This is a genomic window from Pseudomonas sp. GW821-FHT01C01 (assembly GCF_059422645.1).
In genome coordinates this window covers 169927-217378 of the sequence record NZ_JBWKXF010000005.1, presented here as the reverse complement: position 1 = coordinate 217378, position 47452 = coordinate 169927, and the positions used below count along the sequence as shown (strand labels likewise).

Below are 47452 nucleotides of genomic sequence, written 5' to 3'. Positions count from 1 at the left end.
AGCCCGCTCCCACAGGAGAATGCGTTCCAATGTGGGAGCGGGCTTGCTCGCGAAGAGGTCGTCACAGACACCACAAAAAACACAGGCATAAAAAAACCCCGGCACAATCAAGAGCCGGGGTTTTCGGTTGAACGCTACAACAGCTTAGCCGTTGAACACGTCATCCACGCTTTTCAGAGGGTAGTTCTTCGGATACGGCAGGGTCGCCACACCGGTCTCGATAGCGGCTTTAGCCACGGCATCGGAGATCAGGGTGATCAGACGGGCATCCATTGGCTTCGGAATGATGTACTCACGACCGAATTCCAGCTTGATGCCGCCGTAGGCGTCGCACACTTCCTGAGGCACTGGCAGCTTGGCCAGTTCACGCAGGGCGTTGGCCGCAGCCACTTTCATTTCTTCGTTGATGCGCTTGGCGCGAACGTCCAGGGCACCACGGAAGATGAACGGGAAGCCCAGTACGTTGTTGACCTGGTTCGGGTAGTCGGAACGACCGGTGGCCATGATCACGTCGCTACGGGTGGCGTGTGCCAGCTCCGGGGAGATTTCCGGATCAGGGTTCGAGCATGCGAACACGATCGGGTTGGCCGCCATCGACAGCAGGCCTTCAGGGCTCAGCAGGTTCGGGCCGGACAGGCCTACGAACACGTCAGCGCCTTGCAGGGCGTCAGCCAGGGTGCGCTTGTCGGTCGCGTGAGCGAACACAGCCTTGTACTGGTTCAGGTCGTCACGGCCGGAGTGGATCACACCGGTACGGTCGACCATGTAGATGTTTTCGATGTTGGCGCCCATGCTCACCAGCAACTTCATGCAGGAGATGGCGGCAGCACCGGCACCCAGGCAGACGATCTTGGCTTCCGGCAGGGTTTTGCCAGCGATTTCCAGGGCGTTGATCATGCCGGCGGCGGTCACGATAGCGGTGCCGTGCTGGTCATCGTGGAATACCGGAATATCGCACTGCTCGATCAGAGCGCGTTCGATTTCAAAGCACTCTGGTGCCTTGATGTCTTCCAGGTTGATGCCACCAAAGGTGATGGAGATGCGCTTGACGGTGTCGATGAAGGCCTGCGGGCTTTCGGAGTCGACTTCGATGTCGAAAACGTCGATGCCGGCGAAGCGCTTGAACAGTACGCCTTTACCTTCCATCACTGGCTTGGAGGCCAATGGGCCGAGGTTACCCAGGCCGAGAATCGCGGTGCCATCGGAAATGACTGCAACCAGGTTGCCTTTGCCGGTGTACTTGTAGGCCAGTTCAGGATCGCGGGCGATCTCGCGTACTGGTTCGGCTACGCCCGGGCTGTAGGCCAGCGACAGGTCGCGAGCGGTAGCAGTGGCCTTGGTGAGCTCGACACTCAGCTTCCCTGGACGAGGATTGGCATGATATTCGAGAGCGGCAGTTTTCAGATCAGACATTTTGGCATTCCGCTTTTACTGTTGGACAGACTGGTCAGCGAGGATACGCGCCTCGCAAAGTCCCCACAAGACTGACCGGTCACCCCTGTCAAGCGCCCCGCCCTACGACTTTGGGCCAAGAGCCACGGAACATAAGGGATAGACTGTTCACAATCGAAAGAAAAAATGTCTACAATTTTTTATCACTGCACCACTTGAAGCATCGCCGGGTCAGTCAAGGGCAACATCCAGCGCGCCTGCCCCTCCTTTAGACCACCCTTGCGCGAGCGATCCAGCACCCAGCCGCGCGCCTCGACTTGCTTGCCTTTGAGACTTTCCAGCGAATTCATATCGAAACGCGCCAGCAGATTGGGTGCAACGCGTAATACAACCGAATCCTGCAACTCGATCCAAACCCCGCCGCGATTACGCTGCACCTTGCTCACACGACCGCTGAGCACGGCAAACCCGGAGGTGCTGATCTGCTCCGCTTTCAGTACAGGTGACTGGCGCCATAACCCGAGCCCGGCCTGTCGAGCACTGCTTTCCGCAGCTTGCTGACAGGCGACGAGATCGACATTCGGTGCCACGGCCACCATAAAACCCAGGCCTTCGGCGAGCATTTGCGCTTCGAGATTGGCGCCATCGGCACCGTAGACATGGGCCAGGGTGCGACCGTAATGGTCTTGGCTTTCTTTGCCCGGCAGCAAACCCACCTGCCCGTCGCTTGCCGCCACAAGGGCTTCGAGTCGCTTGCGCGCCGCCACGGCGAACGGCTCGTCGGAGCGGCCCTTCTTGCCTAACTCAGGCGTGTTCAAGCCGATCATGCGCACGCTGCGGCCATCGCTCAGGCGCAGGGTGTCACCATCCACGACTCGCTGCACCGCAACCGTGGTCAGCCCGCCGGGAGCCGGGCAAAAGGCCTGGGCGGCGGAAAGCCAAATCGCGGACACAAAAAAGGCGCCCGCAAGGGACGCCTTTTTCATCAGCATGGAAAAACCGCAGCGGCTTCCCAAGTTGATCGGCCTTAGGCCTTTTTCGCGCCGAAAGCACCGAAACGGTCGGCGAACTTCTGAACGCGACCACCGGTGTCCAGAGTCTTCTGCTTACCGGTGTAGAACGGGTGGCATTCGTTGCAAACGTCGATCGCCAGGGCTTTGCCGAAGGTCGAACGGGTTTCGAACTTGTTGCCGCAGCTGCAGGTAACAGCAACTGCTGGGTATTCTGGATGGATATCAGCTTTCATGGTGTTTTCCTCGGGCTAGCGTGCCGCCACCCAACACTATTGTTGAATACCGCACGTAATTAGGCCGCGGATTCTACCAGACAATCCCATTCACGCAAGCTGTCCCTCAAACCAGTCGTCTGCTAGGCTCCCGGCCTCAAGCGCATTCCCATGTGGGAGCGGGCTTGCTCGCGAAAGCGGTGTGTCAGGCAATAAATGCGTTGACTGACACTCCTTCTTCGCGAGCAAGCCCGCTCCCACAATTGATCTGCGTCCACCCCTTCCTTTGTTTCCTGCTGATCGAGATCCCCCCGCGTGCCCGACGCCATTTTGCGCCTCGCCCTGCCTTCGCCGCTGCGCCGCCTGTTCGACTACCGCGCTCCGGCCGGCGTCCTGCGCGCCCAGTTGCACCCTGGCATGCGCCTGCGGGTGCCGTTCGGCCGGCGCGAGATGATCGGGATTCTGGTGGAAGTCACCGACACCAGCGAGGTGCCGGCGGAGAAACTCAAGCCGGCCCTGGCCCTGCTCGACGCCACGCCACCGCTGCCGCCCGCGCTGTTCAAGCTGTGCCTGTGGACGTCCCAGTATTATCAGCACAGCCTCGGCGACACCTTGAGCTGGGCGCTGCCGGTGCTACTGCGCCAGGGTGAGCTGGCCGAAGCGCGCCAGGAACGTTTCTGGTCCGCCGCGCCGGGCGCCAGCCTGGATGATCCGCGCATCGCCCGTGCCCCGCGCCAGCGCGAAGCCCTGGCAACGCTGGCCCAGCATCCCCACGGCGTCGCCCACCAATTGCTGAGCAAACTGATGCTGAGCAAGGACAGCCTGGATTTGTTGCTGGCCAAAGACCTGGTGCAGGTCGAGATCCGCCGGCACGCCCCCGGTGCACGCCACGAACACTGGCTGGCGCAACCGGAACTCCCGCTGAACCCGGAGCAACGCGCCGCCTATGAGGCGATTCGGGCCGGGTTCGACAGCTATCACGCGTTCCTGTTGGCCGGTGTCACTGGCAGCGGCAAGACCGAAGTCTATTTACAGTTGATCCGCGAAACCCTGGAGGCCGGCAAACAAGCGCTGGTGTTGATCCCGGAAATCAACCTCGGCCCGCAGACCCTGGCGCGCTTCGAGCAGCGTTTCAATGCCCGCATCGCGCTGATCCATTCGGCAGTCAATGACCGCGAACGCCTCGATGCCTGGCTGGCCGCCCGGGACGGCGAGGCCGACATTATTATCGGCACCCGCTCGGCCCTGTTCACGCCGATGAAAAACCCCGGCCTGATCATCATCGACGAAGAGCACGACGGTTCGTATAAACAGCAGGAAGGATTGCGTTACCACGCCCGCGATCTGGCGCTGGTGCGGGCGCGGCAGGAAAACATCCCGATTGTCCTCGGCTCCGCCACCCCTTCGCTGGAAAGCCTGCACAACGCCTACACCGGCCGGTACGGGCTGCTGCGCCTGAATGAGCGCGCCGGCGGGGCCAAGCAGCCGCGTTTCCTGCGCCTGGACGTAAAAAGCCGCCCGCTGGACAGCGGCATTTCCGGGCCGATGCAGCAGGCCATCGGTCAGACCCTGGCTGCCGGGCAGCAGGTACTGGTATTCCTCAACCGCCGCGGCTTCGCCCCGACCCTGCTGTGCCATGACTGTGGCTGGATGTCCGAATGCCAGCGTTGCGATGCGCGGATGACCGTGCATCAACGTTACGGTGAATTGCGTTGCCACCATTGCGGCTACGTTGAGCGCGTGCCGCGCCAGTGCCCGAAGTGCAACAAGGTGGATTTGCGCCCCGTGGGCGCCGGCACCGAACGGGCCGAGGAGCGCCTGGCAATTCTGTTCCCGGACTATCCGGTGCTGCGGGTCGACCGCGACAGCACGTCGCGCAAGGACGCGATGAACCAGTTGTTCGCCACCATTCAAAAAGGTCAGCCGTGCATTTTGATCGGCACGCAAATGCTTGCCAAAGGCCACCACTTTCCACGGGTGACGCTGGTGTCGATCCTCGACGCCGACGGCGGCCTGTTTTCCGGTGATTTCCGCGCCAGCGAGCGCATGGCGCAGTTGATCGTCCAGGTCGCCGGCCGCGCAGGCCGCGCCGAAGAGCCGGGCAAGGTGATTATCCAGACGCACCTGGCCGACCATCCGCTACTGGTACAACTGACCGAGCAAGGCTATTTCGCCTTCGCCGAACAGGCCTTGAGCGAACGCCGTGCGGCCGGGTTGCCGCCTTTTGCACACCTGGCGCTATTGCGGGCCGAGGCGCACAAACCGGGTCAGGCCGAAGGCTTCCTGGAAGAGGCGTGCAGCGAGGCGGAGCGTTTGCTGGCCGAGCAAAACCTGACCGGCATTGAGTTGCTGGGGCCGGTGCCGGCGCCCATGGAGCGGCGAGCCGGGCGCTATCGCGCACAACTGTTGTTGCAGGCTACGGCGCGGGCACCGTTGCATCGATTGCTTGCCAGTTGGTTGTTGGTGCTGGAGCAGATGCCGAGCGGGCGGGCGGTGCGCTGGTCTTTAGATGTTGACCCTGTGGATTTGTATTGATTGGGAGATTGCCTTCGCTGGCAAGCCAGCTCCTACAGTGATCACATCGGGTCTGTGTAGGAGCTGGCTTGCCAGCGAAAGCTGTCGAATTGTCACCACACATCCACATCCTGCCTGCTAAGGTTGGCAAGCCCGTCTTCGCAACGGATAATGCCCAGTTTTTCCACCAGCGCATGATGCGCCGCCGCGCCTGCGGTCGAAAGAGAAGACCATGAAAGACACCATTCGCCAGTTGATCCAGCAAGCCATCACCCAACTCGTCAACGAAGGTGTGTTGCCTGAAGGGCTGTCGCCGGCGATCCAGGTGGAAAACTCCCGCGACAAGAAGAACGGTGACTTCGCCAGCAACATCGCAATGATGCTGGCCAAACCGGCCGGCATGAAGCCACGCGACCTGGCGGAAAAAATCATCGCCGCGCTGCCGGCGGACGAAAACGTCTCCAAGACCGAAATCGCCGGCCCTGGCTTCCTGAACTTCTTCCAGAACACCGATGCCCTGGCCTCACGCCTGGACGCCGCCCTGGCCGACGCCCACATCGGCGTACGCAAGGCCGGCCCGGTGCAGCGCACCGTGGTTGACCTGTCGGCACCGAACCTGGCCAAAGAGATGCACGTCGGTCACTTGCGCTCGACCATCATCGGCGACGGCGTGGCCCGTGTGCTGGAGTTCCTCGGCGACACCGTTATCCGTCAGAACCACGTCGGCGACTGGGGCACCCAGTTCGGCATGCTGATGGCTTATCTGCAGGAAAACCCGATCACCAGCGACGAGTTGTCGGACCTGGAGAACTTCTACCGCGCCGCCAAGCAACGCTTCGACGAATCCGAAGAATTCGCCGACCGTGCCCGTGGCCTGGTGGTCAAGTTGCAGGCCGGCGATGCCGACTGCCTGGCGTTGTGGACCAAGTTCAAGGACATTTCGCTGTCCCACTGCCAGAAGATCTACGAGCTGCTCAACGTCAAATTGACCATGGCCGACGTGATGGGCGAAAGCGCCTACAACGACGACCTGATCAACGTGGTCAACGACTTGAAGGCGGCGGGCATGCTGGTTGAGAGCAATGGCGCCCAGTGCGTGTTCCTCGACGAGTTCAAGAATGCCGACGGCGACCCGCTGCCGGTGATCATCGTAAAAGCTGACGGCGGCTACCTCTACGCCACCACCGACCTGGCCGCCGTGCGCTACCGCAGCGGCAAGCTCAAGGCCGATCGCGCGCTGTACTTCGTCGACCAGCGCCAGGCCCTGCACTTCCAGCAAGTGTTCGCCGTAGCGCGCAAGGCTGGCTTCGTGACCCATCCGATGGAAATGGAGCACATGGGCTTCGGCACCATGAACGGCGCTGACGGCCGTCCGTTCAAGACCCGTGATGGCGGCACCGTGAAACTGATCGATCTGCTGACCGAAGCCCAGGAGCGCGCCTACACCCTGGTCAAGGACAAAAACCCGGAGCTGGCCGAAGCCGAGCTGCGCAACATCGCCAAGGTGGTGGGCATCGGCGCAGTGAAATACGCCGACCTGTCCAAGCACCGCACCAGCGACTACAGCTTCAACTTCGACCTGATGCTGAACTTCGAAGGCAACACCGCGCCGTACCTGCTGTACGCCTACACCCGCGTGGCCGGCGTGTTCCGCAAGCTCGGCAAGGATTTCAGCGAAGTCGACGGCCAGATCGTTCTCGAAGCGGCACACGAACACGAGTTGGCGGCGAAACTTGCGCAGTTCGGTGAAATCCTGAACAACGTGTCCGAGAAGGGCACCCCGCACATTCTCTGCACTTACCTGTACGACGTCGCCGGCCTGTTCTCCAGCTTCTACGAGAACTGCCCGATTCTCGCCGCCGATACCCCGGCACAAATGCAGAGCCGTCTGCGCCTCGCCGCGCTGACCGGACGCACCCTCAAGCAAGGCCTGGAACTCTTGGGCCTGGAAACTCTGGAGCGTATGTAAGTTGGCTGCCAAGAAAAAACCTGCACCCAAGCGTGGCGCCAGCCGTTATCAAGCTCCTGCAAAGCAACCGATTCCGGGATGGCTATGGATGGCGATCGGCCTGACGGTCGGCGCCTTCATCGTGTTCCTGATGAAGCTGGAACCGGGCAAGGGCAGCGACACGGTCAAGCGTGAAAAAGTCGAGCAACAGCAACAGCAGAAAGCCAGCAAGATCGCCGAGGCCAACAAGACCCCGCCGAGCCCGACGCAACCGGTGAAGCCGAAGTACGACTTCTACACCTTGCTGCCGGAATCGGAAGTCATCGTGCCGCCGGATGCCGTGCCGGAAAAAACCCTGCCGACGCCGCAAGTGCCGGCCATCCCGACAACGCCGGTCACCCCGGCCGAAGCGGCGAAGATCGACACGGCTCGCGCCCAGGCAGCCCTGGCCGGGATTACGCCACCGCCAGCGCCTCCGGTCAAAGCGGCGCCGGTGACCAAGTTCTTCCTGCAAGCCGGTTCGTTCCGCAAGGAGGCTGACGCGGACAAGGTTCGGGCGCAGATCATCCTGCTGGGCCAGGCCGTCGCGGTTGAGTCCGGCACGGTGAAGGACGAAACCTGGTATCGGGTGCTGGTCGGTCCGTTCAGCAACCGCGAACAACTGACCACCGCCCAGAAACAACTGGCCGGTGCGGGCTTCAGCAATCTGTTGTTACAACAACGCCAGAGCCGCTGATCCCGTCAGGGCGACCGCGTTATCGTTCTTCGCTGGCAAGCCAGCTCCTACAGGATTTACCCGCCCCCCTGTAGGAGCCGGCTTGCCGGCGAAGGCACCAGAACAAACGCCACCCCTGCGCCCGGCTTAACACCATTCGTCCCCCGCCGCTTCCTGCAGTTGAAATCCACTCCACCACCCCCATATGAATGGGCATAAGGCATTTTCGCCCCGCTGCGTGGAGACTCTTCCCTTGACCACCATCGTTTCAGTTCGCCGCCACGGCAAAGTCGTCATGGGCGGCGACGGCCAGGTTTCCCTTGGTAATACCGTGATGAAAGGCAACGCGAAAAAAGTTCGTCGCCTGTACCACGGCCAGGTCATCGCCGGTTTTGCCGGTGCCACCGCTGACGCCTTTACCCTCTTCGAACGCTTCGAAGGCCAACTTGAGAAACATCAGGGCCATCTGGTTCGCGCCGCTGTCGAACTCGCCAAAGAATGGCGCACCGACCGCTCCCTGAGCCGCCTCGAAGCCATGCTTGCGGTCGCCAACAAAGACGCTTCCCTGATCATCACCGGTAACGGCGATGTGGTTGAACCGGAAGACGGCCTGATCGCCATGGGTTCCGGTGGCGCCTACGCCCAGGCCGCCGCCAGCGCACTGCTGAAAAAGACCGATCTGTCGGCCCGGGAAATCGTCGAAACGGCCCTCGGTATCGCCGGCGACATCTGCGTATTCACCAACCACACCCAGACCATTGAGGAGCAGGACTGCGCCGAGTAAGCCCGTGCAGCCATTGCACCACGGCTCATTCTTGCTTGAGGTCCACTGAATATTATGTCCATGACTCCCCGTGAAATCGTCCACGAACTCAACCGCCACATCATCGGCCAGGACGATGCCAAGCGCGCCGTCGCCATTGCCCTGCGCAATCGCTGGCGCCGCATGCAGCTGCCCGAAGAGCTGCGCGTTGAAGTAACGCCAAAGAACATCCTGATGATCGGCCCGACGGGTGTCGGTAAAACCGAGATCGCCCGTCGTCTGGCCAAACTGGCCAATGCGCCGTTCATCAAGGTCGAAGCGACCAAGTTCACCGAAGTCGGCTATGTCGGCCGCGATGTCGAATCGATCATTCGTGACCTGGCCGATGCGGCGATCAAGCTGCTGCGCGAACAAGAAATCGTCAAGGTTCGCCACCGCGCCGAAGACGCCGCCGAAGAGCGCATCCTCGATGCCCTGCTGCCACCGGCACGCATGGGCTTCAGCAGCGACGATGCCCCGACTGCCGACTCCAACACCCGTCAGCTGTTCCGCAAGCGCCTGCGCGAAGGCCAGCTGGATGACAAGGAGATCGAAATCGAAGTCGCCGAAATGGCCGGTGTCGATATCTCCGCGCCACCGGGCATGGAAGAAATGACCAACCAGCTGCAAAGCCTGTTCGCCAACATGGGCAAGGGCAAGCGCAAGAGCCGCAAGCTCAAGGTCAAGGAAGCGCTGAAACTGGTGCGCGACGAAGAAGCCAGCCGCCTGGTCAACGATGAAGAGTTGAAGGCCAAGGCCCTGGAAGCGGTCGAGCAGCACGGCATCGTGTTCATCGACGAAATCGACAAGGTTGCCAAGCGTGGCAATTCCGGTGGCGTCGATGTGTCCCGCGAAGGTGTGCAGCGTGACTTGCTGCCGCTGATCGAAGGCTGCACCGTCAACACCAAACTGGGCATGGTCAAGACCGACCACATCCTGTTCATTGCTTCCGGTGCGTTCCACCTGAGCAAGCCGAGCGACCTGGTGCCCGAGCTGCAAGGCCGCCTGCCGATTCGTGTCGAACTCAAGGCCCTTTCACCGGAGGACTTCGAACGCATCCTCAGCGAGCCTCACGCCTCGCTGACCGAGCAATATTGCGCCCTGTTGAAAACCGAAGGCCTGGGCATCGAGTTCCAGCCGAGCGGCATCAAGCGCATCGCGGAGATCGCCTGGCAGGTCAACGAGAAAACCGAAAACATCGGTGCCCGTCGCCTGCACACCCTGCTCGAGCGTCTGCTCGAAGAGGTGTCGTTCAGCGCCGGCGATCTGGCCAGCGCCCATGACGACAAGGTGATCCTGATCGACGCCGACTACGTCAACAGCCACCTGGGCGAATTGGCGCAGAACGAAGACCTGTCCCGTTATATCCTGTAGTCATGTGAGACCTGTGTAGGAGCCGGCTTGCCGGCGAAGGCGTCCTCGCGATCGCCTTCGCTGGCAAGCCAGCTCCTACAAAGGGTCGCTACCGTTCCACACAAACGGATTTCAGGTCATGACCCAACTCCCCACCGACATCAAGCTGCACAAAGCCTCGAAAACCCTGTCGCTGAAATACGCGTCCGGCGAGGAATACACCCTGCCCGCCGAGTTCCTGCGCGTGCACTCTCCTTCCGCCGAGGTCCAGGGCCACGGCAAACCCATCCTGCAATTTGGCAAGATCAACGTAGGCCTGACCAAAGTGGAACCGGCCGGTCAGTACGCACTGAAACTGACCTTCGATGACGGTCACGACAGTGGTCTGTTCACCTGGGAATACCTCTACGAACTGGCGCGACGTTATGACGCACTCTGGGAGGACTATCTGGCCGAGCTGAAAGCCGCCGGAAAAACCCGCGACCCGAACGAATCCGTCGTCAAGCTGATGCTCTAGCCTGAGCCTCTCGCTCTTTAGAGGGCATTTTCTAATTTCATCTGTTTGAATGCTTGGCCGCGAGGTCAGTCATTGGCCTGCTTGCGAAAAAAATTAAACTCGGGTAACCAATGGAACTGGCAAGTTCCCTGCAGTGCTCTCTGCGAATTAAAAAGCAGCGATGCAGAATTAACGGTCACCCGAGCAGTAGTACCTGGCATTGGCTGTGTGACTACACAGCAGGACCCCGGTACTCGTCTCAGGACAATGGAGCGTCGTAGATGAGTAACAAGAATAACGATGACTTGAAGTATCAGGCCTCGGAAAACACCTTGGGACTGAATCCTGTCGTTGGGCTGCGTGGAAAGGATCTACTGGCTTCTGCTCGAATGGTGCTCAGGCAGGCCATCAAACAGCCGGTGCACAGCGCCCGGCATGTCGCGCATTTTGGCCTTGAACTCAAGAACGTGCTGTTCGGCAAATCCGAACTGCAACCGACCAGCGATGACCGTCGCTTCGCGGATCCGGCCTGGAGCCAGAACCCGCTCTACAAACGTTATCTGCAAACCTACCTGGCGTGGCGCAAGGAACTCCACGACTGGATCGACGACAGCAACCTGCCGCCCAAGGACGTCAGCCGCGGGCACTTCGTGATCAACCTCATGACCGAGGCCTTCGCCCCGACCAACACGGCGGCCAACCCGGCGGCGGTCAAGCGCTTCTTCGAAACCGGCGGTAAAAGCCTGCTTGATGGTCTCTCACACCTGGCCAAGGATCTGGTGCACAACGGCGGCATGCCGAGCCAGGTCAACATGGGCGCTTTCGAGGTCGGCAAGACCCTGGGTGTGACCGAGGGCGCAGTGGTCTTTCGCAACGACGTGCTGGAGCTGATCCAGTACAAGCCGATCACCGAGCAGGTGCATGAGCGCCCACTGCTGGTGGTGCCGCCGCAAATCAACAAGTTCTACGTTTTCGACCTGAGTCCGGAAAAAAGCCTGGCGCGATTCTGCCTGCGCAACAACGTGCAAACCTTCATCGTCAGCTGGCGCAACCCGACCAAGGAGCAGCGCGAGTGGGGCCTGTCGACCTACATCGAAGCGCTCAAGGAAGCGGTTGATGTGGTCACCGCGATCACCGGCAGCAAAGACGTGAACATGCTCGGTGCCTGCTCCGGCGGCATCACCTGCACCGCACTGCTGGGCCACTACGCGGCAATCGGCGAGAACAAGGTCAACGCCCTGACGCTGCTGGTCAGCGTGCTCGACACCACCCTGGACAGCGACGTGGCCCTGTTCGTCGACGAGCAAACCCTCGAAGCCGCCAAGCGCCACTCCTACCAGGCCGGCGTCCTCGAAGGCCGCGACATGGCGAAAGTCTTCGCCTGGATGCGTCCCAACGACCTGATCTGGAACTACTGGGTCAACAACTACCTGCTGGGCAACGAGCCGCCGGTATTCGACATTCTGTTCTGGAACAACGACACCACCCGGTTGCCTGCCGCGTTCCATGGCGACCTGATCGAGATGTTCAAAAGTAACCCGTTGACCCGTGCCGATGCACTGGAAGTGTGCGGCACGCCGATTGACCTGAAGAAGGTCACCGCCGACATCTTCTCGCTGGCCGGTACCAACGACCACATCACGCCATGGCGCTCCTGCTACAAATCGGCACAACTGTTCGGCGGCAACGTCGAATTCGTGCTGTCCAGCAGCGGGCACATCCAGAGCATCCTGAACCCGCCGGGCAATCCGAAATCGCGTTACATGACCAGCACCGAAATGCCTGCCAATGCCGATGACTGGCAAGAAGAGTCGACCAAGCACGCTGACTCCTGGTGGCTGCACTGGCAGGCCTGGCAGGCGCAGCGTTCGGGCAACCTGAAAAAAGCACCGACGAAACTCGGCAACAAGGCCTACCCGGAGGGGGAAGCCGCACCGGGCACTTACGTGCATGAGCGGTAACTGACACACCTCGCCCCCCTTGTGGGAGCGGGCTTGCTCGCGAAGGCGTCGTGTCAGTCGACGTCAGTGTTCAATGATCGACCGCTTTCGCGAGCAAGCCCGCTCCCACAGGGGAAAGAGCAAGAATTCAAGAGAGCGACCCACAGGGCCTGAAGCATGCCGCAACCCTTCATTTTTCGTACCGTCGATCTGGATGGCCAGACGCTCCGCACGGCGGTACGCCCCGGCAAGCCTCACTTGACGCCCCTGCTGATTTTCAACGGCATCGGCGCCAACCTGGAGCTGGTGTTCCCGTTCGTCGCGGCACTGGATCCGGACCTGGAAGTCATCTGCTTCGACGTACCCGGTGTCGGCGGTTCATCGACGCCGAACCGGCCGTATCGTTTTCCGGCGCTGGCCAAGCTCACGGCGCGGATGCTCGACTATCTCGACTACGGGCAGGTCAACGTCATCGGCGTGTCCTGGGGTGGCGCCCTGGCCCAGCAGTTCGCTTACGACTATCCGGAGCGCTGCAAGAAACTCGTGCTGGCCGCGACGGCGGCGGGTGCGGTGATGGTACCGGGCAAACCGAAAGTGCTGTGGATGATGGCCAGCCCTCGGCGTTACATCCAGCCGTCCCACGTGATCCGCATTGCGCCGATGATCTACGGTGGCTCGTTCCGTCGCGACCCGACGCTGGCCGCGAGCCATGCGGCCAAGGTACGTTCAGCGGGCAAGCTGGGTTACTACTGGCAGCTGTTCGCCGGCCTCGGCTGGACCAGCATTCATTGGCTGCACAAGATCCGCCAGCCGACCCTGGTACTGGCCGGCGACGACGATCCGCTGATCCCGTTGATCAACATGCGCCTGCTGGCCTGGCGGATTCCCAACGCCCAGTTGCACATCATCGATGACGGGCATCTGTTCCTGATTACCCGGGCCGAAGCGGTCGCCCCGATCATCATGAAATTCCTGGAAGAGGAGCGCCAGCGCGCGGTGATGCATCCGCGTCCGGCGCCATTGGGCAGCTAAACCGCTGCATCAGCGGTCGGCAGGACGCCACGCCGCGCAACAACCCGTTACAGCGTCTATGGTGTTCTGGTTCGGTGTGTTTGTTTTTAGCCTGAAGACGAAGGAGTGTTGACTCATGCGCGAGAAACCAGCGAGGGATTCCTTACCGACTCCCGCCGCGTTCATCAATGCACAGAGTGCGATTACCGGCCTGCGCGGCCGGGATCTGTTGTCGACCCTGCGCAGTGTGGCCGCCCATGGCTTGCGCAATCCGCTGCACAGCGCCCGGCATGCCCTCAAACTCGGCGGTCAGCTTGGCCGTGTGCTGCTGGGTGAAACCCTGCATCCGACCAACCCGCAAGACGCTCGCTTCGCCGACCCGGCGTGGAGCCTCAACCCGTTTTATCGCCGTAGCCTGCAGGCCTATCTGAGCTGGCAGAAACAGGTCAAAAGCTGGATCGACGAGAGCAACATGAGCCCGGACGACCGCGCCCGTGCCCACTTCGCTTTTGCCTTGCTCAACGACGCCGTATCGCCATCCAACACCCTGCTCAATCCACTGGCGGTCAAGGAACTCTTCAATTCCGGTGGTAACAGCCTGGTGCGTGGCATCAGCCATTTGGTGGACGATCTGCTGCACAACGATGGCCTGCCCCGACAAGTCACCAAGCAAGCGTTCGAGGTTGGCAAGACGGTCGCCACCACCACCGGTGCCGTGGTGTTTCGCAACGAGCTGCTGGAGTTGATCCAGTACAAGCCGATGAGCGAAAAGCAGTATTCCAAGCCCCTGCTGGTGGTACCGCCACAAATCAACAAGTTCTACATTTTCGACCTGAGCCCCCACAACAGCTTCGTCCAGTACGCCCTGAAAAACGGCTTGCAAACCTTCGTGATCAGCTGGCGAAACCCGGATGTGCGTCACCGCGAATGGGGGCTCTCGACCTACGTGGAAGCGGTGGAAGAGGCCATGAATGTGTGCCGGGCGATCACCGGCGCACGCGAGGTCAACCTGATGGGCGCTTGCGCCGGCGGGCTGACCATTGCCGCGCTGCAGGGCCACTTGCAGGCCAAGCGGCAGTTGCGCAGGGTGTCCAGCGCGACTTATCTGGTGAGCCTGCTCGACAGCCAGCTGGACAGTCCGGCCACACTCTTCGCCGACGAACAGACCCTCGAAGCCGCCAAGCGCCGCTCCTATCAGCGGGGTGTACTGGACGGCCGCGACATGGCCAAGGTCTTCGCCTGGATGCGCCCCAACGATTTGATCTGGAGCTACTTCGTCAATAACTACCTGTTGGGCAAGGAGCCACCGGCGTTCGACATCCTCTACTGGAACAACGACAACACGCGCCTGCCTGCGGCCCTGCATGGCGACCTGCTGGACTTCTTCAAACACAACCCGCTGACCCACCCGGGCGGACTGGAAGTGTGCGGCACGCCGATTGATTTGCAGAAAGTCACCGTCGACAGCTTCAGTGTCGCCGGCATCAACGATCACATCACGCCGTGGGATGCGGTGTATCGCTCGACGCTGCTGCTCGGTGGCGAACGGCGCTTCGTATTGTCCAACAGCGGTCATGTGCAGAGCATTCTCAACCCACCGAGCAACCCGAAAGCCAACTACGTCGAGAACGGCAAACTGAGCAGCGACCCCCGCGCCTGGTACTACGACGCCAAGCATGTCGACGGTAGTTGGTGGACCCAATGGCTGAGCTGGATTCAGGAGCGCTCCGGTGCGCAGAAGGAAACCCACATGGCGCTCGGCAACCAGAACTACCCACCGATGGAGGCAGCACCCGGTACTTACGTGCGCGTGCGCTGACGTTCAACGAGCCATGGCCCCTGCCGGCCGTGGCAAGACCCGATCATTAAGAAGACTGGATGAAAACCCGCGACCGGATCCTCGAATGTGCCCTGCAGTTGTTCAACCAAAAGGGCGAACCGAATGTCTCCACCATGGAAGTTGCCAATGAAATGGGCATCAGCCCGGGCAACCTCTACTATCACTTCCACGGCAAGGAACCACTGATTCTCGGGCTGTTCGAGCGCTTTCAGGGCGAACTGACCCCCTTGCTCGATCCACCGGCCGATGTCGAACTGGCGCCGGAGGACTACTGGCTGTTCCTGCACCTGATCGTCGAACGTCTGTCCCACTACCGGTTTCTGTTCCAGGACCTGTCGAACCTCGCCGGGCGCCTGCCGAAACTGGCCAAGGGCATTCGCAATCTGCTCAATGCACTCAAGCGCACACTGGCGTCGCTGCTGGCACGATTGCAGGCGCAAGGGCTGCTGGTCAGCGATACCCAGGCACTGGGGCAACTGGTGGAACAGATCACCATGACGCTGCTGTTTTCGCTGGACTATCAGCGGATTCTCGACCGCGCAGGTGAAGTGCGACTGGTGGTTTACCAGATCATGATGCTGGTGGCGCCACATTTGCTGCCGTCGATGAAGGCTGCGACCGAGCAGATGGCGATGGCGTATCTGGAGGACCACAATTAAAAATGTGGGAGCGGGCTTGCTCGCGAAGGCTGTTTATCATTCAGCATTGATGTCGGCTGACACACCGCTTTCGCGAGCAAGCCCGCTCCCACAGGGGATCTCTGTCGTGTTCCAGGATGCACTCACAAACAAAAACGCCCGACCTGTGAAGGCCGGGCGTTTTCTTGAGCCCTGAAAATCAGGACTGACTGGTTGGCGTCGATGGAACTGGCGCGGCAGTCGGGGTGACAGCAGGGGTTGGCGCGGTCGCGGAGTTCGATACGCTGACCGGAGCTGCCGGGGTTGCCGGTTTGGCAGCTGCCACTGCTGGTTTTGGCGCGGCGGCTTTTGGAGCTGCCGGCTTCTTCACTGCAGGTTTTTTCGCAACAGCAGGCTTGGCTGCTGGCTTGGCCGCTGCAGGTTTTGCAGCAGCGGTTTTAGCAGCAGGCTTGGCCGCGGCTGGTTTGGCTGCCGCTTTGGCGGCGACCGGCTTGGCTGCTGGCTTGGCCGCTGCAGGTTTTGCAGCAGCGGTTTTGGCAGCAGGCTTGGCTGCTGCTTTTGCCAGTGGCTTGGCAGCAGTTTTGGCGGCCGGTTTAGCAGCAGGCTTGGCTGCTGCGGCCTTCGCCGCAACAGGCGCAACCTTGGCACCGGTCAGTTTTTCGATTTGCTTGGTCAGGGTATCGACCTTGCTGTGCAATGCTTTGACTTCGTTGCGGCTCGGTACGCCCAGGCGCGAAATGGCGCTGTTCAGACGCTTGTCGAAAGCCCCTTCCAGCTCATCCCACTTGCCCAGTGCACGATCTTTCACGCCGCTGATGCGCGATTTGGCCGAAGAAGCGGTGTCCTTGGCGGCGTCGACTGTCTTGCCAACAGCGCTTTTGGTGAGCTTCTCGGCTTTCTCGCCGTCCTTTACCAATGCATCGAAGAGCTTGCTGCCGTCAGTGTCGATCTTCGAGTACACGCCTAAGCCAGCCAGCCAGATTTTGCGGGAGTAGTCTTCGACTTTCCCGATCCACGAGCTGCCTTCTTTTTCAGTATTCTTTTTGCCAGCCATCCCGTTCTCCTTAAGATTTACGCGCGACACGTTCGAGCAATGCCGTCAGCTCATCGAGCTTAGCAGAGAGTGTCTCAACGTCATGTTTAGACGGAATGCCGATACGATTCAAGGCACTTGCGACACGCGTGTCGAACGCCTTCTCGACCTTGTCGAGTTGAACTTCGACCTTGCCTTTGAAAGTGCTCACTTCACTCTTGGCTTCATCGATCTCGGCATTCGCCGCTTCAAGTTTCTCAGCGACTACTTTTTTGCCTTTCTTTTCAACAACCTGACCAGCCTTGATCAGCTCTTGAAAGTATTCGCCGCCCTCGTGGCCGACCTTGGCGTAGGCACCCAGGCCTGCCAGCCAGATCTTGCGGGCATAGGATTTGACGTCGCTCAGCGTGCTGGTCGATGCGTCGGTTTTTTTCTTCAAAATAACTTTGGCCATGGTGCACCTCACGCGCAGAAGGTTTGAGGAACTGCCCGGATAAGTGTCGGGCTCCGGCACAAAGTAGGGAGAAAAATTAGAAACGGCACCCTAACAACTGACATAAACCTTTGAGAGCACCGCCAACTAAATGTGGGAGCGGGCTTGCTCGCGAAGGCAGTGGGTCAGTTGATAAAAATTTCACTGACACACCGCCTTCGCGAGCAAGCCCGCTCCCACAGGGGATCTCATTTCAACCAGAAAATCAGACCAGGACCTTGTCCAGCGCCTTTTCGATTTCCGCTTTGATCATGCCGCTCATGGCCGACATCATCAGGCCCAGTTCCACGTCGACCTTGATCGAATCTTCACTGACATGCACCGCGCCCTTCACACCTGGGCGCTTGAGGTTCAGGGTGTCGCCGGACCACTGCGGCTCCAGGCCATACTGGTCGGCAAGTTTCTGCGCCAGCTTGTCGGCCTTCTCGCGAGCCGCTTCCTTGCCCAGGCCATGGGCACGTTGAACACTAATACGGGCCATCAAATGACTCCTGCTTTATGGATGCTTTCCCGAGGCATCTTGACCTCTGCTGCGTCAAAACGTCCCGATGGTTGCCCATCTTACCTTCAGCCTTGCCAAGACAAAGCATGCCTTGGGGATTAGAATGTCGCGCATTCTCTTTTGGTGACAGCGATATGACTGATCAGCGCAAAGGCAGCGATGCCGAACCCACCACTCACTTCGGCTTCAAAAACGTTCCGGAAAGCCAGAAAGCGGAAAAAGTCGCTGAGGTTTTCCACTCGGTAGCCGCCAAGTACGACCTGATGAACGACCTTCTGTCGGGCGGCATGCACCGTCTGTGGAAGCGTTTCGCGATCGAACTGTCCGGCGTTCGTGCCGGCAACCGCGTGCTCGATATCGCCGGCGGCACTGGCGACCTGACCAGAAAATTCTCGCACCTCGTCGGCCCGACCGGCCAGGTCGTGTTGGCCGACATCAACGAATCGATGCTCAAGGTCGGTCGTGACCGCCTGCTGGACCTCGGTGTGGCCGGCAACGTCGAATTCGTCCAGGCCGATGCGGAAAAACTGCCGTTCCCCGACAACCATTTCGACTGCGTGACCATCGCCTTCGGCCTGCGCAACGTGACCCACAAGGAAGATGCCCTGCGCTCGATGCTGCGCGTACTCAAACCGGGTGGCCGCTTGCTGGTGCTGGAGTTCTCCAAGCCGACCAACGCGCTGATGTCCAAGGCCTACGACGCCTACTCGTTTGCCTTCATGCCACTGATGGGCAAGCTGATCACCAACGACTCGGAAAGCTATCGCTACCTGGCCGAATCGATCCGCATGCACCCGAACCAGGAAACCCTGAAGTCGATGATGGTCGAGGCCGGTTTCGACCGCGTGACCTATCACAACATGACCGCAGGCATCGTTGCCCTGCACCGCGGCATCAAGCCCTGATGCTGCTCGCCGGGCTGCTTGCCAGCGTTGAACTCGGCCTGAACCGGGTGCTGCGTCTCGACAGCACGGCGCTGCCGCGGCTGGCGCATTTGAACGGCCGGGTGATTGCCGTCGATTGCCGCAGCCCGGCGCTGCAACTGTTCATCCTGCCCAGCGACGAAGGCCTGATGCTCGCCTCCCAGTGGGAAACCGGCGCCGACTGCACCTTGCGTGCACCGGCCTCGAGCCTGTTGAAACTGACCATGAGCAAGGACAAGACCTCGATCCTGCACAGCCCTGAAGTCGAACTCGACGGCGACAGCGGTGTGCTGCTGGAACTGGCGGCGATCCTTCAGGACCTCGAGCTGGACTGGGAGTACGAACTCTCGCGCTGGCTGGGGCCGGTGGCCACGCAACTGGTCGGCGGTCACCTGCGCAGCCGCGCCCGCTGGTATCAGCAAGGGTTCGCCAGCCTGGGCCAGAACCTGGGCGAATACCTGGCCGAAGAATCGCGCACCCTTGTCGGTCAGCGCGAAGCCGAAGCCCGATTCAGTGAACTGGACCGGATCAAACTTGATCTGGAACGTCTCGAGGCGCGTTTCGAGCGCCTTTCCCGATCCCTCGACCCAAGCGATAACGCATGAAGCTGCTTGCCGTCCGCCGTTTGTTGCGCATCCAGCGCGTCGTGATCCGCTACCGCCTCGATGACCTGCTGTTCGCCCTGCCACTGCCCTGGTTTCTGCGGGCACTGCGTTACGCGTTGCCGTGGCGCTGGTTCCCGCGCAAGACCCTGGACCTGAGCCGTGGCGCGCGCTTGCGCCTGGCGCTGCAGGACCTGGGGCCGATTTTCATCAAGTTCGGGCAAATCCTGTCCACCCGCCGCGACCTGCTGCCAGAAGACATCGCCGATGAGCTGATGAAACTGCAGGACCGCGTGCCGCCGTTCGATTCGCAAGTGTCGGTCAAGCTGATCGAAGACCAGCTCGGCAAAAAAATCAGCGACGTGTTCAGCCGTTTCGATGTCGAGCCGCTGGCCTCGGCCTCGGTGGCGCAGGTACATGCCGCGCAACTGAAAACCGGTGAAGAAGTCGTCGTCAAAGTGATTCGTCCGGGCTTGAAACCAGTCATCGCCCAGGATCTGGCGTGGCTGTTCATCCTCGCCCGTGCCGCCGAAAAACTCTCGGCCGATGCGCGCCTGCTGCACCCGGTGGACGTGGTCAGCGACTACGAAAAAACCATCTACGACGAACTCGACCTACTGCGCGAGGCGGCCAACGCCAGCCAGTTGAAGCGCAACTTCGACGGTTCGCCGCTGCTGTACGTGCCACAAGTCTATTGGGACTGGTGCCGGCCGAAAGTGCTGGTGATGGAGCGCATCTACGGCATTCAGGTCACCGATCTGGCGACCCTGGCCGACCAGCGCACCGACATGAAAATGCTCGCTGAACGCGGCGTGGAAATCTTCTTCACCCAGGTGTTCCGCGACAGTTTCTTCCATGCCGACATGCACCCGGGCAACATTTTCGTCAGTACCGTGAACCCGTGGAGCCCGCAGTACATCGCGATCGACTGCGGCATCGTCGGCAGCCTGACCCCGGAAGACCAGGACTACCTGGCACGCAACCTGTTCGCCTTCTTCAAGCGCGATTACCGTCGCGTGGCGCAGTTGCACATCGATTCGGGCTGGGTGCCGGCGGAAACCAAACTCAACGAATTCGAAGCGGCGATCCGTACCGTGTGCGAGCCCATCTTCGAAAAACCGTTGAAGGATATTTCCTTCGGTCAGGTGTTGATGCGCCTGTTCCAGACCGCGCGTCGCTTCAACATGGAAGTGCAGCCGCAGTTGGTCTTGCTGCAAAAAACCCTGTTGAATATCGAAGGCCTGGGCCGCCAACTGTATCCGGAACTCGACCTGTGGAACACCGCGCAGCCGTTCCTCGAGCGCTGGATGCGCGAGCGGGTCAGCCCCAAAGCCCTGCTCGGCAACGTGCAGAGCCAGTTCGAACAGATCCCGCACCTGGCCAACATGGCCCGCGACTTGCTCGAACGCATGTCCCAGCCCCACGCCTACGACCCGCCGCCACCGTGGCATCGACGCCGCGACGACTGGTTCCTGCGCCTGCTCGGTACGGCCCATCTGGCCGGAGGCGCCATCCTTGCCGCTGGCGGGCCACTGAATCAGTTGGACTATTGGCCAGCTGGCATCATGATGGCCGTCGGTTTGTATCTGGTCGTTCGCCGATAGCCAGTTGGGTGAACGACTGGCACACTGTTTCAACGCCTGAGCTCGGCTATTGAAGTGTCGAGCCCGCTGTCGGAGTCGAAGATGAAAAACTGGCTGGACGAGATCAAGTGGGACGCTGACGGCCTGGTGCCGGCCATCGCCCAGGATCACAAGACCGGGCGCGTCCTGATGATGGCCTGGATGAACCGCGAAGCACTGGAACTGACCGCTGCCGAGAACCGCGCCATTTACTGGTCGCGTTCCCGTGGCAAGCTGTGGCGCAAGGGCGAAGAGTCCGGCCATGTGCAAACCCTGCACGAGATGCGCCTGGACTGCGACGCCGACGTGATCATCCTGATGGTCGAGCAGATCGGCGACATCGCCTGTCATACCGGCCGCCAGAGCTGCTTCTATCGCGTCTACGAGAACGGCGATTGGACAACCGTCGACCCAGTCCTGAAAGATCCGCACGCCATCTACTCCGCAGGGCACAAACATGAGTGACACTCTGACCCGTCTGGCTCAAGTGCTGGAAGAGCGCAAAGGCGCCGCCGCCGACAGCTCGTATGTCGCCAGCCTGTACCACAAGGGCTTGAACAAGATTCTGGAAAAAGTCGGCGAAGAGTCGGTCGAGACCATCATTGCCGCCAAGGACGCCGCCGTCAGCGGTGACTGCAGCGATGTGATCTACGAAACCGCCGATTTATGGTTCCACAGCATGGTCATGCTCGCCCAATTGGGGCAGCATCCACAGGCTGTACTCGATGAACTGGACCGTCGTTTCGGTCTCTCCGGACACGTAGAGAAAGCCTCGCGTCCGTCCGCCTGAATAACTATTAGAGAGGAGCAGCAGCATGGGCATTTTTGACTGGAAACACTGGATCGTCATCCTGGTTGTCGTGGTACTGGTATTCGGCACCAAGAAACTGAAAAACCTCGGCACTGACGTTGGCGAGTCGATCAAGGGTTTCAAGAAAGCCATGAACGACGACGAAAAACCGGCCGACCCGAACGCGACCCCGGCCCAACCGGTTCCACCGGTACAGCCTCAGGCCTCTGTGAACCAGCCGCACACCATCGACGTGCAGGCGCAGAAAGTCGAAGAGCCGATCCGCAAAGACGTGTGAGCGCAGACTAATGTTTGGTATCAGCTTCTCTGAACTGCTGCTCGTCGGCCTCGTTGCCCTGCTGGTGCTGGGTCCCGAGCGCTTGCCGGGCGCTGCGCGCACCGCTGGCCTGTGGGTCGGGCGCCTGAAGCGCAGCTTCAACGCGATCAAACAGGAAGTTGAACGTGAAATCGGTGCCGACGAAATTCGTCGGCAACTGCACAACGAGCACATCCTGTCGCTTGAGCAGGAGGCGCGGAAAATCTTCACGCCGACCCAGCAGGAGCCTACGCCGGTCGAACATGTGGGTGCGCAGACGATTCAAGCGCCTGCCGCTACTGTCGACTCGACACCTGCTCCCGTTGTAGCGCCTGTCGAACCTGCGCCCGTTGTTGCAGCCGCTCCGGTTGAACCCGTTACACCTGCGGCTGCGCCCGTTGCGCCGGCCCCTCATGACCCAACACTGCCGCCGCGAGCCCCATGAGCGATCTCCCAGAAAACGACCAGCACATGCCGCTGGTTTCGCACCTCACCGAGTTGCGTACCCGCCTGCTGCGCTGTGTAGCGGCGATTTTCATCATCTTCGCCGGGCTGTTTGCCTTCACCCAGCAGATCTACACCTTCGTCTCGACGCCGCTGCGCGCATACCTGCCCGCCGGCGCGACGATGATTGCCACCGACGTGTCGTCGCCATTCCTGACGCCGCTGAAGCTGACGATGATGGTCTCGCTGTTCCTGGCCATCCCGGTGATCCTGCATCAGATCTGGGGTTTCATTGCCCCCGGCCTGTACAAGCATGAAAAACGCATCGCCGTGCCACTGCTGGTGTCCAGCATCCTGCTGTTCTACGCCGGCATGGCCTTCGCCTATTTCCTGGTGTTCCCGCTGATCTTCAAGTTCTTCGCCGCCGCCACCCCGGCCGGCGTGGAAATGATGACCGACATCACCAGCTACCTCGATTTCGTCATGACGCTGTTCTTCGCCTTTGGCGTGGCGTTCGAAATTCCGGTGGCCGTGGTGCTGCTGGTGTGGATCGGCGTAGTCGACGTCAAATACCTGAAGAAGATCCGCCCGTACGTGATCATCGGCTGTTTCGTGGTCGGCATGATCCTGACGCCGCCGGACATTTTCTCGCAGACCCTGCTGGCGGTGCCGATGTGGCTGCTGTTTGAAATCGGCATCCTGTTCGGCAGCCTGATCAGCAAGCGTGGCGAACATCCGGACGACCAACCGGCTGACGATCACAACGACCAGCCGCCAGCGACCCAAGCGTGAACCTGCTACTCCTCATCGATGCCGACTTCATTGCGGCCGACCGGGTGATCCTGCGTGATCGCCGGCTGACGCACATGCAGGAAGTCCACCGCTGCGAAGTGGGTGACAGCATGCGCGTTGGGCGGATCGGCGGTCTGATGGGTTCGGCCGAAGTGCTGCGCCTGGACGCCGACGAAGCGGAATTGCGCGTCACCCTCGATCAGCCGCCACCGGCCAAGCTGCCATTGACCCTGGTATTGGCCCTGCCGCGGCCCAAAATGCTGCGCAGGGTGTTTCAGACTGTGGCAGCCATGGGTGTGCCGCGTATCGTGCTGGTCAACAGCTATCGCGTCGAGAAGAGCTTCTGGCAGACTCCGTTCCTGGAGCCCGAGGCGATTCGCGAGCAGTTGATCCTCGGCCTCGAACAGGCGCGGGACAGCGTGCTGCCGGAAGTCGTCATCGAAAAACGCTTCAAGCCGTTTGTCGAAGACCGTCTGCCCGCGATGACCGAAGGCACCCTCGGCCTGGTGGGGCATCCGGGCAATTACCCGCCCTGCCCTCGCGCACTCAGCGAACCGGTGACCCTGGCCATCGGCCCCGAGGGTGGCTGGATTCCCTACGAGATCGACCTGCTGGGCAAGTCCGGCCTGCAACCGGTGCAACTGGGCGAGCGCATTCTTCGCGTCGAAACCGCCGTGACCGCGCTGCTGGCACGGCTTTTCTAACGACGCATAACCCGTAGCAGCTGGCGAAGCCTGCGTTCGGCTGCGAAGCAGTCGTCTATACGGCGTACTCAGTCAACCAGAATGACTGAGGTGCCGGGTTTTGCGACTGCTTCGCAGCCGAACGCAGGCTTCGCCAGCTGCTACATGTGATGACCGCAAGCCGACTATCCGCCCCTACAGAACCCCATCCATCTGCCGATAAACACCCCATAAAACCAAATTGTGGTCCGGGGAGTTTCAGCATGTATCAATGGCTAGCCGAGAATCTGGGAAACGTCAGCGTCAAACGCAAGCTGGGGATCGGCTTCGGCCTGGTGCTGTTACTGACCCTGCTGATCACCTTCACCGGCTGGAGCGGCCTGAGCGGCGTGACCAGCCGTGGCGATAAACTGGGGTTCATCGCCAGCCTCAACGACCTGACCAAGGACCTGCGCATCGCCCGCCTGGATTACGAAATGCGTCGCGGCGAACAGGGTCCCGGCGCCGTCAACGATCTGTTGGGCAAACTCGAAAGCGGCCTGCAGACCGCCCGCGGCCTGATCGAGCAACCGGCTGATACGGCCATGGTCGATCAACAACTGGCCGCTGTCGCCGAATACCGTCGTGCCTTCAGCGACATGACCCAGGCCGGCGCCCAGCGTGAAGACGCCCGCAGCAAACTCGGCGCCACCGCCGACAACGCCGTGGCCCGCGTCGCCGAAGTGGAAAAATCCATGCTGCAAGGCGACAGCGTGGCGGCATTCAACAGCGTGATCGACCTGAGCAAACTGATTCAGCAGGCGCGTTTTCAGGTTCGCGGCTACACCTACAGCGGCAAGAGCGAAGCCGAGCAGCCAGCCCTCGACGCGATCGACAACGCCCTGAAGAACCTCGAGAGCCTGCCGGCCAAACTGCCCGGAGAACACATCGCCAACCTGCAACAGGCGACTGATTCGCTGAAGGCCTACCGCGCCGCTGTCAGCCAGTTCCGCGACTCCCAGGTGGCCAGCGCCAAGGCCTTGGTGCGCATGTCCGCCCAAGGCGAGATCCTGTTGGACATGAGCCAGAAACTCACCGTCTCGCAAACCGTCGTGCGCGACACCGACGCCGCCCATGCCAAGAACATGCTGGCCCTCGCCACAGTTCTGGCCATCGTCTTCGGCCTGCTGGCCGCCTGGGCCATCACCCGGCAGATCATCGTTCCATTGAACCAGACCCTGGCCGTCGCCGAACGCGTAGCCAGTGGCGACCTGACCCACAACCTGACGTCCCAGCGCCGTGACGAACTCGGCCAGTTGCAGCGTGCCATGCAGAGCATGACCCAGGGCTTGCGCGAACTGATCGGCGGCATCAGCGATGGCGTCACGCAGATCGCCAGCGCGGCCGAAGAGCTGTCGGCAGTCACCGAGCAGACCAGCGCCGGGGTCAACAGCCAGAAGGTCGAGACCGATCAGGTCGCGACTGCGATGAACGAAATGGCCGCCACCGTGCAAGAAGTCGCGCGCAACGCCGAAGAAGCCTCCGAAGCCGCCGTCGCCGCCGACCAGCAGGCCCGCGAAGGCGACAAAGTGGTGGGTGAAGCCATCGCCCAGATCGAACGCCTGGCCGCGGAAGTCGGTCACTCCACAGAGGCCATGGGCGAGCTCAAGCGCGAAAGCGACAAGATCGGCAGCGTGCTCGACGTGATCAAGTCCGTGGCCCAGCAAACCAATCTGTTGGCACTCAACGCCGCGATTGAAGCCGCCCGGGCCGGTGAAGCCGGACGTGGTTTTGCCGTGGTCGCAGACGAAGTCCGCAGCCTGGCCCAGCGCACACAGAAATCCACCGAAGAGATTGAAGAGTTGATCCTCGGCCTGCAAAACGGCACGCAGCAGGTGGCGACCATCATGGACAACAGCCGCAGCCTGACCGACAGCAGCGTCGAACTGACCCGTCGCGCCGGTGGCTCACTGGAAAGCATCACTCGCACCGTCTCGGCAATTCAGGCGATGAACCAGCAGATCGCCGCTGCCGCCGAGCAACAAAGCGCGGTGGCCGAAGAGATCAACCGCAGCGTGCTGAATGTGCGGGACGTGTCGGATCAGACCTCGGCGGCGAGTGAGGAGACCGCGGCCTCCAGCGTTGAACTGGCGCGGCTGGGGACGCATCTGCAGATGCTGGTGGGGCGGTTCAAGGTTTGAAGTGAGCACAAAAGATTTGCAGATGGAAAGGGATAGCCGGCGAGCCACGCGCCGGTCCATCTCCAGAGGTGCCTGGAACCGAACCATCCAACTCACCCAATTTAATGACCTAACCTTAAACAATTAGTAGAACAATCGACCCGTTCAACTAACAGTTCTGCTAGTTATACCGCTTTCAGAATCAGCGCACGCTGTAGCTCCTGCTTTTTTAGGAGCACCATCATGAGCAACGATTCAATCGACACTTCTGACAACTCGGAAAGTGTTTCGCCTGACGACATCGCACCCAACACCAACTACAGCCGCTGGATGACCGATATGGCAGCGGACATTGCGCATATGAAGCTGCATCAGCTGGCTATTCCTGGCGCACATAACTCTGGAGTTGATAGAGATGGGAGATTTCATGTCGGCATGAGATGGGCGGCTTGCCAGTACAAAAGCTTCCCCGAGCAATTAGCCGCGGGAGCGCGATATCTGGATTTACGCCTTGTTGATGCCAGCTATAAAAAAGATGTCGGCGGAAGCAACGCTCCACGGTACAAATTCGTAGAAATTTTTGAGTTCGCGCATGGCGGTGTCGCCGTAGGTCGGCATCTGAATCACTTGGTTGAAGCAGTCAATAACTTTTCAAGATCAAATCCCGGTGAAATTATATTTATTGATTTTCATCATTATGATCGAGGACGCAATCATGCGCATAACAGCCTGGAACGATGCCTGCGTATATTCAGCCCTATTAAAGATCGTCTAATACCACCTTCAGCGAGAGACTTGAGCATTGGAGAAATACGTCAACAACATCCAGGCTGCAATGTAATTCTGTGCCTTGCCCATGACTACCCAGTCCCCAATGATGACAAGCCAGACAAATGGCCAGGCGGAACAGTGCGCAGAGAGCAGATTTGGACTCCTCTCCGGCACGAGTGGAACTCGAATGACGCCTCCGAAAGTGGCATCACATCGCTCGTCACTAACGCAATGAAATCACCTCCACAGGATAATTACTGGGTACTTTCAGCCGCTGTCACAGAACAAACATTTCCAAAAGATTTGGTGGCTACAAGCCCTGTAAGAACAGAGGTTTTTAAGCCAGGATTCCAGAATGTTAAAATCCTCATGGTGGATTTCATTGAAGGTAATAACGCTAGAACCAGCGTAGTAGATCGCTGCATCACGCTGAACAGACTGAGATCCGTAGACAAAACAAAGCCATCCGCGCCAACTAATCTTGTTGTAACAGCAAAAGATGAAGATACAACCGGTGGAAAATTTCAAAATACGCTAGTGTTCAATTGGACCCCGTCAAACGACAATCTTGGCGTTCGACAATATGAACTCCATAGCGACGGCGAGCATTTCGCGACAACAAACAGAATCCCATATGAGCATAAAAATTTCGCGCTAAAAAATTACACATTTAAAATCAAAGCAATCGACAACATGAATAATCAGTCAGATTTTTCCGAGAACTTCCGACTTATCCAGGACGAAATACCTCCTACCATCCCTGGAGGACTTTTTCCCATACCGTTGTCCAATGGAATCAGCGCACTTATTATTTGGGACGACTCCACAGACACGGCAGGGGTGGAAGGTTATGATGTATATATAAACGGTGTTTTTTTCGCATTTGTGCCCTACACTCAGGAGCGTGGAGCAAGGGTAAATACAAACAACGACCTCATAAACAATGAGCAATATCAGATAAAAGTTCGTGCCAAAGACATTAACGGGCTTTATTCCGAGTTTGCTGAAAAAACACTTTATCCACGCCCAAGAGTAATTAATCCAAAATATTCCATCACCGGATATGACGAGTCTACTAGAAAATATAGTGTCAACATCGTATGGGAGACTGATGTAAATGATACATTTCCAGCCGTAGACATTGAATATCAAAGCCGTACTAAGTCGGATAGTGGGAGAACCAGCGAAATTTACTACCCTGAATCGGCTGAAGGACCAATATTCAACATCCTGCTCAGCCCCAACGAGAGGGTAAACCACCAATGCATAACAGTTTTTGCGAGGCTTTATCCAGTGAGCAATTGGATTATTTTTGACTTTGTGTTTGACGCAACACCGCCAGAAGAAATCATCAATTTAAAAGTCACGTCTCGCACAAAAAGCTCTACTTCCATCTCTTGGACACCTTCACCTGACGCCAACGTAAAAAACTATGCAATTTCTGTTAACGAAGAGTGTCCGGTACTGGTTTCCAAATCCACTGACACTTACACTTTCGATGAATTGCCAATGGACGAAACGTTCTTGATCGAGGTATGGGCATTAAATGATGTCGATGCTTGTTCAACTATTGTATCGCTCACCCTTGAAGCCATCGATATTGAACCACCCAGCAAGCCCGGCACTCCCGTCATTACCCAAGACACAGGTACGTCAGCAACCCTTTCCTGGACACCATCAACCGATAATATTGGCGTCACCGCTTATGAAGTTAAGCTGGATAGCAACGCGCCTTTAATCGTCCAGAACAACGCGCATACTTTCACTGCCTTGAAAGAAGGCACGTCCTATAACGTCAGGGTTCGCGCCAAAGACGCTGCCGGGAATTTTTCTGAGCCATCGTCTGCATCTTTCGTGACGAAGTACTTACCCCCAAGTAAACCGGGTATCCCTCAGGTCAGCCAAATCACCCATGCGTCAGCGGAACTCAATTGGGCGGCCTCAAGCGGATTGGAGGTTCGGTACAATATTTCTCTGAATGGCTTCCTTGTCGCTCGAACCAACGAACCGCGCTTGACCTTAAGCCACCTGAGAAGTCATTTCGACTATCGCGTAGAAGTCCGCGCCGTTAATCCCGGTGGCGTATCCGAGCCTGCTATCACCGCGTTCAAAACCTTGCTCGCTCCTCCCGCCAACCTGAGGTTCAGCCATCTGAATGGCCGCTGCCGCTTGGCCTGGGACCCTGTTTTCAGCAAATTCCCTTCCCACGAGGTAACAATCAACGGCAAGGTATTCACCACGGGGCCGGGGCGTTGGGGATACAGCTTCAAATTGTCCGATCTGTCACCTGGGCCTGCGCCACACCGCTTCACGTTCAAGGTTCGCGCGCTACTGGATGGCGCCAGCTCCAAAGAAAGCCTGCTGGATAAAACCTTGGCCGATGATGTTCCACCCGCTCAACCGGGTGCCCCCATCGCTAGTGACATCAGCGATACATCGGTAACCCTGACTTGGGAGCCTTCCAGCGATAACGTCGGTGTAACCGGATATCGGGTCGTCCTGAATGGGTTTCTTCTGTTCAACACGCCAAACCCTCGCTATACATTTACAAAGCTCACTCCCGGCGCCTATCACTATGTATTCGTCCGTGCGCTGGACAAGGACGGGAACCTCTCTGCCCCTAGCAAAAGCACGGTATTCAAAACCACGGGACAGCCTCCTGCTCTCCCTCCCGCCAAGCCAAACGTAAGCATCACTGCTGAAACAGCCAATTCACTCGCATTGGAATGGGGTTCTCTTGATGGAGGTTCTGGCGTGCGGATCCTGCTCAATGATGAACAATGGCGAGATGTGCTGTTGCTGCCAGGCGTGACGATGCTCAACCTGCTACCCAGTGTCGAGTACAACATCAGTGTGTCGGTCTTCGACGTATTCGGGCAGCTATCGGAACCAACAGTCCTCACCCATGAACTCAAAGACACGACACCACCTAGCACCCCAGAGAATTTGCGCACGACAGCCTCAACCTCAGACTCGGTCACGCTGAGCTGGGACGCATCAACGGATGACATTGGGGTCTGTGAATACGCTATCTACAATGATCAGGTGTACTTCGATAGCACGCCTGAGTTGAATTACATCGTCACAGGGTTGATGCCCGGCAGATATTCTTTTGAGGTGCGAGCGCTGGACTATTCCGGTAATGCTTCTGAACCTGCTTCGATAAGCGTAGACATACAAGGAGATCCGTCGAACACTCCACACAATTTCCGCTATACCCAGCCAGCGGATCAGACAATTCTTGAATGGGATGCGCCAAGTGAGCCTGTTGAGCCTGTTGAGCCTGTAACCGGCTATCGAGTCACTCTGATCAACCCTGACGGAAGAGAATTCAACTACAATCCGACAGCACCAACCATGAGGGAACGCCTGCCTGCAAAAACTCGTTACGGAGTGAGGATTACGGCCCGTAGCGCGGCCGGAGATTCAGCGCCTTTAGTTTCAGAGTTCACCACGAAGTAAAAGGCAGTACGCCGAGAGGCGGCCACCGCGCCTGAACACACAAATGTGTTAACAGCCGCGGTGGCTAATGCCAGTCGGTTAAGCGGTAATGCGATCTGTAGCAGCTGCCGAGCCCGCGAGGCTGCGTTCGGCTGCATAGCAGCCGTGAACCCAGCTGACGTGGCCTGCCTGACGTACCGCAATGACTGATTTTACGACTGCTTCGCAGCCGAACGCAGCCGAACGCAGCCTCGCGGGCTCGGCAGCTGCTACAAAGGGTGTCGCGGTGACTGACTTTTTACAAAACCTGCCGCAAAAACGCCTGCGCTCGCGGATCCTTCGGTGCATCGAAGAACTCCGCTGGCGCAGCATCTTCCAGCAACTTGCCGTGATCGAAGAACAGCACCCGGTCCGCCACTTCCCGGGCGAAGCCCATTTCGTGGGTGACGCAGACCATCGTCATGCCTTCCACGGCCAGGTTCTTCATCACGTCCAACACTTCGCCGACCATTTCCGGGTCGAGAGCCGAGGTCGGTTCATCGAACAGCATGACCTTCGGCTCCATCGCCAGCGCCCGGGCAATCGCCACGCGCTGTTGTTGGCCGCCGGACAGGCGTGATGGGAATTCGTGGGCTTTCTGCGCAATCCCGACCTTTTCCAGCAGCGCCATGGCTTTGGCTTCGCGCTCTTTCTTGCCGCGTTTGCGCACGACTTTCTGCGCCAGGCAGAGGTTTTCCAGCACGGTCATGTGCGGGAACAGGTTGAAATGCTGGAACACCATGCCGACTTCGCGGCGATAGGCGTTCACATCGGTTTTCGGGTCGGCCAGTTGCAGGCCGTCAATGCTCACCGAACCGGAATCGAAGGTTTCCAGGCCATTGAGGCAGCGCAGGAAAGTCGATTTGCCGGAGCCGGAAGGACCGATCACCACCAGCACTTCGCCCTTGGCGACCGTTGTGCTGACGTTATCCACCGCGCGCACCACCTGGCCGCGGGTGTCGAAGACTTTTACCAGATCGCGGACTTCAATCACTTTGTGCGAGCCTCCGCTCAAGCCGGCCGGCGATTTTCGACAGCGGCAGGTTGATCAACAAATACAGCCCCGCGACGCAGAACAGGATTTCGAATGGCGAAAACGAGGTAGTGATGACTTCACGACCGCTTTTCAGCAGCTCGGTAATTGCGATGACCGATACCAGCGAGGTGTCTTTCACCAGGCTGATGAACTGCCCGGCCAGCGGCGGCAACACACGCTTGAAGGCTTGCGGCAGCACCACATGACGCATCGACTGACCGGCACTCAAACCCAGCGACCGTGCGGCTTCGTTCTGGCCACGGGCGATGGACTGCACGCCGGAGCGGATGATTTCCGCCACATAGGCGCCAGTGAACAGCGACAGCGCGGCGATCCCGGCGAATTCCCGGGACAGGTTCATCACCGTGCCGATGAAAAAGTAGAAAATGAAGATCTGCACCAGTAGCGGCGTGCCGCGCACCAGCTCGACATAAATGGTCGAGAGGTCGCGCAGGGTCGGGTTGTTCGACAGTCGGCACAGGCCGGTGACCATGCCGATCAGCAGCCCGAGAACGCCGGACACCACGGACAACCATAAGGTGGTCCAGAGACCCCACATCAGCGGTCCGGCGGCCCAATGACGGGTCACGCCAACCACATCGCCCTCGGCCACATCATCGCCTTGGGCGACTTGCAGGCTATTGTCATCGACGATCAGGTGCTGCTCGGTGCCGGCGTCGTTGCGCAGGGTCACTTCAGCCTTGTCACCCTTGCGTACCAGTTCGCTGACGGTGGAGATGTCGGCGGCGCGCTGGGACTCTTCGGCGTGGTAGGCGAAGTATTGCGGAACGCGGTTCCAGCGCCATTCATAGGACATCAGCGAGGTGGCGTAATACAACGCGCCGGCCAGGCCGATGAGCACCAGCACGGTCAGGACGTGCCAGGGCCATTGGGCTTTTTTCTGTTTCATTGGGTTTGCAGATTCCGAAATTTTTATCGCCGGTGAGGCCGTCTTCGCGAGCAAGCCCGCTCCCACATTTGATCTGTGTCGACCACAAATCCAGTGTGGGAGCGGGCTTGCTCGCGAATGGGACAACTCGGTCTATCTGACCGGGCCTTATTCCATGTCCTTGAGCCATTCGCTGCTCTTGAACCACTTGTCATGGATGCGATCGTAGGTGCCGTCTTCGTGGATCTGGTGCAGGAAGTTGTTGATGAAGTTGATGCTGTCGTAATCACCCTTCTTCAAACCGAAGGCCAGCGGTTCGTAGGTGAACGGCTTGTCGAGGAACACCAGTTTGCCGTTGCCGACCTTGTTCACCGCCACGACGTTGTACGGCGCGTCGTAGATGAAGGCGTCAGCCTTGCCGTTGACCACGTCGAGCACCGCTTCCTGTTCGTTGTCGTAGCCGTGGTACTTGGCTTTGGCGATCAGTTTCCTGGCGACCATTTCACCGGTGGTGCCGAGTTTGGAGGTGATGCGGTAGTCGGCAGTGTTCAGGTCTTTGTAGGACTGGATAGTGCCTTCCAGCTCCTTGCGGATCAGCAGCGTCTGACCAACCACGATGAACGGTTCGCTGAAGTTCAGGCGCAGGTTACGCTCCTGGGTCAGGGTCATGCCGCTGCCGATCATGTCGAACTTGTCGGTCATCAGAGCCGGGATGATGCCGTCGTAGCCGGTGGACACCAGCTCCAGCTTGACGCCCATGGCCTTGGACATGGCTTTGAGAATGTCGACTTCGAAACCGATGATTTCGCCACGCTTGTTGGTCATTTCAAACGGCATGTAGGTCGGGTCCATGCCGACTTTCAACGTGCCGCGCTTGACCGCGTCATCGATGGCACCGGCCTGCGCCGCGTTGACTGCAACCAGTGCCGTGACGCCGACCAGCAGCATCGACAGATACTTCTTCATCATCAAGTCCCCAAAACCATTGCGTTGTGAGGCGCGCAAAAATGGCGGCTCCCCGGGAGGAAACGCACCAATACGGACAAAAATTATCCGGGCACACCAATTCGGGGACGGATCCTAAACTACTCGCCCGTTTGCACAAGGGTTTGGGAACGATCAGGCAAAAAAAACCCCGCTGGGTAGCGGGGTTTGTGTAGGAGCGAGCTTGCTCGCGATGGTCGTTAACGAAAACGCGTGCTTACTGACTAAACGCGGCGCTCTTGAGTCCATCGCGAGCAAGCTCGCTCCTACATTTTTTTCAGGCCAACTGAGGCTGGACGCTCAATGGCTTGAGCGGCAGTTGCGGTGCATGGGGGTCGGCCTTGACCGACTTGCGCCACGCGCCCAGCCACTCGGCATGACCTTCGTTCCAGACCTGATCATGCAGGCGGGCCAGGGCCACCGGATCACTGAGCAGTTGCACTCGCTCATTGTTGGTCAGCCCTTCAGGACCGACTTTCATTGCGTGGCGTACCCGCTCGACCCGCAGCCATTCAATCGGCTCGGCCTCACGGTGACGCGAGGTCGCCAGCGAGCACGCCAGGGCGTTCTGCTGTGGATCGACCACCGAACGGACGAAACCGTCGTTCAGCGCATGCCAGCGATTTTCGTGGGTGTACTGGTCGGTGGCCAGCAATGCCTGCGGCGGATTGTATTCCTCAGGGATCAGGAACAGGCTCTCGTCACGGGACTTGAGGCCCAGGCCGACACGGCTGGAGATCACCGATACCGGGATCGACAGCATCAACGAACCGACAATCGGCACCAGCCACCACAGGAAACTCGGGTTCAGCCAGATCACCAGCATGGCCCAGAAGAAGCCCAGCAAGGTCTGCGGACCGTGGCGCTTGACCGCTTCGCTCCACGGCGTGGAGTCGTCGTCACGTTGCGGCGAGTTCCAGGTCGCGGCCCAGCCGAGGAACGCGGCGAGGACGAAACGGGTGTGGAAAATCATCCGCACCGGCGCCAGCAGCATGGAGAACAGCATCTCCAGCAGCATCGACAGGGTCACCTTGAACTTGCCACCGAACTCTTTCGCTCCCTTGGCCCAGATCAGGATGATGCTCAACAGCTTCGGCAGGAACAGCAGCACGATGGTGGTCGAGAACAGCGCAATCGCCTTGTCCGGGTGCCATTGCGGCCACAGCGGATAGAGCTGGCGCGGTTCCAGGAAGTACTGCGGCTCCATCAGCGTGTTGACCGCCAGCAGCGCGGTCGACAGCACAAGGAAGAAGAACCACAACGGCGCCGACAGGTAGGACATCACGCCGGTCAGGAACACCGCACGGTGCACCGGGTGCATGCCCTTGACCAGGAACAGGCGGAAGTTCATCAGGTTGCCGTGGCACCAGCGACGGTCACGCTTGAGTTCGTCCAGCAGGTTTGGCGGCAGTTCTTCATAGCTGCCCGGCAAGTCGTAGGCAATCCACACGCCCCAGCCAGCACGGCGCATCAGCGCGGCTTCGACGAAGTCGTGGGACAGGATCGCACCGGAGAACGCACCTTTACCGGGCAACGGCGCCAGGGCGCAGTGATCGATGAACGGCTTCATGCGGATGATCGCGTTGTGGCCCCAGTAGTGCGACTCGCCCAGTTGCCAGAAGTGCAGGCCGGCGGTAAACAGCGGGCCATACACGCGAGTGGCGAACTGCTGCATGCGCGCATACAGGGTGTCCATGCCCGACGCACGCGGCGCGGTCTGGATGATCCCGGCGTCCGGCGTGGCTTCCATCAGGCGCACCAGACTGGTCAGGCACTCGCCGCTCATCACGGAGTCGGCGTCGAGTACGACCATGTACTTGTAGTCACCGCCCCAACGACGGCAGAAGTCGTCGAGGTTGCCGCTTTTACGTTTTACGCGACGACGGCGGCGGCGATAGAAAATCTTGCCGAAACCCCCGGCTTCGCGGCAGACATCCAGCCAGGCCTGTTGCTCGGCGACGCAGATATCAGCGTCGTTACTGTCGCTGAGGACGAAGAAGTCGAAGCGGTCCAGGTCACCCGTGGCCGCGACCGACTCGAAGGTCGCCCGCAGGCCGGCGAACACCCGAGGCACGTCTTCGTTGCAGATCGGCATCACCAGGGCGGTGCGCGCATCTTTCGGAATCGGTTCATTACCGGCGCTGGCACCGGAAATACGGTACTTGTCGTGACCGGTGAGCAACTCAAGGAAGCCCATCAGCGCCGTCCAGAAACCGGCCGATACCCAGCAGAACAGAATCCCGAACAGAATCAGGATGCTGGTCTGCAACGCATACGGCAGCACTTGCGTGGCGGTTTGCAGCAGCGGTTGGTGCAGCACTTCGTTGAGGTCGACGAACGACCAGCCCTGGTACGGCATGATGCCTTTCATGTACCAGCCGGCGACGATGGTCTGGCCGAGCATCAGCAGCAACAGAATGTAGCGACGGATCGAACCGACGGTACGCCAGCGGGCAGCCGGCAACACCCGTTCGTCCTTCGGCGGCTTCGGCGGGTTGGTGCGACCGGTCATCCGACGCCAGCCGCGCACCAGAATGTTGGTGCGCCACGGCTCTGGCACAACCTTGGTCCGACGGATCGGCGGAGTCGCCTTGAGGCAGACCCGGCCGTTGGCGTCGAGCGCCAGCATTTCCGCGTCCTGCAGCTCTTCGGCGGTGCTCAGGGTCAGGCGTTTGCCAACCGAAGCCTGGGCGGCTTCGGTCGGGGCATCGAACGTCGATGACGACAGGCGTTCATGCAATTCGCTGAAAGACTGGCAGCCCGCGAGTTCCGCGCGCTGCTCGTCGGTCATTGGCAGATGCGCCAGATACTCGGAAAGAGATTCTGGCCGTACTTGAGAGTTACTCATCGGCAGGCAACTGATAGCTCCAGGTCTCGGTCAGGACTTCTTCAGTCGGGGCCGATTCCGGTGTGGCTGGGGCCGCGTCGGCAGCGGCAGGCTGCTTGGCGTCTTTATTGGCCTTGTCCTTGGCATCTGCAACAGGCTTCGCGTCAGCCTGCTTGGCCTCCGCTTGCTTGGCTTCCTTGTCCTCTTTCTCTTGTTGCTTGGCGGCAACCTTGTCGGCCTTGGCAACCGACGAGTTCGACGACGGAATCGACGTCTTGGCCAGATCCGCCGGCACGATGTTCTGCACCAGCGCGGCACGCATCTCGGTGGCCTTGCCCGGATCCTTGATCTTCATCCGCAGGGTCAGGCGCCAGCCCTTGGTTTCAGGGTTGTAGCGCACGCTGTTTTCCACCAGCTCGGCGTTGTCGCCGACGCTGACCTGGCTGCGAACCTCCGCTTCGGGCGGCAATGCCGCCAGGGACGGGCCTTCGAAGTCCACCAGGTAGGCAACGCTGCCGTCCGGCTGACGAATCAGGTTGGACTGTTTGACGTCACCGGTGGAACGCAGGGTCTGTTTGACCCAGGCGCTGTCCGGCGCGTGAATCGCCGATTCGTCCATGGTCCAGTGCATACGATAAGCGACATCGAGCGGCTGACCAGGTTCCGGCAATTTTTCCGGGTTCCAGAACGCCACGATATTGTCGTTGGTTTCGTCGGCGGTCGGAATTTCGACCAGATCGACGGTGCCCTTGCCCCACTCGCCTTTCGGTTCGATCCAGGCACTTGGGCGCTTGTCGTAGCGATCGTCGAGGTCTTCATAGTGGCTGAAGTCGCGACCACGTTGCAGCAAACCGAACCCACGCGGGTTTTCCACGCTGAAGTTACTCACGGCCAGGTGTTTCGGGTTGTTCAGCGGACGCCAGATCCACTCGCCGTTGCCGGCATGGATCGCCAGGCCGCTGGAGTCGTGCAGCTCGCGACGATAGTTCAGCACTTTCGACGGCTGGTTGGCGCCGAACAGGTACATGCTGGTCAACGGGGCGATACCCAGTTTGCCAACTTTGTCGCGCAGGAACATCTGCGCCTTGACGTCGACGATGGTGTCGCTGCCCGGACGCAGAATCAGGCGATAGGCGCCGGTGGCACGAGGAGAGTCCAGCAGGGCGAAGATCACCAGGTGCTTGTCGCCTGGCTTGGGCTGTTGAATCCAGAACTCGCGGAAACGCGGGAATTCCTCGCCGGACGGCAACGCGGTATCGATGGCCATGCCGCGAGCGGACAAACCATAGATGTGCCCTTTGCCGACGACGCGGAAGTAGCTCGCGCCGAGCATGGTCATGATTTCGTCTTGCTTGTCGGCCTTGTTGATCGGGTACAGCACACGGAAACCGGCATAGCCCAGTTGTTCAGTGGCCTTGGGATCGAATTTCATGTCGCCGAAGTCGAAACGACTCGGGTCGTATTTGATCTCTTCGACGGTGTTCGCCGTGATTTCGTTGATTTTCACCGGCGTATCGAAATGCATGCCCTGGTGATAGAAGGACAGCTTGAACGGCGTCTTCTGATCGGCCCATTCGGCTTTTTCCGTCAGAAAACGAATTTTCTGATAGTCCGCGAATTTCATGTCGCGGAACTCGTTCGGCAGGTTACTGCGCGGCGCTTCGTATTTCTGCGCGGCCAGCTCTTTTGCCTTGGCCGATACATCATCCAGACTGAATGCCCAAAGCTGGCCGGCGCTGAGCAGGCAGAGCAATGCAGAGCCCGCTACCAGGGCGCTGCGTAACCGTTTGGCAGACAATTTTGGTGCGTTACAGGGACTAACAATCACGAGCAACCCTCGCCGAAAACAGATCAAAAAACCAACGGCCAGTTAAAGGGTCTGCACGGTGTGCGGTATGAAAAAACCGCCCTTGCAAACCACTCTTGCCAAGTTGGCGAGCATTGTTCCGACTCCGCTGGGGCGAAATGATTCCCCAATCGGATCCGGACAAGTCTCTACCTAAGTCAAAATGGACCAACGAACGCTGATCCCCGTAGCGCGCGATTATCTAGTAGGCCGCGTTACAACGCATCAGGGGTAACAAAGTATTTATCGCGAAAACGCCCTGTTTTCAGTCGATATGAGCTTAAAAACTTGTTTCAAGCGCTTTCACGTCTGTAACAGGAAGGTTACCGGGCCATCATTGACCAGATGCACCTGCATATCCGCGCCGAATCTACCTGATGCCACAGTGCCATGCACCTGTTTCGCTTTGCTTAATAGATAGTCGAATAGTTCCTCGCCCAGCGCCGGAGGGGCCGCGGTCGAGAAACTCGGACGCAGCCCGCTTTTGGTATCGGCAGCCAGGGTGAACTGAGAGACCAGCAGCAGCCCGCCGCCCACATCCGCCAAGGACAGATTCATCTTGCCCTCAGCGTCACTGAACACCCGATAGTTAAGCAGCTTATTTAGAAGTTTGTCGGCGCTGGCCCGCGTGTCGTCGGGCTCGACGGCCACCAGGACCAGCAATCCCTGATCGACGGCACCCACGACTTCGCCCCCGACCTCCACCCGCGCGCCACGCACCCGTTGCAGCAGGCCCTTCATGCTTCTTCAGGCGGCAGGTCGAGCAGACGCCGGGCCATCTGATCGGCGGCGCGTACCAGCGCGTCGGTGATTCCCGGTTCGGAAGCGGCATGGCCGGCATCGCGGATGACCTGCAGTTCACTGTTCGGCCAGGCTTGATGCAGTTCCCAGGCGTTATCCAGCGGGCAGATCACGTCATAGCGGCCATGGATGATCACGCCGGGCAAATGGGCGATCTTGCCCATGTTGCGGATCAGCTGGTTTGGCTCCATGAAGGCGTGGTTGCTGAAGTAATGGCATTCGATGCGGGCAATCGACAATGCACGTTGTGGCTCGGAGAAGCGATCGACGACCAGCGGGTTAGGACGCAGGGTCGCGGTGCGGCCCTCCCAGGTGGACCAGGCCTTGGCCGCGTGCATCTGGGCAATCTGGTCGTTGCCGACGAGACGCTTGTGGAACGCGGTGAGCAAATCGCCGCGCTCGTCCAGCGGGATCGGCGCGATGTAGTCCTGCCAGTAATCGGGGAACAGACGGCTGGCGCCGGCCTGGTAGAACCATTCGATTTCCTGCGGACGGCAAAGAAAGATCCCGCGCAGGATCAGGCCGTGTACCCGCTCAGGATGGGTTTGGGCATAGGCCAGCGCGAGGGTCGAGCCCCAGGAGCCGCCAAACAGGACCCATTTGTCGATGCCCAGGTGCTGGCGAATCCGCTCAAGGTCGGCGACCAGATCCCAGGTGGTGTTGTTTTCCAGGCTGGCGTGGGGGGTGGAGCGACCGCAACCGCGCTGATCGAAAGTGACAATGCGATAGAGGTTGGGATCGAAGAAGCAACGACTCTGGGCATCACATCCGGCACCGGGGCCGCCGTGGATAAACACCACCGGCAAACCTTCCGGTGAACCGCTTTCGTCGACGTACAGGGTGTGGGTTGCATCGACGGCCAGATCGTGCCGGGCGTAGGGTTTGATCTGTGGGTACAAAGTCTGCATTGCGCACTCCGTAAGGGGTCGAGGTCATCCCTGGGGGGACTTCTATTATTCTGCCGTCCGGCATCATAAACCCGATTTACGTCAATGAGCATGCCCGTGCGGAGTCAGAGTTTTGCCGCCAGGTATCCGAACAAGGTTTCGTACAGTGCATCGACCTCGGCCGCCTGCCCGCGTGCCCGCAAACAGCCATGGACCAAGCCCTCGCCGACATAAAGTGTGGCAGCCACGCCTGCCGCATTCAGTCGCTCGGCATACAGCACGCCGTCATCACGCAACGGGTCGAATTGCGCCACGGCGATCAATGCCGGTGGCAGTCCGCTGAAATCCCGGGCCAGCAATGGCATGGCGTAGGCATTCGGTTGGCGGGTGCCGCGCAGGTAAAGCGCGTGATAGCAATCAACGTCACTGCTGCTGAGCAACGGCGCGTCGATGCACTCACTGCGCGACGGCAGCCGATGATCGCCGCCCAACCCCGGATAGATCAGAACCTGTGCGCACGGCAGCGGCTCGCCGGCATCGCGCAGCGCCAGGCACAACGCCGCCGCGAGGTTGCCACCGGCACTGTCGCCGGCCACCAGCGTACGCGCAGGGTCGAGTTGAAACGGCCCGTTGCGCAGTGCTCGCCAGACCTTCAGGCAATCATCGAACGCGGCGGGAAACGGATGCTCCGGTGCCCGGCGGTAATCAACGGCTATCACCAACACACCGAGGGTCGAGGCCAGTTCGGCGCAGATGAAATCGTGGGAATCCAGGTCCCCCACCACCCAGCCGCCGCCATGCAGATAAACGATGCAGGACGCACCACTGGCCGGCGGTTGATAGGAACGAATAGCAACGCCGGCCAACTCGAAATCGACCACATACAACCCGGCCGGGCGCGCCGGGGTAAACGCCCGGCACATCTCACTGTAGGCCTGGCGCAACCCGGTAATGCTGCTGTCGGTGCTGTTGAAACTGACGGTTTTCTCGACGAATGCCGTCATTTGCTCGGAAAGCGGGTAAGGAGCCATGAGCCTGGTGTCAGCCTTTTCAGAGGTGCATGGGAAGACCAGGTTCCTGTGGGAGCGGGCTTGCTCGCGAAGAGGCCAGCACATTCAACCTCTATGTCGACTGTCAATCCGCCTTCGCAAGCAAGCTCGCTCCTACAGGTTTGATGTCAGTTCTTCAGGCTGGCCTGAACTGTTGCCACGCCATCCTTGCCATCAAAACTGCTGACACCCGCCAGCCAGCGCTGCAAGTCTTCGGGATGATCACGCAGCCATTTCTTCGCGACATCCTGAGCGGTTTGACGCTCCATGATCGGCACCATCAATTGGCTTTCCTGGGCGGCGGTGAAGGTCAGGTTTTCCAGCAGCCGATTGACGTTCGGGCAGCGCTCGGCGTAATCCGGGGCAGTCACGCTGGAGACGGTCGCAGCACCTTCATTCGGCCCGTAGACATCTTCACTGCCAGTCAGATAGGCGATCTTCATGTTGATGTTCATCGGGTGCGGGGTCCAGCCGACGAACACCACGAACTCCTTGCGATTCACCGCCCGCTGCACGGCCGCCAGCATCCCGGCCTCGCCGGACTCGATCAGTTTGAAGTCCTTCAGGCCAAAGTGATTGGTCTCGATCATGGTCTTGATGGTGGTGTTGGCGCCGCTGCCCGGCTCGATGCCGTAGATCTTGCCGCCTAGCTGCTCCTTGAATCGGGCGATGTCCGCGAAGGTTTTCAGGCCGGCTGCTGCCACATAATCAGGGACCGCGAGGGTGGCCTGGGCATCGGCCAGGCTCGGTTTGTCCATGACCTTCACCTGATTGGCCGCCACGAACGGTGCGATGTTTTTATCCATCGCCGGTTTCCAGTAACCCAGGAAGATGTCCAGGCGCTTGTCGCGGATGCCGGCGAAGATGATTTGCTGCACGGCGCTGGTTTGCTTGCTTTCGTAGCCGAGACCGTTGAGCAGCACATCGGCCATGCCGCTGGTGGCGATCACGTCGGTCCAGTTGACCACGCCCATGCGCACGGTTTTGCAGGAGGCGTCGTCCGCCGCCATGGCGCCGGCGCTCAGCAGAGCGGTGCCGCAGAAGATTGAGAGACAGCGGGTGAACAGACCTTTGGGGCTTGTCATAGAGAGCATTCTCGTGCGGCAGCGGATTATTGTCGGGGTGGTGTCTTTGTGCACCGTGGCCAGAACATTACGCAGCAGACGAGCGATGAAAGCGACCTGTGGCGACCGTGTTTTGCACGGTGGCGACTCATGATCCGTATCAAGTCGAACACATACCCTGTGGGAGCGGGCTTGCTCGCGAAGATGGGGTGTCAGACGACATCAATGTGGCTGATCCACCGCCTTCGCGAGCAAGCCCGCTCCCACAAGGTTATGCGTCAGGGATTAGCGCTTGTAGTGTTTCTCGCCCCAAGCCAGCAGCCCTTGCAACAACTCCTTGAGCACCACACGCGTCGGCTCCGCCAGGTCCGGGCGATAACGGAACGGCTCGAACTCTTCCATGTACGTGCACTGTCCCAGCTCCAGTTGTACGGCGTGGATGTTCTCGGCCGGGTTGCCGTAGTGGCGGGTGATGTGGCCGCCCTTGAAGCGTCCGTTCAGCACGTGGGTGTAATTGTCGTGTCGCGCGCAGATGGCTTCCAGCTGACTGGCCAACTGTGGATCGCAACTGGCGCCGTTGAAGGTACCGAGGTTGAAGTCCGGCAGTTTGCCGTCGAACAGGTGCGGAATCAGCGAGCGAATCGAGTGCGCATCGAACAATAGTGCGTAGCCGAACTCGGCTTTCAACCGCGCCAGTTCCTGCTGCAAGGTGCTGTGGTACGGCGTCCAGATTTGCTCCAGGTAGGTGGCGCGCTCCTCTTTCGAAGGCTCCATCCCTTCGCGGAACAACGGCACGCCGTCGAACAGCGTGGCCGGGTACAAGCCAGTGGTCGCACCGACGTACAACGGTTTGTCGTCGGATGGCCGGTTCAGGTCGATGACGAATCGCGAATACTCGGCGGCCAGGGTGCTGGCACCCAGTTCGGCAGCGAAGTCGTACAGCTGCGGGATGTGCCAGTCGGTGTCCGGCAGGCTTTTCGCCTGTGGGATCAATCCGGCCTCGACCGCAGGTGTCAGACGCACACCGGCGTGAGGCATGCTGATCAGCAGCGGTACGCGGCCTTGCTTGAAGTTCAGAACCTTGTCCACAACTGTTCTCCTAAACGCTTGTTTCGACGCCGTGACGCACGACGCGTTTTTCCAGGTCGCCGCCCAGCCAATATGACAGGTCGGCCGGACGATCGATTTGCCAGGCGACGAAGTCCGCAAACTTGCCTGCCTCCAGCGAACCGTGAGTCTCGGCCATACCCAACGCGGTGGCGGCATGAATGGTCGCGCCGGCCAGGGCTTCTTCCGGGGTCATGCGGAAACAGGTGCAAGCCATGTTCAGCATCAGGCGCAACGACAACGCAGGCGAGGTGCCTGGGTTGAGGTCGCTGGCGATGGCAATCTTTACGCCGTGTTTGCGCAGCGCATCCATCGGCGGCAACTGGGTTTCCCGCAGGAAATAGAAAGCGCCGGGCAGCAACACCGCAACGGTGCCGGACTTGGCCATGGCGATGGCGTCGTCTTCGGTCATGAATTCCAGGTGATCGGCCGACAATGCGTGGTAACGCGCCGCCAGGCTCGAACCGTGCAGCGACGACAATTGCTCGGCATGCAGCTTCACCGGCAAGCCGAGTTCTTGTGCGGTGATGAACAGCCGCTCGACCTGCGCAGGGGAAAACGCCAGGTACTCGCAAAAAGCATCCACCGCATCCACCAACCCTTCGGCAGCCAGGGCCGGAAGCATTTCGGCGCAGATGTGTTCGATGTAGTCATCGGCGCGATCCGCGTATTCCGGTGGCAAAGCGTGAGCGGCCAGACACGTGCTGCGTACACTGATCGGCAATTCGGCGCCGAGGCGACGGATGACCCGCAGAATCTTGCGTTCGCTGGCCAGGTCCAGACCGTAACCGGATTTCATCTCGACCGTGGTCACGCCATCGCGCATCAGGCTCTTCAAGCGCTTGGCGGCGCTGGCAAACAGCTCGTCTTCACTGGCCGCACGAGTGGCACGCACCGTGCTGGCAATGCCGCCACCGGCCGCGGCAATTTCCGAATAGCTGACGCCTTGCAGGCGCTGTTCGAATTCGCCACTGCGGTTACCACCGAACACCGTGTGGGTGTGGCAGTCGATCAGGCCCGGGGTAACCCAGGCCCCGTTGAGATCATTGACGGCCTGGTATTCGCCGGACGGCAGTTCGCTACGCGGGCCGACCCACTCAATGTGCGCACCGGACGTCACGATGGCCGCATCCTCGATGATCGAGTAGACGCCTTGCGCCATGGTTGCGACGTGACAGTGTTGCCAGAGCGTTTTCATCCTTGGCCTCCGTTAGGTTATCGATGAGAAAAAGCAGGTTCCTGCTCTACTCGTGCTGCCTGCCCTGCCGCAGGTTTTACCCACATCAGGTAGGCCAGCACCAGCAATACAATCCAGACCACGCCGACGATCAGAGCCGCCTGGGTGTCCGGGAAATAGCCCAGCACGCCGAAGACGAACAGCATGAAGGCAATCGCCGCCATTGGCGCGTAGGGCCAGAACGGCACCGGGAACTTCAACTGTGCGACCTGCTCTGCGCTCATGGATCGACGCATGGCCACCTGGGTGAACAAAATCATCAACCAGACCCACACCGTCGCAAAAGTAGCGATGGACGCGATCAACAGAAATACGTTTTCCGGGATCAGGTAGTTCAGCAGCACACCCAGCAGCAGTGCGCAGCTCATTACCACCACCGTCAACCATGGCACACCATTGCGCGACAAACGGGCAAAACCCTTGGGTGCGTGCCCTTGCTGTGCCAGGCCATACATCATGCGGCCAGCGCCGAAGATATCGCTGTTGATCGCCGATACTGCCGCCGAGATCACCACGATATTAAGGATGGTCGCCGCCGAACTGATCCCCAGGTTGTCGAAAATCTGCACAAACGGACTGCCTTGGCTGCCGATCTGCTGCCATGGAAAGATCGACATCAGCACGAGCATCGTCAGCACGTAGAACAGCAGGATACGCAACGGTACGGCATTGATCGCCCGGGGCAGCACGTGCTGCGGGTCTTTGGCTTCACCGGCCGTTACGCCGATGATTTCAATGCCGCCGAACGCAAACATCACCACCGCGAACGAAGCGATCAGGCCGCCCACGCCGTTGGGCATGAAGCCGCCCTGGGTCCAGAGGTTGCTAATGTCAGTCGCTTGGCCGGGGGCCGTACTGATGCCGAACAGCATGATGCCGAAACCACCCAGGATCATTGCGACAATGGCCGCGACCTTGAGCAGCGACAGCCAGAACTCCATTTCGCCGAAGACTTTGACGTTGCACAGGTTCAAGCCGCCGACCACCGAAACGATGCCCAGCACCCAGATCCAGCGGGAGACTTCCGGAAACCAGAAACCCATATAAATGCCGAACGCGGTGACGTCGGCCATACCGACGATGACCATCTCGAACGCGTAGGTCCACCCGAGGATGAAACCGGCCATCGGCCCCAGATAGGTGCTGGCGTACTGGCCAAAAGAACCAGCCACCGGGTTGTGCACCGCCATCTCGCCGAGGGCGCGCATAACCATGAACACTGCCGCGCCACCGATCAGGTAGGCGAGCAGTACCGCAGGCCCGGCCATTTGAATAGCCGAGGCAGAACCGTAAAACAGCCCGGTGCCGATCGCCGACCCCAGTGCCATGAAGCGAATATGTCGGGCAGAGAGCCCGCGTTTCAAACCCTTTGCTGACTGTTGCATTGCTCGTCCTTAATTATTGTTATTCGACGCAAAATCGAATCGCTGGCAAGCCAGCTCCTACAGGTTCAACGCGATCCATGTGGGAGCGGGCTTGCTCGCGAAGGAGCCCTTACAGACTAGGCAGCAACTTCACTGTCACCAGCTCGTTCAAGCAACGCGAGGCCAACAATTCAGACGCCGCATTGATGTCCGGCGCAAAGAAACGGTCCTTCTCATAGAACGGCACTTCGTTACGCAGAATCGCCCGCGCCTTTTCCAGTTTTGGCGAGGTCTTCAGACCATTGCGCAGGTCCAGGCCCTGGACCGCCGCCAACCATTCCACCGCGAGAACCCCGCGAGTGTTCTCCGCCATTTCCCACAGGCGCTTGCCGGCAGCCGGGGCCATGGAAACGTGGTCTTCCTGGTTCGCGGACGTCGGCAGACTGTCCACCGAATGCGGATGGGACAGTGCCTTGTTTTCGCTGGCCAGTGCCGCCGCCGTCACTTGGGCGATCATGAAGCCGGAGTTCACGCCGCCATTGGCCACCAGGAACGGCGGCAGTTGCGACATGTGCTTGTCCATCATCAGCGAGATGCGGCGCTCGCTCAGGGAACCGATTTCGGCGATGGCCAACGCCATGTTGTCAGCGGCCATGGCCACCGGCTCGGCGTGGAAGTTACCGCCGGAAATCACGTCGCCTTCCGCTGCGAACACCAGTGGGTTGTCGGAGACGGCGTTGGCTTCGATAGCGAGCACTTCGGCAGCCTGACGGAACTGGGTCAGGCACGCGCCCATGACTTGCGGCTGGCAGCGCAGGGAGTACGGGTCCTGGACCTTCTCGCAGTTTTCATGGGAGTCGGAGACTTCGCTACGCTCGCCGAGCAGATCGCGGTAAGCGGCAGCGGCGTCGATCTGGCCTTTCTGGCCACGGGCAGCGTGGATGCGCGCGTCGAACGGCGAGCGCGAGCCCAGCACCGCTTCAACGGTCAGGGCACCCAGCGCAACAGCGCCAGCGAACAGGTCTTCACCTTCGAACAGACCACGCAGGGCATAAGCGGTGGACACCTGGGTACCGTTGAGCAGTGCCAGGCCTTCTTTCGCGGCCAGGGTCAACGGGGTCAGGCCGGCGATTTTCAGCGCTTCGGTCGATTCCATCCACTCGCCCTTGTAGCGAGCCTTGCCTTCGCCCAGCAACACCAACGACATGTGGGCCAGAGGCGCCAGGTCGCCGGATGCACCGACCGAACCTTTCAATGGAATGTGCGGGTAAACCTCGGCGTTGATCAGGGCGATCAGCGCGTCGATCACCACGCGGCGAATACCGGAGAAACCACGGCTCAGGCTGTTGACCTTAAGCACCATGATCAGTCGTACCAGCGCGTCGCTGATCGGCTCGCCAACACCGGCGGCGTGGGACAGCACCAGCGAGCGCTGCAGGTTTTCCAGGTCTTCGCTGGCGATGCGGGTCGAAGCCAGCAGGCCGAAACCGGTGTTGATACCGTAGGCGGTGCGGTTCTCGGCGAGGATCTGCTCCACACAGGCCACACTGGCTTCGATCTGCGCCGAGGCGCTGTGGTCGAGGGTGATTTTGACCGGTTGCTGATAAACATCACGCAGTTGGGCAAGGCTCAGTTGGCCAGGAATCAGGTTAAGCGCAGTCATTTCATGCTCCTTTTGAGAGTTAGTTATTAACTCACCAGACGCTCCGGAGATGTCCGTTGTCCGTCGCGTCCCTCTGTTGGGGGGACGCGCCTTGGCACGCTGGTGTTACTGGGATCAGTGCAGGTTCGGTAAAGCCTTGTGCAGCAAAATCGGGTCTTTCAAAACGCCGGCAGCGGCAGCGATGTCCGGTGCCAGCCAACGGTCCTGGTCGTAC

41 protein-coding genes and 1 pseudogene (1 of these 42 cut by a window edge) are annotated in these 47452 nt (G+C 59.7%); 22 read left to right on the top strand and 20 right to left on the bottom strand.

Features of this window, described 5'->3' with window-relative positions:
- Window positions 1-144: 144 nt before the first annotated feature.
- The 3 genes from AC07XF_RS05825 to rpmE form a co-directional block, all read right to left on the bottom strand.
- Window positions 145-1413, bottom strand: a complete 1269-nt coding sequence (locus AC07XF_RS05825; RefSeq protein WP_007989306.1) for a malic enzyme-like NAD(P)-binding protein — start codon at window positions 1411-1413, stop codon at window positions 145-147.
- A 182-nt stretch (window positions 1414-1595) separates the two neighbouring features.
- The gene (locus AC07XF_RS05820) at window positions 1596-2384 is read right to left on the bottom strand and encodes a thermonuclease family protein (protein ID WP_495025744.1); all 789 of its coding nucleotides are present in this window, start codon (window positions 2382-2384) and stop codon (window positions 1596-1598) included.
- Window positions 2385-2419: 35 nt separating this feature from the next.
- Window positions 2420-2638, bottom strand: a complete 219-nt coding sequence (rpmE, locus tag AC07XF_RS05815) for a 50S ribosomal protein L31 (RefSeq protein WP_007975586.1) — start codon at window positions 2636-2638, stop codon at window positions 2420-2422.
- A gap of 294 nt (window positions 2639-2932) precedes the next feature.
- Here rpmE and AC07XF_RS05810 point away from each other — a divergent pair, with 294 nt between their 5' ends.
- The 10 genes from AC07XF_RS05810 (at window position 2933) to AC07XF_RS05765 (ending at window position 15895) form a co-directional block, all read left to right on the top strand.
- Window positions 2933-5152 (top strand): primosomal protein N', encoded by a 2220-nt coding sequence (locus AC07XF_RS05810; RefSeq protein WP_495025743.1) that lies wholly within the window; start codon window positions 2933-2935, stop codon window positions 5150-5152.
- 211 nt (window positions 5153-5363) lie between these two features.
- Complete coding sequence (gene argS, locus AC07XF_RS05805) at window positions 5364-7100, top strand: arginine--tRNA ligase (protein ID WP_495025742.1); 1737 nt, start codon at window positions 5364-5366, stop codon at window positions 7098-7100.
- A 1-nt stretch (window position 7101) separates the two neighbouring features.
- Window positions 7102-7815 carry an SPOR domain-containing protein gene (locus AC07XF_RS05800; protein ID WP_495025741.1) on the top strand — a complete coding sequence of 238 codons (714 nt, stop codon included), beginning with the start codon at window positions 7102-7104 and terminating at the stop codon, window positions 7813-7815.
- Between the two features lie 232 nt (window positions 7816-8047).
- Window positions 8048-8578 carry an ATP-dependent protease subunit HslV gene (gene hslV, locus AC07XF_RS05795; RefSeq protein WP_007975582.1) on the top strand — a complete coding sequence of 177 codons (531 nt, stop codon included), beginning with the start codon at window positions 8048-8050 and terminating at the stop codon, window positions 8576-8578.
- Between the two features lie 54 nt (window positions 8579-8632).
- Window positions 8633-9970 carry an ATP-dependent protease ATPase subunit HslU gene (gene hslU / locus AC07XF_RS05790; RefSeq protein WP_007989295.1) on the top strand — a complete coding sequence of 446 codons (1338 nt, stop codon included), beginning with the start codon at window positions 8633-8635 and terminating at the stop codon, window positions 9968-9970.
- Between the two features lie 118 nt (window positions 9971-10088).
- Window positions 10089-10466, top strand: coding sequence for a gamma-butyrobetaine hydroxylase family protein (locus AC07XF_RS05785; RefSeq protein ID WP_007999201.1), 378 nt, complete (start codon window positions 10089-10091; stop codon window positions 10464-10466).
- Between the two features lie 260 nt (window positions 10467-10726).
- Complete coding sequence (gene phaC, locus AC07XF_RS05780) at window positions 10727-12406, top strand: class II poly(R)-hydroxyalkanoic acid synthase (protein ID WP_495025740.1); 1680 nt, start codon at window positions 10727-10729, stop codon at window positions 12404-12406.
- Window positions 12407-12562: 156 nt separating this feature from the next.
- The gene (phaZ, locus tag AC07XF_RS05775) at window positions 12563-13417 is read left to right on the top strand and encodes a poly(3-hydroxyalkanoate) depolymerase (protein WP_495025739.1); all 855 of its coding nucleotides are present in this window, start codon (window positions 12563-12565) and stop codon (window positions 13415-13417) included.
- A gap of 115 nt (window positions 13418-13532) precedes the next feature.
- Complete coding sequence (gene phaC, locus AC07XF_RS05770) at window positions 13533-15215, top strand: class II poly(R)-hydroxyalkanoic acid synthase (protein WP_495025738.1); 1683 nt, start codon at window positions 13533-13535, stop codon at window positions 15213-15215.
- 59 nt (window positions 15216-15274) lie between these two features.
- The gene (locus AC07XF_RS05765; protein ID WP_495025737.1) at window positions 15275-15895 is read left to right on the top strand and encodes a TetR/AcrR family transcriptional regulator; all 621 of its coding nucleotides are present in this window, start codon (window positions 15275-15277) and stop codon (window positions 15893-15895) included.
- A gap of 178 nt (window positions 15896-16073) precedes the next feature.
- Here the strand turns inward: AC07XF_RS05765 and AC07XF_RS05760 are convergent, their stop codons facing one another.
- The 3 genes from AC07XF_RS05760 to AC07XF_RS05750 all read right to left on the bottom strand — a co-directional run bounded on the left by AC07XF_RS05760 (window position 16074) and on the right by AC07XF_RS05750 (window position 17881).
- Window positions 16074-16928 (bottom strand): phasin family protein, encoded by an 855-nt coding sequence (locus tag AC07XF_RS05760; protein WP_495025736.1) that lies wholly within the window; start codon window positions 16926-16928, stop codon window positions 16074-16076.
- Between the two features lie 10 nt (window positions 16929-16938).
- Window positions 16939-17361 (bottom strand): phasin family protein, encoded by a 423-nt coding sequence (locus AC07XF_RS05755; RefSeq protein ID WP_495025735.1) that lies wholly within the window; start codon window positions 17359-17361, stop codon window positions 16939-16941.
- A gap of 244 nt (window positions 17362-17605) precedes the next feature.
- Entirely contained in the window at window positions 17606-17881 is a 276-nt protein-coding gene (locus AC07XF_RS05750; protein ID WP_495025734.1) for a polyhydroxyalkanoic acid system family protein, read from the bottom strand.
- Between the two features lie 155 nt (window positions 17882-18036).
- Here AC07XF_RS05750 and ubiE point away from each other — a divergent pair, with 155 nt between their 5' ends.
- From ubiE to AC07XF_RS05690, 12 genes and pseudogenes are all read left to right on the top strand, one after another.
- Window positions 18037-18807 (top strand): bifunctional demethylmenaquinone methyltransferase/2-methoxy-6-polyprenyl-1,4-benzoquinol methylase UbiE, encoded by a 771-nt coding sequence (ubiE, locus tag AC07XF_RS05745; RefSeq protein WP_007975568.1) that lies wholly within the window; start codon window positions 18037-18039, stop codon window positions 18805-18807.
- Window positions 18807-19430 carry a ubiquinone biosynthesis accessory factor UbiJ gene (locus tag AC07XF_RS05740; protein WP_495025733.1) on the top strand — a complete coding sequence of 208 codons (624 nt, stop codon included), beginning with the start codon at window positions 18807-18809 and terminating at the stop codon, window positions 19428-19430. The genes ubiE and AC07XF_RS05740 overlap by 1 nt, the downstream gene beginning before the upstream one ends.
- Window positions 19427-21031 carry a ubiquinone biosynthesis regulatory protein kinase UbiB gene (ubiB, locus tag AC07XF_RS05735; protein ID WP_495025732.1) on the top strand — a complete coding sequence of 535 codons (1605 nt, stop codon included), beginning with the start codon at window positions 19427-19429 and terminating at the stop codon, window positions 21029-21031. Before AC07XF_RS05740 ends, ubiB begins: the two co-directional genes overlap by 4 nt.
- Window positions 21032-21112: 81 nt before the next feature.
- Window positions 21113-21514, top strand: a complete 402-nt coding sequence (gene hisI / locus AC07XF_RS05730; RefSeq protein ID WP_007989281.1) for a phosphoribosyl-AMP cyclohydrolase — start codon at window positions 21113-21115, stop codon at window positions 21512-21514.
- On the top strand, window positions 21507-21839 hold the full coding sequence (locus tag AC07XF_RS05725) for a phosphoribosyl-ATP diphosphatase (RefSeq protein ID WP_007952422.1): 333 nt from the start codon (window positions 21507-21509) through the stop codon (window positions 21837-21839). Before hisI ends, AC07XF_RS05725 begins: the two co-directional genes overlap by 8 nt.
- A 25-nt stretch (window positions 21840-21864) precedes the next feature.
- Window positions 21865-22137: a twin-arginine translocase TatA/TatE family subunit gene (locus AC07XF_RS05720; RefSeq protein WP_007989280.1), complete on the top strand. Its 273-nt coding sequence runs from the start codon at window positions 21865-21867 to the stop codon at window positions 22135-22137.
- A 10-nt stretch (window positions 22138-22147) separates the two neighbouring features.
- Window positions 22148-22600: a Sec-independent protein translocase protein TatB gene (gene tatB, locus AC07XF_RS05715; protein ID WP_495025731.1), complete on the top strand. Its 453-nt coding sequence runs from the start codon at window positions 22148-22150 to the stop codon at window positions 22598-22600.
- On the top strand, window positions 22597-23391 hold the full coding sequence (tatC, locus tag AC07XF_RS05710; RefSeq protein WP_007996287.1) for a twin-arginine translocase subunit TatC: 795 nt from the start codon (window positions 22597-22599) through the stop codon (window positions 23389-23391). Before tatB ends, tatC begins: the two co-directional genes overlap by 4 nt.
- Window positions 23388-24095, top strand: coding sequence for a 16S rRNA (uracil(1498)-N(3))-methyltransferase (locus AC07XF_RS05705; protein WP_495025730.1), 708 nt, complete (start codon window positions 23388-23390; stop codon window positions 24093-24095). The genes tatC and AC07XF_RS05705 overlap by 4 nt, the downstream gene beginning before the upstream one ends.
- A gap of 149 nt (window positions 24096-24244) precedes the next feature.
- Window positions 24245-25399: pseudogene (locus AC07XF_RS05700) on the top strand (methyl-accepting chemotaxis protein); the annotation flags it as partial.
- The gene (locus AC07XF_RS05695) at window positions 25382-26254 is read left to right on the top strand and encodes a methyl-accepting chemotaxis protein (protein ID WP_495025748.1); all 873 of its coding nucleotides are present in this window, start codon (window positions 25382-25384) and stop codon (window positions 26252-26254) included. The pseudogene AC07XF_RS05700 and the gene AC07XF_RS05695, both read left to right, overlap by 18 nt.
- Window positions 26255-26476: 222 nt before the next feature.
- The gene (locus AC07XF_RS05690) at window positions 26477-30466 is read left to right on the top strand and encodes a fibronectin type III domain-containing protein (protein ID WP_495025729.1); all 3990 of its coding nucleotides are present in this window, start codon (window positions 26477-26479) and stop codon (window positions 30464-30466) included.
- Between the two features lie 277 nt (window positions 30467-30743).
- Here AC07XF_RS05690 and AC07XF_RS05685 read toward each other — a convergent pair whose 3' ends face one another.
- The 14 genes from AC07XF_RS05685 to AC07XF_RS05620 form a co-directional block, all read right to left on the bottom strand.
- Window positions 30744-31478, bottom strand: coding sequence for an amino acid ABC transporter ATP-binding protein (locus AC07XF_RS05685; RefSeq protein WP_495025728.1), 735 nt, complete (start codon window positions 31476-31478; stop codon window positions 30744-30746).
- Complete coding sequence (locus AC07XF_RS05680; RefSeq protein ID WP_495025727.1) at window positions 31471-32430, bottom strand: amino acid ABC transporter permease; 960 nt, start codon at window positions 32428-32430, stop codon at window positions 31471-31473. Before AC07XF_RS05680 ends, AC07XF_RS05685 begins: the two co-directional genes overlap by 8 nt.
- Window positions 32431-32577: 147 nt before the next feature.
- Window positions 32578-33375: a transporter substrate-binding domain-containing protein gene (locus AC07XF_RS05675; RefSeq protein ID WP_495025726.1), complete on the bottom strand. Its 798-nt coding sequence runs from the start codon at window positions 33373-33375 to the stop codon at window positions 32578-32580.
- A 295-nt stretch (window positions 33376-33670) separates the two neighbouring features.
- The gene (mdoH, locus tag AC07XF_RS05670; RefSeq protein WP_495025725.1) at window positions 33671-36241 is read right to left on the bottom strand and encodes a glucans biosynthesis glucosyltransferase MdoH; all 2571 of its coding nucleotides are present in this window, start codon (window positions 36239-36241) and stop codon (window positions 33671-33673) included.
- Window positions 36234-38048 (bottom strand): glucan biosynthesis protein G, encoded by a 1815-nt coding sequence (locus AC07XF_RS05665; protein ID WP_495025724.1) that lies wholly within the window; start codon window positions 38046-38048, stop codon window positions 36234-36236. Before AC07XF_RS05665 ends, mdoH begins: the two co-directional genes overlap by 8 nt.
- 321 nt (window positions 38049-38369) lie before the next feature.
- On the bottom strand, window positions 38370-38807 hold the full coding sequence (dtd, locus tag AC07XF_RS05660; protein WP_495025723.1) for a D-aminoacyl-tRNA deacylase: 438 nt from the start codon (window positions 38805-38807) through the stop codon (window positions 38370-38372).
- Complete coding sequence (gene pip, locus AC07XF_RS05655; protein ID WP_007989268.1) at window positions 38804-39775, bottom strand: prolyl aminopeptidase; 972 nt, start codon at window positions 39773-39775, stop codon at window positions 38804-38806. The genes dtd and pip overlap by 4 nt, the downstream gene beginning before the upstream one ends.
- Window positions 39776-39879: 104 nt before the next feature.
- Window positions 39880-40785 (bottom strand): alpha/beta hydrolase, encoded by a 906-nt coding sequence (locus AC07XF_RS05650; protein WP_495025722.1) that lies wholly within the window; start codon window positions 40783-40785, stop codon window positions 39880-39882.
- 146 nt (window positions 40786-40931) lie between these two features.
- Complete coding sequence (locus AC07XF_RS05645; protein ID WP_495025721.1) at window positions 40932-41888, bottom strand: choline ABC transporter substrate-binding protein; 957 nt, start codon at window positions 41886-41888, stop codon at window positions 40932-40934.
- Window positions 41889-42152: 264 nt separating this feature from the next.
- The gene (gene hutG, locus AC07XF_RS05640; RefSeq protein WP_495025720.1) at window positions 42153-42956 is read right to left on the bottom strand and encodes an N-formylglutamate deformylase; all 804 of its coding nucleotides are present in this window, start codon (window positions 42954-42956) and stop codon (window positions 42153-42155) included.
- A gap of 10 nt (window positions 42957-42966) precedes the next feature.
- On the bottom strand, window positions 42967-44172 hold the full coding sequence (gene hutI / locus AC07XF_RS05635) for an imidazolonepropionase (RefSeq protein WP_495025719.1): 1206 nt from the start codon (window positions 44170-44172) through the stop codon (window positions 42967-42969).
- A gap of 17 nt (window positions 44173-44189) precedes the next feature.
- On the bottom strand, window positions 44190-45596 hold the full coding sequence (locus tag AC07XF_RS05630; RefSeq protein ID WP_495025718.1) for an amino acid permease: 1407 nt from the start codon (window positions 45594-45596) through the stop codon (window positions 44190-44192).
- Between the two features lie 109 nt (window positions 45597-45705).
- The gene (hutH, locus tag AC07XF_RS05625) at window positions 45706-47238 is read right to left on the bottom strand and encodes a histidine ammonia-lyase (protein ID WP_495025717.1); all 1533 of its coding nucleotides are present in this window, start codon (window positions 47236-47238) and stop codon (window positions 45706-45708) included.
- A gap of 114 nt (window positions 47239-47352) precedes the next feature.
- A protein-coding gene (locus AC07XF_RS05620) for an HAL/PAL/TAL family ammonia-lyase (RefSeq protein WP_495025716.1) crosses the window boundary here: on the bottom strand, window positions 47353-47452 show its end. 1424 nt of this gene lie beyond the right edge of the window; only the last 100 of its 1524 coding nucleotides appear in the window; its start codon lies off the right edge, out of view; the stop codon is at window positions 47353-47355.

Bases quoted from the DNA above. Each gene is read 5' to 3' on its own strand.
- pip (WP_007989268.1), bottom strand. From the start codon at position 39,775: ATGCAGACTTTGTACCCACAGATCAAACCCTACGCCCGGCACGATCTG.
- AC07XF_RS05695 (WP_495025748.1), top strand. From the start codon at position 25,382: ATGCAGAGCATGACCCAGGGCTTGCGCGAACTGATCGGCGGCATCAGC.
- AC07XF_RS05760 (WP_495025736.1), bottom strand. From the start codon at position 16,928: ATGGCTGGCAAAAAGAATACTGAAAAAGAAGGCAGCTCGTGGATCGGG.
- AC07XF_RS05725 (WP_007952422.1), top strand. From the start codon at position 21,507: ATGAGTGACACTCTGACCCGTCTGGCTCAAGTGCTGGAAGAGCGCAAA.
- AC07XF_RS05755 (WP_495025735.1), bottom strand. From the start codon at position 17,361: ATGGCCAAAGTTATTTTGAAGAAAAAAACCGACGCATCGACCAGCACG.
- AC07XF_RS05750 (WP_495025734.1), bottom strand. From the start codon at position 17,881: ATGGCCCGTATTAGTGTTCAACGTGCCCATGGCCTGGGCAAGGAAGCG.
- AC07XF_RS05825 (WP_007989306.1), bottom strand. From the start codon at position 1,413: ATGTCTGATCTGAAAACTGCCGCTCTCGAATATCATGCCAATCCTCGT.
- AC07XF_RS05765 (WP_495025737.1), top strand. From the start codon at position 15,275: ATGAAAACCCGCGACCGGATCCTCGAATGTGCCCTGCAGTTGTTCAAC.
- AC07XF_RS05645 (WP_495025721.1), bottom strand. From the start codon at position 41,888: ATGACAAGCCCCAAAGGTCTGTTCACCCGCTGTCTCTCAATCTTCTGC.
- dtd (WP_495025723.1), bottom strand. From the start codon at position 38,807: ATGAAGGGCCTGCTGCAACGGGTGCGTGGCGCGCGGGTGGAGGTCGGG.
- AC07XF_RS05675 (WP_495025726.1), bottom strand. From the start codon at position 33,375: ATGAAGAAGTATCTGTCGATGCTGCTGGTCGGCGTCACGGCACTGGTT.
- hutI (WP_495025719.1), bottom strand. From the start codon at position 44,172: ATGAAAACGCTCTGGCAACACTGTCACGTCGCAACCATGGCGCAAGGC.
- argS (WP_495025742.1), top strand. From the start codon at position 5,364: ATGAAAGACACCATTCGCCAGTTGATCCAGCAAGCCATCACCCAACTC.
- phaZ (WP_495025739.1), top strand. From the start codon at position 12,563: ATGCCGCAACCCTTCATTTTTCGTACCGTCGATCTGGATGGCCAGACG.
- ubiE (WP_007975568.1), top strand. From the start codon at position 18,037: ATGACTGATCAGCGCAAAGGCAGCGATGCCGAACCCACCACTCACTTC.
- rpmE (WP_007975586.1), bottom strand. From the start codon at position 2,638: ATGAAAGCTGATATCCATCCAGAATACCCAGCAGTTGCTGTTACCTGC.
- ubiB (WP_495025732.1), top strand. From the start codon at position 19,427: ATGAAGCTGCTTGCCGTCCGCCGTTTGTTGCGCATCCAGCGCGTCGTG.
- tatB (WP_495025731.1), top strand. From the start codon at position 22,148: ATGTTTGGTATCAGCTTCTCTGAACTGCTGCTCGTCGGCCTCGTTGCC.
- hutH (WP_495025717.1), bottom strand. From the start codon at position 47,238: ATGACTGCGCTTAACCTGATTCCTGGCCAACTGAGCCTTGCCCAACTG.
- hslU (WP_007989295.1), top strand. From the start codon at position 8,633: ATGTCCATGACTCCCCGTGAAATCGTCCACGAACTCAACCGCCACATC.
- phaC (WP_495025738.1), top strand. From the start codon at position 13,533: ATGCGCGAGAAACCAGCGAGGGATTCCTTACCGACTCCCGCCGCGTTC.
- AC07XF_RS05720 (WP_007989280.1), top strand. From the start codon at position 21,865: ATGGGCATTTTTGACTGGAAACACTGGATCGTCATCCTGGTTGTCGTG.
- AC07XF_RS05690 (WP_495025729.1), top strand. From the start codon at position 26,477: ATGAGCAACGATTCAATCGACACTTCTGACAACTCGGAAAGTGTTTCG.
- phaC (WP_495025740.1), top strand. From the start codon at position 10,727: ATGAGTAACAAGAATAACGATGACTTGAAGTATCAGGCCTCGGAAAAC.
- AC07XF_RS05680 (WP_495025727.1), bottom strand. From the start codon at position 32,430: ATGAAACAGAAAAAAGCCCAATGGCCCTGGCACGTCCTGACCGTGCTG.
- AC07XF_RS05785 (WP_007999201.1), top strand. From the start codon at position 10,089: ATGACCCAACTCCCCACCGACATCAAGCTGCACAAAGCCTCGAAAACC.
- AC07XF_RS05650 (WP_495025722.1), bottom strand. From the start codon at position 40,785: ATGGCTCCTTACCCGCTTTCCGAGCAAATGACGGCATTCGTCGAGAAA.
- hisI (WP_007989281.1), top strand. From the start codon at position 21,113: ATGAAAAACTGGCTGGACGAGATCAAGTGGGACGCTGACGGCCTGGTG.
- AC07XF_RS05740 (WP_495025733.1), top strand. From the start codon at position 18,807: ATGCTGCTCGCCGGGCTGCTTGCCAGCGTTGAACTCGGCCTGAACCGG.
- tatC (WP_007996287.1), top strand. From the start codon at position 22,597: ATGAGCGATCTCCCAGAAAACGACCAGCACATGCCGCTGGTTTCGCAC.
- AC07XF_RS05630 (WP_495025718.1), bottom strand. From the start codon at position 45,596: ATGCAACAGTCAGCAAAGGGTTTGAAACGCGGGCTCTCTGCCCGACAT.
- AC07XF_RS05820 (WP_495025744.1), bottom strand. From the start codon at position 2,384: ATGCTGATGAAAAAGGCGTCCCTTGCGGGCGCCTTTTTTGTGTCCGCG.
- mdoH (WP_495025725.1), bottom strand. From the start codon at position 36,241: ATGAGTAACTCTCAAGTACGGCCAGAATCTCTTTCCGAGTATCTGGCG.